General features: G+C 64.6%; 49 protein-coding genes (2 of these 49 only partly in view). 19 read left to right on the forward strand and 30 right to left on the reverse strand.

What is annotated here, in order from left to right; genetic code table 11:
• From CSC70_RS01525 to CSC70_RS01575, 11 genes are all read right to left on the reverse strand, one after another.
• Positions 1-1,625 carry the 5' portion of a type III restriction-modification system endonuclease gene (locus tag CSC70_RS01525; protein WP_246189287.1) on the reverse strand. The gene continues 1,447 nt to the left of window position 1, outside the view, so only the first 1,625 of its 3,072 coding nucleotides appear in the window; the start codon lies at positions 1,623-1,625; its stop codon lies off the left edge, out of view.
• Positions 1,626-1,787: 162 nt separating this feature from the next.
• Positions 1,788-2,849: a virulence RhuM family protein gene (locus CSC70_RS01530; protein WP_162454868.1), complete on the reverse strand. Its 1,062-nt coding sequence runs from the start codon at positions 2,847-2,849 to the stop codon at positions 1,788-1,790.
• A 45-nt stretch (positions 2,850-2,894) separates the two neighbouring features.
• On the reverse strand, positions 2,895-5,798 hold the full coding sequence (locus CSC70_RS01535) for an ATP-binding domain-containing protein (protein WP_162454869.1): 2,904 nt from the start codon (positions 5,796-5,798) through the stop codon (positions 2,895-2,897).
• Position 5,799: 1 nt separating this feature from the next.
• Positions 5,800-7,569 carry a site-specific DNA-methyltransferase gene (locus CSC70_RS14655; RefSeq protein WP_162454870.1) on the reverse strand — a complete coding sequence of 590 codons (1,770 nt, stop codon included), beginning with the start codon at positions 7,567-7,569 and terminating at the stop codon, positions 5,800-5,802.
• Between the two features lie 32 nt (positions 7,570-7,601).
• The gene (locus tag CSC70_RS01545; RefSeq protein WP_162454871.1) at positions 7,602-8,924 is read right to left on the reverse strand and encodes a DNA-processing protein DprA; all 1,323 of its coding nucleotides are present in this window, start codon (positions 8,922-8,924) and stop codon (positions 7,602-7,604) included.
• A 1-nt stretch (position 8,925) separates the two neighbouring features.
• Positions 8,926-11,049 (reverse strand): RecQ family ATP-dependent DNA helicase, encoded by a 2,124-nt coding sequence (locus tag CSC70_RS01550; RefSeq protein ID WP_162454872.1) that lies wholly within the window; start codon positions 11,047-11,049, stop codon positions 8,926-8,928.
• Entirely contained in the window at positions 11,049-11,804 is a 756-nt protein-coding gene (locus CSC70_RS01555) for a DUF4391 domain-containing protein (RefSeq protein ID WP_162454873.1), read from the reverse strand. Before CSC70_RS01555 ends, CSC70_RS01550 begins: the two co-directional genes overlap by 1 nt.
• A complete protein-coding gene (locus tag CSC70_RS01560) occupies positions 11,801-14,995 on the reverse strand; it encodes a helicase-related protein (RefSeq protein ID WP_162454874.1) in 3,195 nt (1,064 codons plus the stop codon). Before CSC70_RS01560 ends, CSC70_RS01555 begins: the two co-directional genes overlap by 4 nt.
• A complete protein-coding gene (locus CSC70_RS01565; RefSeq protein WP_162454875.1) occupies positions 14,992-15,246 on the reverse strand; it encodes a helix-turn-helix domain-containing protein in 255 nt (84 codons plus the stop codon). The genes CSC70_RS01560 and CSC70_RS01565 overlap by 4 nt, the downstream gene beginning before the upstream one ends.
• Positions 15,247-15,410: 164 nt before the next feature.
• Positions 15,411-17,540: a VIT and vWA domain-containing protein gene (locus CSC70_RS01570; protein ID WP_162454876.1), complete on the reverse strand. Its 2,130-nt coding sequence runs from the start codon at positions 17,538-17,540 to the stop codon at positions 15,411-15,413.
• On the reverse strand, positions 17,537-17,986 hold the full coding sequence (locus tag CSC70_RS01575) for a MerR family transcriptional regulator (protein WP_162454877.1): 450 nt from the start codon (positions 17,984-17,986) through the stop codon (positions 17,537-17,539). Before CSC70_RS01575 ends, CSC70_RS01570 begins: the two co-directional genes overlap by 4 nt.
• A 174-nt stretch (positions 17,987-18,160) precedes the next feature.
• On the opposite strand from CSC70_RS01575, the gene CSC70_RS01580 reads away from it, so the two are divergent.
• The 3 genes from CSC70_RS01580 to CSC70_RS01590 all read left to right on the forward strand — a co-directional run bounded on the left by CSC70_RS01580 (position 18,161) and on the right by CSC70_RS01590 (position 20,507).
• Positions 18,161-18,481 carry a hypothetical protein gene (locus tag CSC70_RS01580; protein WP_162454878.1) on the forward strand — a complete coding sequence of 107 codons (321 nt, stop codon included), beginning with the start codon at positions 18,161-18,163 and terminating at the stop codon, positions 18,479-18,481.
• A 92-nt stretch (positions 18,482-18,573) separates the two neighbouring features.
• Positions 18,574-18,873, forward strand: coding sequence for a hypothetical protein (locus CSC70_RS01585; RefSeq protein WP_211369387.1), 300 nt, complete (start codon positions 18,574-18,576; stop codon positions 18,871-18,873).
• Positions 18,874-19,616: 743 nt separating this feature from the next.
• Positions 19,617-20,507, forward strand: coding sequence for an integrase domain-containing protein (locus CSC70_RS01590; protein ID WP_162454880.1), 891 nt, complete (start codon positions 19,617-19,619; stop codon positions 20,505-20,507).
• 85 nt (positions 20,508-20,592) lie between these two features.
• On the opposite strand, the gene CSC70_RS01595 is transcribed toward CSC70_RS01590, so the two are convergent.
• From CSC70_RS01595 to CSC70_RS01615, 5 genes are all read right to left on the reverse strand, one after another.
• Positions 20,593-20,892, reverse strand: a complete 300-nt coding sequence (locus tag CSC70_RS01595) for a DUF7673 family protein (protein WP_162454881.1) — start codon at positions 20,890-20,892, stop codon at positions 20,593-20,595.
• Positions 20,893-20,907: 15 nt separating this feature from the next.
• The gene (locus CSC70_RS01600; RefSeq protein ID WP_343038769.1) at positions 20,908-21,981 is read right to left on the reverse strand and encodes an AAA family ATPase; all 1,074 of its coding nucleotides are present in this window, start codon (positions 21,979-21,981) and stop codon (positions 20,908-20,910) included.
• Positions 21,942-22,349: a hypothetical protein gene (locus CSC70_RS01605; protein WP_162454883.1), complete on the reverse strand. Its 408-nt coding sequence runs from the start codon at positions 22,347-22,349 to the stop codon at positions 21,942-21,944. The genes CSC70_RS01600 and CSC70_RS01605 overlap by 40 nt, the downstream gene beginning before the upstream one ends.
• On the reverse strand, positions 22,346-22,555 hold the full coding sequence (locus CSC70_RS14885; RefSeq protein ID WP_162454884.1) for a helix-turn-helix transcriptional regulator: 210 nt from the start codon (positions 22,553-22,555) through the stop codon (positions 22,346-22,348). The genes CSC70_RS01605 and CSC70_RS14885 overlap by 4 nt, the downstream gene beginning before the upstream one ends.
• A 119-nt stretch (positions 22,556-22,674) precedes the next feature.
• Complete coding sequence (locus tag CSC70_RS01615; protein WP_162454885.1) at positions 22,675-23,649, reverse strand: hypothetical protein; 975 nt, start codon at positions 23,647-23,649, stop codon at positions 22,675-22,677.
• Between the two features lie 193 nt (positions 23,650-23,842).
• Between CSC70_RS01615 and xth the strand changes: the two genes are divergently transcribed.
• Both xth and CSC70_RS01625 read left to right on the forward strand, forming a co-directional pair.
• The gene (gene xth / locus CSC70_RS01620) at positions 23,843-24,622 is read left to right on the forward strand and encodes an exodeoxyribonuclease III (protein ID WP_162454886.1); all 780 of its coding nucleotides are present in this window, start codon (positions 23,843-23,845) and stop codon (positions 24,620-24,622) included.
• Between the two features lie 18 nt (positions 24,623-24,640).
• The gene (locus CSC70_RS01625; protein ID WP_162454887.1) at positions 24,641-25,060 is read left to right on the forward strand and encodes a putative signal transducing protein; all 420 of its coding nucleotides are present in this window, start codon (positions 24,641-24,643) and stop codon (positions 25,058-25,060) included.
• A gap of 120 nt (positions 25,061-25,180) precedes the next feature.
• Here CSC70_RS01625 and CSC70_RS01630 read toward each other — a convergent pair whose 3' ends face one another.
• Positions 25,181-25,435 carry a GlsB/YeaQ/YmgE family stress response membrane protein gene (locus CSC70_RS01630; protein WP_162454888.1) on the reverse strand — a complete coding sequence of 85 codons (255 nt, stop codon included), beginning with the start codon at positions 25,433-25,435 and terminating at the stop codon, positions 25,181-25,183.
• A 164-nt stretch (positions 25,436-25,599) separates the two neighbouring features.
• Here CSC70_RS01630 and CSC70_RS01635 point away from each other — a divergent pair, with 164 nt between their 5' ends.
• From CSC70_RS01635 to CSC70_RS01655, 5 genes are all read left to right on the forward strand, one after another.
• The gene (locus CSC70_RS01635) at positions 25,600-26,181 is read left to right on the forward strand and encodes a 4'-phosphopantetheinyl transferase family protein (RefSeq protein WP_162454889.1); all 582 of its coding nucleotides are present in this window, start codon (positions 25,600-25,602) and stop codon (positions 26,179-26,181) included.
• The gene (gene rsmG / locus CSC70_RS01640) at positions 26,178-26,873 is read left to right on the forward strand and encodes a 16S rRNA (guanine(527)-N(7))-methyltransferase RsmG (RefSeq protein WP_162454890.1); all 696 of its coding nucleotides are present in this window, start codon (positions 26,178-26,180) and stop codon (positions 26,871-26,873) included. Before CSC70_RS01635 ends, rsmG begins: the two co-directional genes overlap by 4 nt.
• Before the next feature lie 22 nt (positions 26,874-26,895).
• A complete protein-coding gene (locus CSC70_RS01645; RefSeq protein WP_162454891.1) occupies positions 26,896-27,696 on the forward strand; it encodes a ParA family protein in 801 nt (266 codons plus the stop codon).
• Positions 27,697-28,611 carry a ParB/RepB/Spo0J family partition protein gene (locus CSC70_RS01650; RefSeq protein ID WP_162454892.1) on the forward strand — a complete coding sequence of 305 codons (915 nt, stop codon included), beginning with the start codon at positions 27,697-27,699 and terminating at the stop codon, positions 28,609-28,611.
• Positions 28,612-28,825: 214 nt separating this feature from the next.
• Positions 28,826-29,461 carry a methyltransferase family protein gene (locus CSC70_RS01655; protein ID WP_211369388.1) on the forward strand — a complete coding sequence of 212 codons (636 nt, stop codon included), beginning with the start codon at positions 28,826-28,828 and terminating at the stop codon, positions 29,459-29,461.
• Between the two features lie 224 nt (positions 29,462-29,685).
• Here CSC70_RS01655 and CSC70_RS01660 read toward each other — a convergent pair whose 3' ends face one another.
• Positions 29,686-29,865 (reverse strand): hypothetical protein, encoded by a 180-nt coding sequence (locus CSC70_RS01660; protein ID WP_162454894.1) that lies wholly within the window; start codon positions 29,863-29,865, stop codon positions 29,686-29,688.
• Positions 29,866-30,046: 181 nt separating this feature from the next.
• Here CSC70_RS01660 and CSC70_RS01665 point away from each other — a divergent pair, with 181 nt between their 5' ends.
• From CSC70_RS01665 to rpmG, 4 genes are all read left to right on the forward strand, one after another.
• Positions 30,047-32,773, forward strand: coding sequence for a bifunctional acetate--CoA ligase family protein/GNAT family N-acetyltransferase (locus CSC70_RS01665; protein WP_162454895.1), 2,727 nt, complete (start codon positions 30,047-30,049; stop codon positions 32,771-32,773).
• 65 nt (positions 32,774-32,838) lie between these two features.
• Positions 32,839-34,620 carry a DUF885 domain-containing protein gene (locus CSC70_RS01670; protein ID WP_162455317.1) on the forward strand — a complete coding sequence of 594 codons (1,782 nt, stop codon included), beginning with the start codon at positions 32,839-32,841 and terminating at the stop codon, positions 34,618-34,620.
• A 316-nt stretch (positions 34,621-34,936) separates the two neighbouring features.
• Complete coding sequence (gene rpmB, locus CSC70_RS01675; protein WP_162454896.1) at positions 34,937-35,173, forward strand: 50S ribosomal protein L28; 237 nt, start codon at positions 34,937-34,939, stop codon at positions 35,171-35,173.
• Positions 35,174-35,186: 13 nt separating this feature from the next.
• Positions 35,187-35,351, forward strand: coding sequence for a 50S ribosomal protein L33 (gene rpmG / locus CSC70_RS01680; protein WP_162454897.1), 165 nt, complete (start codon positions 35,187-35,189; stop codon positions 35,349-35,351).
• A 132-nt stretch (positions 35,352-35,483) separates the two neighbouring features.
• Here rpmG and CSC70_RS01685 read toward each other — a convergent pair whose 3' ends face one another.
• Together CSC70_RS01685 and CSC70_RS01690 are read right to left on the reverse strand one after the other, a co-directional pair.
• Positions 35,484-36,116: a 3'-5' exonuclease gene (locus CSC70_RS01685; protein ID WP_162454898.1), complete on the reverse strand. Its 633-nt coding sequence runs from the start codon at positions 36,114-36,116 to the stop codon at positions 35,484-35,486.
• A gap of 3 nt (positions 36,117-36,119) precedes the next feature.
• A complete protein-coding gene (locus tag CSC70_RS01690) occupies positions 36,120-38,027 on the reverse strand; it encodes a DUF294 nucleotidyltransferase-like domain-containing protein (protein WP_162454899.1) in 1,908 nt (635 codons plus the stop codon).
• Positions 38,028-38,072: 45 nt separating this feature from the next.
• On the opposite strand from CSC70_RS01690, the gene cls reads away from it, so the two are divergent.
• From cls to CSC70_RS01705, 3 genes are all read left to right on the forward strand, one after another.
• Positions 38,073-39,479, forward strand: a complete 1,407-nt coding sequence (gene cls, locus CSC70_RS01695; protein WP_162454900.1) for a cardiolipin synthase — start codon at positions 38,073-38,075, stop codon at positions 39,477-39,479.
• 82 nt (positions 39,480-39,561) lie between these two features.
• Complete coding sequence (locus tag CSC70_RS01700; RefSeq protein WP_162454901.1) at positions 39,562-40,968, forward strand: FAD/NAD(P)-binding protein; 1,407 nt, start codon at positions 39,562-39,564, stop codon at positions 40,966-40,968.
• Between the two features lie 17 nt (positions 40,969-40,985).
• Positions 40,986-44,435, forward strand: a complete 3,450-nt coding sequence (locus tag CSC70_RS01705) for a hybrid sensor histidine kinase/response regulator (RefSeq protein WP_162454902.1) — start codon at positions 40,986-40,988, stop codon at positions 44,433-44,435.
• A gap of 9 nt (positions 44,436-44,444) precedes the next feature.
• Here CSC70_RS01705 and CSC70_RS01710 read toward each other — a convergent pair whose 3' ends face one another.
• From CSC70_RS01710 to CSC70_RS01730, 5 genes are read right to left on the reverse strand one after another with little or no spacing between them, the layout of a single operon-like run.
• Positions 44,445-44,867, reverse strand: a complete 423-nt coding sequence (locus tag CSC70_RS01710; RefSeq protein WP_162454903.1) for a hotdog fold thioesterase — start codon at positions 44,865-44,867, stop codon at positions 44,445-44,447.
• Positions 44,868-44,902: 35 nt separating this feature from the next.
• Positions 44,903-46,807 (reverse strand): phospholipase D family protein, encoded by a 1,905-nt coding sequence (locus CSC70_RS01715; protein WP_162454904.1) that lies wholly within the window; start codon positions 46,805-46,807, stop codon positions 44,903-44,905.
• The gene (locus CSC70_RS01720) at positions 46,804-47,376 is read right to left on the reverse strand and encodes a YceI family protein (protein ID WP_246189289.1); all 573 of its coding nucleotides are present in this window, start codon (positions 47,374-47,376) and stop codon (positions 46,804-46,806) included. The genes CSC70_RS01715 and CSC70_RS01720 overlap by 4 nt, the downstream gene beginning before the upstream one ends.
• A 4-nt stretch (positions 47,377-47,380) precedes the next feature.
• On the reverse strand, positions 47,381-47,857 hold the full coding sequence (locus tag CSC70_RS01725; RefSeq protein WP_162454905.1) for a SixA phosphatase family protein: 477 nt from the start codon (positions 47,855-47,857) through the stop codon (positions 47,381-47,383).
• 22 nt (positions 47,858-47,879) lie between these two features.
• Positions 47,880-48,512 carry a ParA family protein gene (locus CSC70_RS01730; protein WP_162454906.1) on the reverse strand — a complete coding sequence of 211 codons (633 nt, stop codon included), beginning with the start codon at positions 48,510-48,512 and terminating at the stop codon, positions 47,880-47,882.
• A 124-nt stretch (positions 48,513-48,636) separates the two neighbouring features.
• Here CSC70_RS01730 and CSC70_RS01735 point away from each other — a divergent pair, with 124 nt between their 5' ends.
• Positions 48,637-50,124: an AAA family ATPase gene (locus CSC70_RS01735; RefSeq protein ID WP_162454907.1), complete on the forward strand. Its 1,488-nt coding sequence runs from the start codon at positions 48,637-48,639 to the stop codon at positions 50,122-50,124.
• A 1-nt stretch (position 50,125) separates the two neighbouring features.
• Here CSC70_RS01735 and CSC70_RS01740 read toward each other — a convergent pair whose 3' ends face one another.
• From CSC70_RS01740 to CSC70_RS01760, 5 genes are all read right to left on the reverse strand, one after another.
• Complete coding sequence (locus CSC70_RS01740; protein ID WP_162454908.1) at positions 50,126-51,106, reverse strand: hypothetical protein; 981 nt, start codon at positions 51,104-51,106, stop codon at positions 50,126-50,128.
• Between the two features lie 68 nt (positions 51,107-51,174).
• Positions 51,175-52,089, reverse strand: a complete 915-nt coding sequence (locus CSC70_RS01745; RefSeq protein ID WP_162454909.1) for an AEC family transporter — start codon at positions 52,087-52,089, stop codon at positions 51,175-51,177.
• A gap of 89 nt (positions 52,090-52,178) precedes the next feature.
• Complete coding sequence (ggt, locus tag CSC70_RS01750; RefSeq protein WP_162454910.1) at positions 52,179-53,897, reverse strand: gamma-glutamyltransferase; 1,719 nt, start codon at positions 53,895-53,897, stop codon at positions 52,179-52,181.
• An 85-nt stretch (positions 53,898-53,982) separates the two neighbouring features.
• Positions 53,983-54,687 (reverse strand): 2OG-Fe(II) oxygenase, encoded by a 705-nt coding sequence (locus CSC70_RS01755; protein WP_162454911.1) that lies wholly within the window; start codon positions 54,685-54,687, stop codon positions 53,983-53,985.
• A gap of 64 nt (positions 54,688-54,751) precedes the next feature.
• Positions 54,752-55,318, reverse strand: coding sequence for a tetratricopeptide repeat protein (locus CSC70_RS01760; protein WP_246189290.1), 567 nt, complete (start codon positions 55,316-55,318; stop codon positions 54,752-54,754).
• Between the two features lie 222 nt (positions 55,319-55,540).
• On the opposite strand from CSC70_RS01760, the gene CSC70_RS01765 reads away from it, so the two are divergent.
• Positions 55,541-57,671: the 5' portion of an indolepyruvate ferredoxin oxidoreductase family protein gene (locus CSC70_RS01765; RefSeq protein ID WP_162454912.1), read on the forward strand. 1,589 nt of this gene lie beyond the right edge of the window; only the first 2,131 of its 3,720 coding nucleotides appear in the window; the start codon lies at positions 55,541-55,543; the stop codon falls past the right edge of the window.

Genomic DNA, 57,671 nt, shown 5'->3' on the forward strand with positions numbered 1-57,671 from the left:
TTGAGCGGCGTGGTTAGGTCGAGCAGCCGCTCCTTGTCGCGCATGATCAAATTGTAGGTGTCGTCGTCGGCCTTGGTGGTGCCGCTGGTGTCCTTCAGCATCTCGACGCTCTTGCCGCCGATCTTTTTCATGTCCACCGAGAAATAGCCGTTGTGCACATCCTCGGCGGCGTGCTCCATGTCCAGCTCCTTGAACAGGCTCTGGTAGTCCGGGTGGCGCGCCCAATAGCGGTACTCCTCCTCGAACATCTGTGCGTAGACGCCTTTCTGCGGATTTCCCTCCGCGTCGTACTCGCGGTACTTGGCCACCTCGTCGATGAAAAGCAAAGACAACACCTTGATGCCCTTGGGCCGCAGGCGCTTTTCTTTGTCCAAGTGTTCCTTGATGGTGCGCTTGATCATTTGGCGCTGGATCGCCAGCGGATCCACATCGCCCCAGGCCTCACTCGGGTTCAGGTAAACCTCGCCGCCCGGCACTCGGAGCTCCAGCGTCTGTTGGCCACGACCCGCACGGATCTCACCAACGCGACAGTCGTGGTACATCGCTCGCCCGGTTTCCTGCTCCAGGTCGAAGCCGTCCATGACGGTCACTTCCTTGCGGCGGACGCTGCCACCTACATCGACATCGAGCTCGACCTTGGCGGTTACCGTGCCGCGCGCACTCTTTGCCGACAGGAAGCGCACGAACGGCTTGTTGTTCGCCCCCTCCACGGTTCCCGATGCCACCTCGATCTGCTTCACCAGCCGCTGCTCGTAGGCGTCAATGGCATCCAGGCGATACACCATGTGGTGCTTGTCCACATGGGTGGCCGAGTAGCGCAACGTGCACATCGGGTGCATGCGCTCAAGCGCCTTGCGACCACGACCTTCCAGGCCACCGTCCACGCTCTGGGGCTCGTCCACGATCAGAATCGGGCGGGTCGCGCGGATCAGGTCGATGGGCTTCTCGCCACCGGTCTTCTCGCTGGCGCGGTACATAACGTTCTTGGATTTCTCGCGTCGCTTGGCCTCATCGGACTCTTCCTGCGCCGCCTCGTCTTCGTCACCGAACTTGTTGATGGCGCCAACGGTCACTACCATCACTTGGATGTTCGGGCTTGTGGCGAAGTTGCGCACCTGGCCCAGCTTGGTCGAGTCATAGACGAAGTAGTCGAACGGTGTATTAGCATACAGCCCGCGGAAGTGGTCGGCGGTGATCTGCAGCGACTTGTACACGCCCTCCTTGATCGCCACCGACGGAACGACGATCACGAACTTGGTGAAACCGTAGCGTTTGTGCAGCTCGAAGACGGTGCGCAGGTAGACGTAAGTCTTACCGGTGCCCGTCTCCATCTCCACGGTGAAGTTGCCGTTCGCCAGCGACTCGGAAGGTGCCAGACCGTTGCGCAGCTGGATGGCGGTCAGGTTGGCGCGCAGTTCGTCGTCCAGCAGGGTCAGGCGATTGCCGATGCCCAGGGCGGACTCCTCCATGCCCTGTTCCAGCGCCAACCCCATCTGCGGCGAGGCCGCCCGTTGGGTGACGGTGAACTCGGTCCGGCAGACCTCCTGGCCATGGAACAAGTCACAGACCGCCTCAATAGCGGCGAGTTGGTGGGGGAGATTGTCTTCGAAGTGGAGCTTCATCATTGGATCTCGGGTCGTGCCGCTTCAGCGCTTTGCTAGCTGCGGCCAAATTGCGGGTCTAGCAAACATGGAAATCAATGGCTTGCATCGCTGTTTTGAATAACTGCTCGCTAGCAGCTGCACTCGTAGATAAAGACGTCACAAGCCGACGCTGCCTGCCCCAAATCATTTCGAACCCTTTTTCGGCACGGCTTTTGGTAGGCGCTTGGCGACGCCTTCCAGCGCCTTGATGTTCTCGCGCTCGCCTTCACTTTCGAGGAATGCCCGACGCTCCGCTGCGTACTGCTCGTACTCATCGTGCGCCTTGGCGTCGGCATCGACCTTGCTGACATTGCCCGGGCTGCCCAACACGCGGCGGTCATTGAAGGCCAGGAAGTCGTTGAGCTTGGTCTCCCAGTCCTTCAGGAACACATCCTTGCGTCGCTTGGACTGATCTTCCGCAAAGTCCAACCACATCACCACGATGCGGTTGAGCTCGGAGATTTCGTCTTCGTGCAGATAATTCTTCGCGACGGTCACGTCCGCCTTGCGCACGGATGCACCCCTGCTGCTGGTCAGCCCCATGTTGGGCTGGGTGTGATCGGCGCGCTGCAGGATCAACTGGGGCGCGGTCAATCCAGTGACGGCGAAGTGCAGCTTGTTCTGGATGGTCTGGAAGAACAGCGTGGTTTCCTTCGCGCTGGGGCGATAGTCCGCGGCCATGGCGAAGATCTCGCGCACCCGCAGGTACATGCGCCGTTCGCTGGCGCGGATGTCGCGGATGCGTTCAAGCAGTTCATCGAAGTGGTCCGGAACGCCGGAACCCTCGACTGGCGGGTTCTTCAGCCGCTCGTCGTCCATGGTGAATCCCTTCACCAGGTACTCGCCCAAACGCTCCGTGGCCCATTGGCGGAACTGGGTGCCACGAGTCGACCGCACCCGGTAGCCCACGGCCAGGATGGCTTCCAGGCTGTAGTGGTCCAGCGTCCTGCGGACCTGGCGATCCCCCTCAGGTTGAACTATCCGGAATTTCCGGATAGTTCGTTCAGGTTCGCACTCCTCCTCGTCATAGACGTTGGTGAGGTGCTCGCTGATGGTCTTGCCACTGACCTGATAGAGCTCGGCCATCTGTGCCTGGGTCAGCCACAGCGTGTCGTCACGGAACAGGCAGCGCACACGGGTGCGTCCGTCATCCGTGGTGTGAATCAGGAACTGGCCACCACCAGCCACCATGTTCTTTGTGTTCATGACTGATGAAGAACCTTATCTTCGAAGTGAAGGTTCATACGCAAGCTAGCTCTTGGCAGCCGGTGCGCCCAACAGCGTCCGATAGTTGGAAACGACCTTGTCGAGAACGGGATCAAGCTCCTTCTGGCGGGAAAGCAGAACCAATCGCTGCTTCGCTCGGCTGATGCCCACGTAGAGACGATTCCGATCAAGATCGGTCGACAAATCGTAGTCGTCCAACATCGGCAGGAGGACGACATCGAACTCCAAGCCTTTCGTGTTCTCGATGGTCGCAAAGTTCCGGACGAATCGCTTCGACAGGTCCACATGACTGGAGATGTCTGCATTGATCATCTTCTCGGTCAGTCCGGCCTGCAGGCGATTGAACGCTTCTTCAGCCTTTCCGCGTGTGGGGAACACCACTACAGCAGTCTGATTGGCGCCCAGCTTGACCAACTCGTCCAAGATTCGTCGATCGAGGTCAGCGTCGCTCGGGCAAATTCCCTGGACCGGACGAACAATGACCGGCCCTGCGTCCACGGCCGCATCAACGACGCGCGGATCAATCTCACCGTCTTCATGCGCCGCCGCACGGAAGCACGCGCTGAACAGCGCAAGCCCGGGCGCATCCGCCTGTCGCAGGTTCTGGCTAAGTTTGACGTACTCCAGCTTGCCGCGTGGGAAGCACGCCTTCACATCAATGCGGGTTCCGTTGTGCAGCTTCTGCGCCAGGTCTCCGACTACAGTGACCGCGCGATAATCCGGTCGGGCCTGCTCCGCCATGAGGAAGACCTGCTGCTCGGTGAAATCCTGCACTTCGTCGATGAACACCGACTGGAAGAACGGTGGCTCCGACAGCTGCGCAGGCTTTGCCTTGTACGACCGCCCCGCAATCTGGAACAGGCACAGCAACAGGTCGATGTCCGATTCCGTCAGCTTGCGGACCCGGAGGCCCTCCTTGATCTCTCCAACCAAGTCCATATCCGGGAAGGATGTCGCATGGTTGAGCAGACCTGCCTCGTACAGCCCACCCATGTCGCGCAACGGCGCGAGCATGCGGCGGCGCAGTAGCGGGCGTAGCCGTGAGTCGATGCTACGCTTCTTGACCACCCGCGGTGCAGCCACCATTTCTGCGCCAGCTTCGCCTTCGTCCAGATCCGGGGCCTCCTCCACTTCTTCCTTCTTGAGCGGAATCCTGGACCGACCAAGGCCTTGCTCCACTTTCAACGAGACAAGCGTTCCCTCCTTGTTGCGATAAGCCTTTTCACTGGTGGTCGGCAGAAGACGCAGGTACAGATCATCCAGGCTCGTCACCATGCCCTTGACGATCCGGCCCTCGGCGTCGCGCACGAAGGCTCCGCCATCCGTCAGCTGCCGGGCGACCCCCTCGCTCCACTCCAGGGCATTGCCATTCGCATCGACGAAGGCGATCCGAGGGTCGACCGGACCGTTCCCGTCGACCCAGACCAAGCGTGCGCCGTGCCGATCGTAAAGTTCGGCGTGCTCGCCCATCAGTTGCTCGGCAAGATCGGTTTCCCGGGTGCCGGTATAGGTCTTTTCGTTGATGAACAGCCAGAGCACGTCCTTGCCAAGAACTTCCTTGCGGAACTTGGCAAGGCGCTCATGCATGCGGACTACGATCCGATCCAATCGGAAGGCTGCGCCCTCGCTGTGCTCCAGCTCATGGGCAAGTTCGTCCAAAGCCTTCGCGTAGTCGTACAGCGCCTTGTCCACAATACGGGCGGCAACGGGTAGGTACTTGTCCTCGAAACCTGCAATCACTTCATCACGCTGTGGCAACATTGCCGGCAGGCGTACCGCCAACTCCTTGCCCATTGCAGCGTCCGCCGCACGCAGCCAGATCATGGTCGTATCGATCGTTGAGGTGCGTTCGTTAACCGTTCCTGCCCAGGACCTGCCCGTGCCACCGGCTACCAGTCCGCGATGATCGCGCAATCGGGTTTGCAACTCCTTGTATTCAAGTACGGGTAGGTTCGGCAGGTCGATGCGCCGGCAGGTTTCCTTCAGGTACTGGATCAGTTCACCCGTGCGGACAAAGCCAACGCTGCTTTCCTGCGAGAACTGGCCGGCAAACTTGCCATCCCAATAGGCCGCATCCTCCCCTAGAACTTCGCGAAACTCGGCTTCCGAAGCGACATTGCTGGCATCGAAGTCACAGAGCATCTTGGTGCGACCAAGTGCAGCCGATGTCTTTCCCGAGCCAGCCACGCCCTCGACGAACATCGCGCCGACAGGCGAACGGGCGATGATTTCGTCCTGCGCCCTGGTCCGGTTGACGTAGAAGGTTTCATTCAGGCCGAAGTAGCCGGCAGGGGCCGCGGTCTGGAGTTCCGGCTCGTCTTCGGTTTCGTCAATCTCGCCAAGATCGATCGTCTCTTCGTCTTCCTCATCGGCAAGGACGAAGGTGGCGGTTTCGACATGGGCAGGCAGCTGCTCGGCTTCGTCCTCTTCCGGTGACGCTGGAAATGCTCTGGTGGGCTGACGGAGGTATGCCGCCAGATCGGTCACGGATTCTTTCACCGCATCGCCGAAGACCCGCATCGTGAGGAAGTTGCGAACATTCTCCTCGAAGTGCACGCCATCGAACCGGTCGAAGAGGCGGATCTCTGAGACTTCCCATTCGCCCCACAACGCACTTTCGCCGCTGTCTCCGGGGCGGACATAACCGCACAGACGGCCGACCGGTGAGTGCGGCGTGGCGTAACCGCAATTGTTGGGTATGATGACGGCCGGCGTCTGGCTGAGCCGGAAGATTTGACGGCCTCTCTTTTCAGTCTCGACAACCACGGTCTTGCCGTAGGCGCTCCGACGTAGCGAGGCATACGGATGGTGCTGGCCGTCGCGATAGATCATCTTCTCGGCGTAGTCGATGACGCCGCCCAGCGAGTCCAGCTCCTCACGCGAGTAGTCGCGCAGAGCTTGATCGCCCTTCTTCACGCCGTCATCCATGTCACAGGCTCCGCACGTGGTGGACGCCGTGTTGCTCCAGGATCGCGGCGAGGTTGGTCTTGGCCTCGTCGTTCTCGAAGGCGCTGTCGCGGAACACGCAGGTGGTATCGCCGGCGGGAGCGAGCGACGCGTGCCATTCGGCGATGCCGAGGGCCAGCGGCTCGGCGTCCGCTTTGCCGATGCGGAGAGCCAGGCAGGCCATTAGCACGCCACCGCCGATGGCGTGCACGGTCTTGCCGGCGATCTGGCGCTGTTCGATGGGCACGCACAAGTCCAGACCCAGCTTGAGCAACAGCTCGGTCAGCACATCTTGTTCGCTGCGGCCAGGGGCGATGTGTTCGACCGCGTCAACAAGGTCGCGCTCCAGATTGCCACTGGGTTGCCAAGCGCGGATGTTGGACTGGTCGAGTTTGTAGACGCGGAAGCCCGTATCTAGCGTAGACAACCCTGCCTCGGCCTTGAGTTTTGCGCCGACTCTCCGAAGCCTTTCCTTACCAATATCAGAGATAGTTTTATAGCCGGCCTTGAAAGCTTCGGATTCTTCGGACATAGCCTCAGGAAGCTGCACTATGATAAAGCGACGCGCGTTCTTGTCGCTGGCATTAAGTTGCATGGTCGCGTGCGCAGTCGAGCCGGTTCCGCCGAAAAAATCCATTACTAAGTCATCGTCTTTAGCGATCGACTCAATAATTCGCATTAGCATCTTTACAGATTTCTGCCCTTTGAACTCTTCATCAATTCCGAGCACCTTCGAAATCTTTTCGCCTGAAAATGAAACAATCGCGATGCTATTTAGATCGTCATACTCGTTACTGTTCCAAGTGTCTTCTATCGGATAGCGATCAGGCCTGTTTTCGTGATTAACGAAGCGCAACAGCTCACTCTGTTGTTCATTACTGAGCCCAAGCTCGTCAAGCTTTTCGGTGAGCTTTTTATCTTTCTTTATCAGCGGCTTGAAATTCTCATTCTCGATATATCGCTTGATGAAATCGAGCTGGTCTGTGTTTCTTGAGTAAAACAAGATCGAGTCATGATTTCGGATGAAGTTGTTAGCCATCGTCTTGTAGCCGGAAAGCCAGCCGATTCGCCAAACAACTGCGCGCTGAAAATTCTCCTCTCCGAAGATCTCGTCCAAGACCTTCTTAAGGTTCTCGGCTTCGTTGAAATCGATATTGACAAAGACAGCTCCGTCTTCACGCAAAAGGTTTCTGGCGAGCTTCAACCTGGGATACATCATATTCAGCCAATCAGTATGAAAGCGTCCCGACGCTTCTGTATTCGAGCTGATTTTTCGCCCATCTTCGACTTGCCCCGTGACTTCAAGATAGTTCTTGATGCTGTCTTGGAAGCTGTCCGGGTATATGAAGTCGTTGCCCGTGTTGTATGGCGGATCGATATAGATCAGCTTGACTTTCCCGGCGTAGCTCTTCTGCAGCAGCTTCAGCACTTCCAGATTGTCGCCTTCAATTATCAAGTTCTGGGTGGTATCCCAGTCCACACTGTCTTCCGGGCAAGGCCGCAGGGTGCCGGTGCTGGGCGTCAACGCCAGTTGCCGGGCGCGGCGCTTGCCATGCCAGTTCAGCCCGTACTTTTCCTCGGCATCGCTGACGGTGGCATCGCCTACCAGCTGCTTGAGCACATCGACATTGATCGCAGCGCCCTCCGCGCCTTCGGTGATTAGTTCCGGGAACAGCGCCTTGAGCTGTGCGATGTTGCCGGCCACCAGGTCGGCGGATTGGGCTTCGGGGTCGGTGGCGGTGATCTTGTGCATGGCGGATTCTTGTAAGCGAATGGTGTGTGGGATCAGAGCAGGGCTTGCTGTTGCGACTTAGCCAGCTGGTAGCGCACGGGCTTGTTGAGCTTTTCTACGCGGCCTTCATTAATGGCGCGCTTCAGCCAATCCGCCAGTTGCGATTTGTGGAGCTCCAGCTTTTCCTGCAACGCCTCGGCGGTAACCGGGCCGCGGGTGGCTTCCTCGGCGAGCTTGGCCAGAAAGTGCTCGTAGAGACTCGCTGCAGCTACAGTAGGCGTGTCTTCTTCGATGGTCGGGGCCACGGCTGCCGGCGTCGTCGCTTCCACTTCGGTCGGCCAGGACTCCACTGGTTCGGCGATGCGTTGGGGCACTTGCGCGACCGATTGCACGTCTGGCTCTTCCGCGCGGCCCTCTACGGACGGCGTATCGGACAGCACCTGCACCGTTTCCTCACCGGTCACCAGCGACGTCATGGCTGCGCCGTCCTCCAGCCAGCGGGCGCCCATCCCGACCAGCACCGCATTGCCTGATCGCGCATCCCGATGCGGCTTGACCCACAGCGGCACCCAGGCGTGCTTCAGCGCTTCCACCGCACCGCTCCAGGTGCCGCCCTTGCCTTCGGTGGCGCTGACGATGACGGCGGCATCGGACAGGGCGTAGATGTACTTGTTGCGGGCCATGGCATTGCCCACATCGAACCCCGCCTCGGGATTGAAGGGCGACACCAGGACGAGATTCCTGTCCATCAGGGCGCGGCGGTACTTGACCGAGTTGCTGGTGCGCAACAGGCTGTCGGCCAGCACGCCGATCACGGTGCCGTCGCGTTCCAGTGCACCGAGCATGGACGCTTCATCGACGCCCCGTGCGCCGCCGGTGACCACCGAGCGGCCCTGCAGAGCGATCATGCCGCCCAGGCCGATGGTGAACGCCAGATCGTCCTCGCTGGCATCGCGCGAGCCCACGACGGCAATCCCGCCCTGGTTGAGCAACTGGCGATTGCCGGAGCCGAACAGGACCGGCGGTGCATCCGTCTTCAGCCGACGCTTGAGCCTGCCGGGATAGTCGGGGTCGGAGCGGGTCATCACCCAAAGCCCGGCCCGCTGCCACTTCTCCAGCGCGATGCCCAGGGCACCCGCACGCTCCAGAAGAGCGCGAATCCGCGACACGTCCACGGTCTTGTCAGACCAGCCGAACAAGGTCGCGTCCAGGTCGTTGCTGCGCAGCAAGGCTTCCGGCGCCATGCTCCGGTCCTTCAGCCACAGCGCAAACCGCCCCCACTCCTTGGGGGTCAAAGGCTTGGGTTCCCCCTTGCCCGGTTTGGAGAACCATGCGGTCAACAGCAGGACCGCCTGGCTTTGTTCACTGATGCTCATCTCAATCTCCGGCACTGGTCGCCGCCAGGGCAACCGGCCAAACAGCGGCGCACCCCGCCTGCCGGAGCAAGGCTGAGGCGACAGTCAAGGTCCAGCCGGAATCGACGATGTCGTCGATCAGCAGGACGGGGCCTGCTGGGATAGGGTCGACTACGGCAAAAACGCCATCTAGGTTCCGGCACTGGTGGAAGCGATTTTGTTGCAGCTTCTGGGCTTGATTGTCGCGCACTTTGACCACCGCCGCATGGAACGGGATGCCAAGCCTCCGGGCCAGCCGCGCACTGAAGTCGGGCACCAGTTCCGGGTGGTTGCGTGATGGGATGCAGGTCACCCACGTTGGCGCAGGCTGTGGCTGCCAACGCTCGCGAATCATCTCGGCCATCGCCATGACCAGGTCATCGCCGAAGCGGCCTGCGTGCTTCTGATCCGCGACCATGCGGCCCCAACCAGCATCGCCCCAGCGCGACAGGACACGACCGGTTTCGGCACGCAGGCTGGCCGGCAGGTTTCCGCGGAAGCCGTACTGCTGGAACGCACCTTGCGCGACCTGCCTGTTGTTCTCCAGCGGGAACTCGGAATGCCGCAGGAAGCGGGCTGCGGCCACCGCGTGGGCATGGCTGAAGCCTTCCGGCACGACAGGACGCCCCAGGCACGAGGTGCAACGTCCGCAGGCACGCGGCTCGGGGTCATCCAGCGTGCAGGCGAGGAACAGCATCTTGCAGTCCGGTGTGTCTATGTAGTCCTGCACCTCCTGCCATTCCTGTTCGCGCTGGCTGGTCAAGTGTTCGATCCGCTCGTGGTCCATCCGGTACGGCACCGGCGTGCGCATCCACGCGCCCCCTTCCTTGACCACGGGGGCAGGGTTGTCCACCGACAGAAATTTTAAGACCTTCTCGATCTGCCCCATTCTCAGGTTGACGGTGTTTTCAATGGCACGGGAGGTTAGGCCATCGCTATCAGCCAATGCATCGAGAATCGAAAACACGTGTGCTTCATCCGGAAATGCGGAGCTGCGGAAGAACTCGTGGATGTCATCGTCCTCGCGCCCGGAGAGCAGGACGCCGATCGCGTTGTCGATGCCGCGGCCAGCACGGCCAACCTGCTGGTAGTAGCCGACGATGGATCCAGGTGCCTGGTAGTGAATGACGAAACCAAGGTCAGGCTTGTCGTATCCCATCCCGAGGGCGGTCGTGGCCACCAGGACCTTGATCCGGTTGCCGCAGAGCAGATTTTCCAGTTGTTCGCGATACGCGTTGGGGTCTTCCTCTTCCGGCGCGGTCACTCCGCTGTAGTACGGACGGGCGTCGATTCCATTTTGCTGAAGCCACTGTGACACCTGCTCGGCATCACGTTTGGTCAGGACGTAGATGATCCCGGTACCAGGCAAGTTGGGCACATGCTCGGCCAGCCATGCTAGCCGCGCTGACTGATCCGGCAGCCGTGTCGCTTGCAGCGAGAGCGTGTCGCGCATCAATGGGCCGCGCTGCACCACGACATCACCCAGTTGCGATACGACGTCCTCAACCACCCGATCGTTGGCTGTCGCAGTTGTGCCGAGTACGGGCATATTGGGTGGCATGCGCTGGAGGATATTGATCAGCCGGCGGTAGTCCGGACGGAAGTCATGCCCCCAGTCCGAGATGCAATGTGCTTCATCCACCACCATTAAACCGATCCGGTTTGCCACCGGTAGGAGGACATCCCGAACGAAGTTGTCGTTGGCCAAGCGCTCGGGAGAGATGAGCACGGCGTCCGCTCGCCCATCCAGGATGGAACGTGTGAGTGCAGGCCAATCCTCGGTATTGGTGGAGTTAACGGTTACCGCCTGAATGCCAAGTCGCTGTGCTGCCTCGATCTGGTTGCGCATCAGTGCGAGCAGGGGCGAGACGATCAGGGTCGGACCATGGCCCTGGTCACGCAGGATTCGGGTGGCAATGAAATAAACGGAGCTTTTGCCCCAGCCTGTGCGTTGCACGACCAGCAGCTTTCGCTTCTCGTTTACCAGTGCATTGATCGCCTCCCACTGGCCGTCTCGGAAATCGGCGCCGCTCTCGCCATTTCCCCCGCCTCCATCTCCCCCGCCTAGTGCGCGTCGGAGCAATTCCCGTGCTTGTTCACGGTTCATCAGAGTTTCCCCATTGCGTGCTTCAGCTCGCTTTCCAGCTTCCGAATCTGGAGATTGAGCTCCACCTGTCGCGCCATTTGCGACGCCTTGGCGGCTGTGCTGCGCAGGCTGCTGATCTGCCCTTGCAGGGCGATGCTGGCATGCAGGGCTTCTCGGCGCCGCTGCGCACGTTCGGCGGAATCAAGCAGGGTGAAAGCGCCCGTCAACAAGGCAACCTGCAGCGCCAGCGCAGTGTCCTGCCAGCTCTGGTATAGCGCGTACAGCGAGGAACGCGGCTGGCGGGCCAGATCCATCGCTTGCAGGAATGCCGCGTGGATATTGCTACCGGCGGCATGCAGGGTCACCGTCACCGGATCGCCATCCAATACCACCTTGTCGGTCTCCTTGAGCGCCTGCCGCTTGTGGGCCAGAGACACGGATACCGAATGTCCGCGTTCGACCAGCAGCATTGCCGGGTAGGGCACGGCGCGATGCAGTAGCTCGATCAGTCGTGTTTCCTTCGCCTGCTCACGCAGAATTACGTGCAGAACCGCGATCTCCAGATACTCTCGCGCAGCGTCCCGAAATTCCGGCACACCGCAGGTCGTCGGCTTGAGCACGGCCAGCCAATGGATCGCTTCGATGCCTTCATTGATCAAGCGTTTGTCGGCGGCAGTGGGCGCACCGTTCTCCAACAGCAACTTCTTCGGCACACGCTGATCCACGCGGGCAGCCACAGGCAGGTTCAGCGCTGTGATAACCGCAGCTGCCGTCATGCATCGGCCTCCGACAGAACCGCCAGCCACGCGACGACTTCAAAATCACCGCTACCGGCGAACTCGCCACGCAGCGCATGGGTACCGCCGGGGGTGAACAGGCTGGCGACGGCACGCTCCTCGCTCTTGCCGACGATGGACGTGATGGCCGCTGCCAACAACTGCTGGGCAGCCTGCATGTCTTCGCCGTTTCTGGTTTGTTGGTCGAAGCGGGCACACGCGGCGGCATCAGGAAGATCGCGGCCGTGCGCGAGACGCTTGAGCCGATCGAGGATGCGCTTGGCCTGGGTGTGCGGCAGTAGCGTGGCGCCGTCCTCACCCACATGCACCAGATAGTTCGGCGCCAGCGGATAGCCGGGGTCGATGGCCTTGGCCGCATTCGTACCCTCGGCACGCAGGCAGAAAACAATGCCAGGCGGAATGTCGGCATCGACACTGGTGGTGACTGCCATCGCGCCTAGCGGCTGGCTTTCGAGCTTGCCGGGATGCGCCTTCAGGTATTCGGCCAGATCGATGCGGAAATCGGTCAGGGTCAGGTCCGTGATGGACACGCCACTGGACAGGTCTTCCATGTCGATCACCGCGTCCTGCAGCTTGAGCAGCTGCTTGCGGCGGTACTCCAGGTCGTTCATGGGATCGCCCGAGTCCGTCTGGATCAGGTTTTCCTCACCGGTGGCTGAGATGTCGAGCAGCACCATCTTGCCGCTGACGCGCTGTTCGAGGTTGATGTACTCGTCCAGCTCCATGTTGGGCCAGAAATTGACCAGCTGGATCTGTTCGTTGGGCGACCCGATGCGGTCGATGCGGCCAAAGCGCTGGATGATCCGCACCGGGTTCCAGTGGATGTCATAGTTGACCAGCCAGTCACAGTCCTGGAGGTTCTGGCCCTCCGAGATGCAGTCGGTGGCGATCAGCAGGTCCAACTCACCCTCGTTCGCAAGTTCTTCCTGGCGCTCCTTTGAGCGCGGAGAGAACGCAGTAAGGATGCTGCCCAGATCCTTGCCCAGACGTGGCAGGGTGCTCTGGTTGCGACCGGAACCGGTGACCAGCGCGGTATCGAGCCCCAGGGTTTCCTTGGCCCACAGCGCCAAATTTTCGTACAGGTAGTGGGCGGTATCGGCGAACGCAGTGAAGACGATGACCTTGCGATTGCCTGCATTGGTCGGATGCTGACACTTGTGCGTGATCGTCTCGCGCAGGGCGTTGAGCTTGGCATCCCGGCTGGCATCCACCTGCCGCGCCGCCGACAGCAAGGTGGCCAGGCGGTTGCGGTCCTCGATCAGATCCTGACGCCAGCGGATCAGGTCTACGTCGCCCAGCAGCACCTTGATGCGTTTTCCGACCAGCAAGCTCTCGAAGGCCGGATCGTCAATATCCACATCAGCGATGTCGATTTCTTCGATGTCACCCGCCTTCGCCTCGATGCGGGCGAGCGTCGCTTCCACGTCCTTGAACTGGCGCTCGACGGTCAGGCTGAACGACGACACCGCGCTTTCCATGCGCTTGAGCACATTCACCCGCAATAGGTGGATCAGGCTTTCTTCGCGGTCGGCCTGCCGGAAGAAGCCTTCGCCGCCACGCACCTCGGTGCTGTATTTCTCGTCGTAGGCGGCCTGCTTGTGCGGCAGGACATAGCGCAAGGGTGCATAGGCCGCCAGGTTCAGGCGCCGGATCTCGTCGTTGATCTCTCGGATGGAGCGGAACTCGCCGGCGCGGTCGACATCCGGCTTGATATTGATTGGCTTGAGACGTGTCGGGAACCTTCCCGTCTCCGCGGTACCGTAGTACTTCTCGATGTGCTTACGCGACCGGGCAATGGTCAGGTGGTCGAGCAGGGTGAAGTAGTCGAAGCCCAGCATCTCGATGAGCCGCGAGGGCGTGCGATCGCCATCGGCCAGGTCGAGCCAGCGATTGAACTGCCTCTGTGCCAACCGCGTGGTGGCCTCGATGCTGGCGATACCGTGGTCGGCCAGCGCCAGATCATCGCCTTCAGTGGCAAAAGCGATCTGGTTGCGCAAGTCCGCCAGGCGGTTGTTGACCGGCGTGGCCGAGAGCATCAGCACCCGCGTTTTTACGCCCTCGCGGATGATCCGGCGCATCAGCCGGTGGTAACGGGATTCGCGATCCTTGTGGGTGCTCTTGTTGCGAAAGTTGTGTGACTCGTCGATGACGACCAGGTCGTAATTACCCCAGTTCACGTGGGACAGATTGATATCGCCGGATAGTCCGCCGTCACGGGACAGGTCGGTGTGGTTCAGGACGTCGTAGTTGAAGCGGTCGGCGGCCAGGACATTACGACGATCATTGCTGCGGTACAGCGTCCAGTTGTCGCGCAGCCGCTTGGGGCACAGCACGAGCACCCGATCATTGCGCAGCTCGTGATACTTGATGACCGCCAGCGCCTCGAATGTCTTACCCAAACCCACGCTGTCGGCAATGATGCAGCCGCCAAAGCGATCGAGCTTGTCGATGGCGCCAACCACGCCGTCTCGCTGGAATTTGAAGAGCTTCTTCCAGATGACCGTGTTGCGGATGCCCGTCGCGGACTTGACGATGCGGTCCTCGTCCATCTGTTCGCCTTGGTCGGCGAAGAGCTGGTGGAGCATGAGCGCGTAGACCGAAGCAGGATCCCGATGAGCCGCAAGGGACTCAAAATGATCCACAAGGCACTGCTTGGCCTCCGGCTGTGCCTGGAGCGCAGCCCACTGCACATCGAACCACTGGCTGAGGAGCTGACTTTCCTCGAGTGTTTCCGATGCCTGGATCAGGCTAAGCGGGTTGCCCGGCGCCGTGCCCAGGCCCTCGGTGCTGAAAGCGAAAGAGCCCAGGACGACTTGTTGGGGCTGATCCTGTGCATCACGCAACACCATGGCCGACTGCGGGACGCTGCCAACTGCACGCCGCACTTCGGCCTTGGACGCCAGCCACTCGGCAAAACGCTTTGCCAGCCATCGAGTCCGTAGCTGATTCCTGGAGGCGCGATCCAACTCTGATCCGAGATCGGCAAGGTCCGTATCGTCCTGAGGCAGCAGCAACCTCGCGCTGTCCAGTCGAGCAGCCTCTTTCATCAACTCCGAAAAGGCGAACAGAGACAGTGCGGGCGTGACTGCATCCAGACGGCATCCGGCTTGCATCTGGGGGCGAACCAGATCGATGACGCGTTCTGCCCCCGAGTTCCTGATGATCCTCATGCGTTGGCCCGCTCGCGTCGCAAATCATCGAGAGAACCCGAAACCACGGTTTCGATGAAATCGACCTCCATGCCGAGGACAGCTGCGATCGCCAACAACTTGCGTGCTCCAAACTCCGCGCACCTCCCGCGCTCCAACCGTGAAAGCATCTCCTGAGCGACACCGGCCTGCCGGGCGACGTCACCTTGTTTCAAACCAAGCGAGCGTCGTCGGTCTGCAATGGCGTGCCCCAGTTCATGGATGGTCTGCATTTGACTTATCCGGCAAAACTCGATGTGAATAGGTCATATTTTGACTAATATGTCAAACCATATGACCAAGTGACTCTGTCTCTTCATGCCTACCAACCAACGCGTAGAAGTTCAGACCGCCTGCAACACTGGTTCGTTATCGTCACAGAACCAGCATCAGGAGTTCAAACAGCCTCATGTCGCCACACTGCCAGACAAGCTTCTTGGGCGTCTGTCAGCTCAGCGCCAACGCCCCCCTCGGCAAGCTCCTCCAACAGGCGGCATGCGTCTTCGGCAGTCCACAGCTCGATGGACGATTCCTTTAGGTACTGGTGGACGTCGTCATGAAGCTGGGGGTCAATCAGGTCCATCACGGCCGAAGCGCTGAATCGCATCGAACCTTCCGAGAACAGGATTTCGTCCAAGGCCACCCGCAGCGCCTGGCGGATCCTGGTCACGCGCTCCGGCGAGAGCGGTTCCTTCGCAGGCTTGGCCTCAACCTCAGGCTCCTCAGCCTGTCGACGCAAGAAGGCCGGGATACTGAAGTCATCGTATTCACAAGCGTCAAGATCCGAAAGCGGCATGCTGCAGGCGACAGCAATCCCGTTTGCCCGCGGCCTCAAGGTGCGCGAGGCCACCATACCTTCCGGAACCATGTGCGTGATGGGGACCACCCTTGGGAGTCCCTCAGCCTTGTCTTCCTCCGCCCGCACCTTGACCAGCACTGCCGAAGTTTCATCAGTGATCAAGCCATAACGCAGGGCCAGTCGTTCACGATCCTCGCTTGTCGCCTGCAGCCAAGCACGATGGCCGGCCAGCGCCCGCAGAGCTGGTGCTGCTTTCGCGGTATCCAGATCGAGTACCAGCTCTTCGATACTCGAACCCAATCGCACGCGAGCGCTGAGGGACCACCCAACCGGCAACATTGCCACGGCGGTAACGGCGTCCCCGGGATAAGTGATGTCCAGCGGCAGCGGGCTGGATTCCTGACTGCCCCAGTCAATCCTGATCGGCAATGGCCCAACCTCACGGGCCCTGCGAAATTGACGCATCACTGCCTCATCGATGGGCTCTGCCGGCACCGCTCGCTCAAGAACCGCGCGAGTACTTGCGGCCAGTGGCCGCAACACATCAACACCCGCACTGCTGCCGACGGCAACAATGAAGATTCGGATTCCGGCCTCGATGGCGCGTGCCTGTGCATTTTTGATCTCACCAGGCTGTACGGCACCATCAGTGACAAGAATTATGGCCTGCGTGCGTTCCGGATGACGACCCAGCGCGCTCAAAGCATCGATGGAACGCTCCAGTGCGTCGCCCATTTCCGTACCGCCGAGATCGGAATTAATCGTCTCCACCAAGGTAAGCATGGCGTCACGCACGCGCACGCTTGCCTTGAGCGGACGCCGGAATAGCGGAACTGACCGGCTGCCAAAACGCAGGATCTGAACCCGATCGTCATCCTGAAGAGCGCCAGCAACCGCGCGCAATGCATCTCGCGATTGTTGAATGGCATCGCCGCTCATGGAGCCAGATCCATCCAGAACGAGGCACAGGTCGCACGGCCCCTCCACGCCAATCCGTTTCGGCGTGGTGAAGGTGAGCATGCCGATGGCCGCGTCACCGTCGGCAATCAAGTGGCCCTGCGCCACACGCTCTTCCGGCAAGTCGAATACGAGCACCACGTCCCGATCAAGCATGGCCTGATTCAATTGCAGGTACTGTGCATTGCCATCAGTCGAGAAGCGGGCCCCGTGGGTAGCGCAGTTGACCGGCGAACGCGCCAGCAGGCCCTGGATCCGGATGGATGCCGCCAAGGGATGCTCGACGGTGAAGTCATGCCGGGGTTCGTCAAGCTCCTCCAGCATGCTGCGCCCATAGCGTGGGCGATGCACCAGAGGCAGGCTGAATCGCGCTGATCCGTCAGCGGTCTGTAACGCGGCAGCAAAGCGCAAGACGATCTCCCCCTCCTCCCCGGGCTTCAGGTTTCCGAGGTTGACGCACAGCATCCCCGGCTCAAGACGTTCAAGAAGCACTGCGCTGTCACCATCCGCGATAGCATCGTTGTAGTTGCGGCTGGCCTGTTGTCGGGGCAGCACCTGAGCCACCCGCTTCTCTCCCGCCAAGGTGGCCTCCATTCCCATGAATGCTGCGTCCAGCGGCACAGGGAATGAGTACACGGCCTCGATGCTTTCGGCACCGTCATTGCGGAACACGTGATGCAGCTCGTATTCGGCGATGAGGTCGGTGATGGTGACCTGAAGCTCGCTGCTCGCAAGCGGCTGGAGTGGGCGACGGCGGCTCGAACGGTTCATGCTCTGGGATCCCCTGTGTGTATTCTTGAGTCTTGGTCGTGGCTGTTCTCGGGTGTCTCCGGATCGAGCAACGCCACATAGGCCTCTTGCACCGAACGGAACAGCGAGCGCAGCTGGGCCTGGGTCAACCTGGCCCGTTCTGGCGCCACCACCAGCTCCAGCCCGTCGGCCACGATCAGGTGGGAGCGCACCTCGATCGCCCCCGGGCGAGCGGGCTCCACGGGCGGCTCACTCCTTGCCTGGAGTAGCCCCGCGATGGCGTCCAGCGACAGCCCGGTCTCCTGCCATTGCCGGATCCTGAGCAGCTCGGCGAGATGGGACTCCGTGTAGTAGGCCCCCCGCTTCTCCCCTTCCGGGCTAGGCAGCAACCCCTTCTGGATATAGAAGCGCACGGTACGACCCGGAACATCCGCACGCTCGCTCAGCTGCTGAAGATTCAGTTTCATTTGAGACACCTTGACTGTCTCAAATAGTGTCTGTTAAATACGCACAGGTGTCAACCCCCTTGTCCCAGCCTGCTTGCTTGCCGTCGCAGGCACAGAGACGGGGTCCCTAGACACTCCACAAGAAACCAGACCGTCCAGCCGAGGATCGCAACGCCAATCGAGGAGCAAAGTGTCATGCATCAAGATCACGCCAGAACCCGCGAAATCGACTGCACTTCCCTGACAACGCGACACGCACGGATCAGATGCCAGCAACGGGGCATCTCCGGGCAACTGCTTGAGCTGCTGCTTGACCATGGCAAAGAACGGCACGTGGGGCACGGCGCGACGATCATCAGCTTCCCGAAGGATGCTCGCGAGCGCCTACGCCGGTCTCTCCCACGCAAGGCATACGCTGCACTGGATTCGCGGCTGAACGTGTATGCGATCGTCGGTGCCAACGGTCAGGTGATGACGGTGGGGCACCGCTACCAGCCTCTACGGGACAAACACTGACACGTGGAGTCTCCTTGTGGCGAGATTCCACGCCAACTTTTGTCCGTTACCACTCACCTGTATAGATGGAGCCTCAACTCAAGGAAATCGCCATGGAAGCCAGACTGATCAGTCTCCCCCTCGTGCAAGTGGCCCGGCTGCTGGGCCTGGTCAGAAGCGTCGAACCAGTTGAACTGCAGGACAACAGGGAATGGGGCCTGCTGATCCGTGGCCGGGGATTCACCCGGCTGCTGGAGCAGGAGCTGCTGTACGCGCCGAACCTGATCCGGCCGGTCGGCTGGTCGACGCCGCGACCGATCACATTCCGAGGTAGGAAAGCGGCGGCGACCTATGCCCAGCACATCGGGCTTCTCCCGAGACAGAAGGCATGGTCCGTGTCGGCGAGCGAGTAGTTCGGCCAGTCGCAACGAGGAGACCTTTGCCTGTGTACTAGCGCAGTTGCTGGTCCATGTTCGTGTGGGCCATGCCCCACATGCACCCATATCGCTCCACAGGAACGAAGGTTTGCACTTTGCACAGTGACGCCGTAGCTTTCGCAGCAAGTACTGCCCGCGAACCTGGCGCATAACCCAGGCCTTCAACTTCCCGGCTTTGTGCCGGGATCATCGAACCGGACAGCAGCGCCTCGCGCCTCCTGTCCTGATCCACTGAACGGCATTGGGCACCGCTATGCCTGCCCGACTTGCCATCAAAGAATGCGCCCATGCTCCGGCCACGCCGGCTGAAAGGCGCATATCGACCGTGCAATCAGTGCCATCGCAGCACCGGTGGCTACGCCGCGCACATCACTTCGCAGTGCGAATCGCGAGAGTGACGCAGCGGCACTGCAGCCGGAAGGCCGCCAGAACAAAAGCTTCGGCGCCCAACCGTGTCAGTGACACCACGAATCGCGCCGGCTCAGCACGTCACCGTGCGACATCCATGCTCGACATCAACGATCCATGCACACCAGACCTGCCTTCCCGAGGTCGCCCTAGTAGCCGCAACTGCGGCGCCATTGCTCGAAGCAGTTCGAGCGATCCGGCAGGGCCCGTTACTCACCGGTTTCTGTAGCCGCGCTGAGGGCTGATGTGCACGCGGGAAGTATCCCGCACTCCAAAGCCGTCAGCGCGGCAACAACCCCGGAGAGCAATCCATGAGCAGAAAGACCGAGTTCCAGGCTTCGATCGTCGCCGTCATGGCGCGACTGGGCGGATCCCACCTGACCCGCGAGGCCAGGGAGCGGACCGCCGCCAAGTTTTCAACGCTGATGTTCGACGCGGGCTTCACGCATCTTGCGCATCCCACCGACATCAACGGCAAGCATTTGCGGGCCTATGTTGCGGCCCGGCAGGCCGAGTCCCCGGGCGCTCGAACCCTCCAGAACGAGCTCGCACACCTGCGCAGCGTTCTCAGGAGCGCCGGAAAGCAGGCAATGGCCAACGCTCCCGAGTTGAGCAACGAGGCACTCGGGATCAACGGCGGCTCGCGCCTTGGAACCAAGACGGCCATATCCAGTGAGGACTTTCGGACGTTCACCGAACGCGCTGAGCGCCAGAGCCGTCCCGGCATGGCCGCGCTGCTGCGCCTGGAACGGCACCTTGGCTTGCGCGGCAATGAAGCCATCCATGCAAGGGAAGACACATTGCGCCGCTGGGAGCGCGAGCTCCAGGCTGATGGCCGGATCACCGTACTTGCAGGAACTAAGGGCGGTCGCCCCAGGACCGTAGATGTGTTTGACAGGACAAATGCTTCGGCAGCGATTTCGTCGGCGCTCGCAGTGTGCACGAATCAAGGCGGATTCCTGGTGATCCGCGCCGATGGATCACCCGCAGGCGGACTAAAGCAGGCGCGTCGCATCTACCATTCCTGGGCGCACCGGAACGGCATCCAGCCTCACTCGGCGCGTTATGCGTTCGCTCGGGATCAACTGGATGGCTACCTCTCCCGGGGCTATTCGTCCCGGGAAGCGCTGATGGCCGTGAGCCACGATCTCGGCCATGGCGATGGCCGGGGCCGCTGGGTCAAGAGTGTCTACATGCGATGAGACGGACCGAAGATGCCCTACTCCTACCAAGGTGCCCCGGCAGAGCAGAGGGCATCTTCGGCAAATGGAGGGCATCTTGGCAGGATCAATCTGGTGCCAGATTCTGGATGAGATGAGGACGCCACTGCTCGACCAGCGCTTCGAATGCGTCTCGATATCCAAATTCATCCGGGTAGCAGTGAAGATCGGCGGCCATCTGGACAACCATGAGCATGTCCTCGCGAATCTCCGCATCAACGGCCCAGAAATCCGTCAGGTCGAACCCGCCACATGTCGTGGCGTTCCACCAGGCCAGAAGAAAGCTGGCTGACCTCCTGCTCTGGCCAGTATCGTTCCGGGCAACATGGATGAGGCGTTCCAGGGCAGCTTGTTGTTCGGCTCTCATGCGCTTACCTCCTCGTCAAAGTGACCAGATCCAGCCGTCGCGTACGCCCGCCTTGTCAGTGCGAACGCCCAGCTTCTCGCGTGCCCGACGGAGCGTCTTGGGCGTGAAACCGTGTTCTTCAGCTGCCCTCATGACATCACTGGCCTTGACGCCAGCACTGGACAAGACAATGCCAAGCCACTCCATGCAGTCTTCGGTGGCCGTGCGTTGCTCGTCCGAACCGGACCTCAAAATCTCGTCGGCCGTCTGCTGCACCGGATCCGACGACCATTCGACATACGGGACATTTTCTTCCGTCGTGCGCAGTGAATAGCCGATGCCGTGGGTGTCTGGTCCAAGATTGTTCTTGATCGGCAGCAGCAGACGGCGTTCGGGCGCATCGTCGGACTTGGCCAGCAGGTACACCGAGCGGGCGGCGGCCACGAATGCGAGCGATCCGGAGGAGCGATAGATCGCCGCGGTCTGCCCTTTGTTCAGGTGTGAAACCCCTATCACGGCAACGCCACGCTTGGCTGCAAGCGCGGACATCGGCGCCAACACTCCCCGAACGTCAGCATTCTTGTGCGAATCCACTCCCGCCAGATAGGCACTGATCGGATCGATCACGACCACACGCACATCCGGGTGCCGGTCGATAAAATCATCGACGGCCTCGACATCGCCGAGATTGAACGACCTCGTGCCGCCCCGCTGCACATCAGATACGGCTTCGAGAAAGTGAATCCGTTCGACGGCTGCACCAGCTGCATCCAGGCGCGGTCGTGTTGTATCGGCCGGATCATCCTCCGCGTTCACCAGCAGGACTTCACCCGCAGGACAATAGGACTGATCTGGCCAGCTACGCCCACACGAGACATGCGCTGCCATACAGGCGGTCAGCGTGCTCTTGCTGAGGCCCGGATCGCCTACGATCATGCTGAACTTTCCGAGGGCGAAGTGCGGCTCCCAAAGCCAAGCAATTGGTTTTGGCTCTACATCTGAGGCCCGCGTGGACGTAATTCTGGGGACGATGGGCGAGATTGGCGCTGGTGAGGCAACGACGATCCTGGTCATGACATCAGCACACCTGCCCGGTAAACGTTCAACCATTCGGGCTTGTGTTCTATCGCCGCGTAACGGACACCATCCCGGACGAGTGCCTGAGCAAGCAAAATCTTGTTGCGATAGTCGGAATGATTGGTCGTTGGCCAGCATACGACCAATGCTTCCACCGCAGGCCATCGCAGGTCACATGGATCAGTTTCTGCAGGCAGCACCAATGCTGACCCTGCGCCATGTACGGCACGACGATGCTTTGCCTTTTCCCAGCAATCCGTTCCTGCGTAGAGGTAGACATTCGGCTGGATTCCGGCCAACAGCAACAACTCGATCTCGCTGCAGAATGGCGCCCTATGCAACCCCTGACGAGTCACTGCATCGATCTCGATGGCAGTAGTCGTGCGATCCGATGCACTCATTCCGAAGAATTCCTATGACTCCGCATGATGCGATCCTGGATCCAAATCTCGACGTCCCGCTCGACCCATGCGGTTGCTCGTCGACTCAGCTTCACAGCACTTGGAAACGCAGAGTCGCCGATCAATCGATGAATCTGCGATTTTGAGAGTCCGGTTCGCCTACAAACCTCGCCAATCCTGAGCATCGTGGTGTATTGCTGCTGCATGGTTTATCTCCATGACCAATGTGGCCGCTTGCCACGGCCAGGGCAATTCCTGGACGCATGGGGACGTTATGAATTTTGCTACCCGCTGCCAATCGCTTAAACGGCGGGCTTGCGAACAGTTATCCGATTGCTTTTCGTGTCGCTTCGTGCTTGCCACACCTCATCCCGCTCGAAACGATCTCACACACGCGGGATGCCGTAAGGGAGCTCGACTCGCATGCAGCATCTTTCGCGTGATCTTGGATAGCCCTCACCACGATCGCTGTTTCCTCAGGCATGTTCGTACTGAAGATCCTGCAGAGGTGACCATGGACTCCACGAATTACGAAGGCCCACTGCTCATCTACATCTTCCGGCTTGTGAAACAGATGCGGCTCATCAGCCATCGCACGAACGCCATCCTGTAATGCCCAAAGTAGCGGCTCAAATCCATCCTTGATCGACCTTCTCAACCAGTTATCCGTTTCTTCTTTGTGTAGATTCATCACGGTCGCGATCGCTTGCTCACTGGTTCTGGATTCATCAGAAACCAAAGAGCGTCTGAGATTCTCCCTACTGAAGTCCCTGGCGCCGTTCGCATCAGGCACGACCAACTTGGCCCAGGTTTCCCTTGTTCCCGCCCGCCGCTCCAGCACATTCGTCATCGCGAGCACGGCATCGGTCCATACCGGCGCAAGGACATCGCTTTCCCATGATTCGAATATCGCCCCCATGGCGTCGTCGAACGCGAGATCGATGGGCTGCGGCAGCCCAAAGTCGCTGTCTCGGAGGCCCCTGACTTCTTCGGCTAGATCAGCGCACAACTGATCTATGCGTGCGATTTTTTTCCGGCGCGCCTTTCTGCTCATAAGTTCCGCTCTGTGTGGCCCACGCAGAAGCCCGCCAAGCGTGATCACCAGAGAGGCTGCCGGACCGAGGTTCGGATACTCCAGAGTCGACCCTTTCAGTAGCTGCCAGACGCGATCCATCTCAGGCGATTCGAGTAGCGCCTGATGCACGCCAGGGTCCGCGGTCGACAGGCCCGACTGAGTCAGATCGTCGATCACCCATTTGCGAAGCTCTGCTCTGTCCAACCGAGTCATCTTCCTTGCCATGCGATTACTCCTCCGGGCGTCTGCGGTGCGGCTTGGAGTACGATGGATGTGTCTGGGTCGATATGTAAGTGGACGAATTCCGCTGTCCTGTGTGGACGCGCAGCCCTACCGAGTCGATCTGGGGGTACGGGTGGGGGTATCAAAACCAGCTGCCTGACACGAAATCCAATTGAATCAACTGGATATCGAGATCATGAAAATCGCCAGCTGGAACGTCAATTCGCTGAATGTGCGCCTGCCGCACCTGGAGCAGTGGCTCAAGGAGTTCGCGCCGGACGTGGTCGGGTTGCAGGAGACCAAGCTTGAAGACCACCGCTTCCCCGATGCGGTGCTGGCCGGGCTGGGTTACCGCAGCGTGTTCGCCGGTCAGAAGACCTACAACGGGGTGGCGATCCTCGCCCGCGAGCGCGACATCGATCAGGTGCAGATCGGCATTCCCGGTTTCGAAGACGAGCAGAAGCGGGTGATCGCTGCCACCGTGGGCGATATCCGCATCGTCAACCTGTACGTGGTCAACGGCCAGGACGTGGGCACCGAGAAGTACGACTACAAGCTGCGCTGGCTGGACGCCGTGCACGGCTGGCTGTCCGAGGAACTGAAATCGCATCCGCGACTGGTGGTGCTGGGCGATTTCAACATCGCACCGGACGACCGCGACGTGCACGACCCGGCGCAATGGAATGACGAGCACATTCTGACTTCCACCGCCGAGCGCAATGCGCTCAAGCGCCTGTACGCGCTGGGGCTGCACGACGCCTTCCGCCTGCGCACCGACGAAGGCGGCATCTTCAGCTGGTGGGATTACCGCCAGGCCGGCTTTCGCCGCAACCTGGGGCTGCGCATCGACCTGAACCTGGTTTCGGACGCCTTGCGCGAACGTATCGCCGATGCCGGCATCGACCGCGAGCCGCGCACCTGGGACCGCCCCAGCGACCACGCGCCGGCATGGGTGCAACTGGCCGGCTCGGACTGATTCTGCGAAACGGCCGGCATGCCCATTGTCGTCGCGCGCTACTTCGATCCCCTGGAAGCCCGGATCGTCTGCGCTCGGTTGCAAGCCGAAGACATCCCCGCCTTTCTTGCCGGCGACCAGCACTCATTGGCCGACCGGCCGATCTCGATTGCCCTGGGCGGCTCCCGCGTACTGGTGCCGACATCATTCGCCACCCGCGCGACCGAAGTGGTTGCCGCTTACGCCGACGGTTCGCTCGCACGCGACCTGGAGCAGGTGGAACCCGAAACAGGCCCATGCTGCCCGACCTGCGATCGTCAGGGCGTGTCGTCGTCGCCGACCTTGGCATCGCGGCTGTTCGTCGTCCTGTTGTTTCTCTGGACTCTGGTTCCGGTGCCGCCGCCGGCTTCACGATTGGCCTGTCGCAATTGTGGCCGGAATGATTTGCCCATCACCTGATTGCCGCTACAGGATTGATTCGCAAACAAAAAGGGCCCGGCGAATGCCGGGCCCCGGTTTGCCACGGACCTTGGGTGCGTCTCGATCAGCGCACGCGGCCGCAGCGGAAAACCGATTCGATCACCGCGCCTTGCCGCGGGTGAACAGGTTGACGATCAGCAACAGCACCACGGCGCCGACCAGGGCGGTGACCAGATAACCGATCCATCCGCTCAGTGCGACCCCGACCATCGGCAGCAGCCAGCCGCCGAGCAGGCCGCCGATGATGCCCACGATCACGTTGAGAATGATCCCCTGTGACGCATCGCGCTTCATGATGATGCTGGCGAGCCAGCCGGCAATGCCGCCCACGATCAACTGGATGATGAAATGCATGCAGATTTTCCTTCTGTCCGGGTGGATGTACGGCGAGGCTTCCCCCGCCACTTGCATCTCCTGGTGGGGCCTTCGTCCTTCGCCGCGCAGTGATAGCGCAGGCGCGCGACGGATGCACGCGGCCCTGCAACACGCTGATCTCGGCGCTGGGCTAAAGTGATTCCATGTCTTCTGTAACCGGGCCCACAGCACCGCCGCGCACCTGGCTGCTGCCGTATCTGCGTGGCGCGACCAGCGAAACCCTGGTACGGCCACTGCTGTCCGAGGCGCTCGGGCAGCCGCTCGATGCCTTGCCGCGCGACGATCGCGGCCGGCCGCAGTTGCAGACGCTGGCCGGCGGCTACGACGCCAACTGGAGCCACAGCGGCGATGCCCTGCTGCTGGCGCTGGGCCGCGACGTGCGGGTCGGTGTGGACATCGAATTGCTGCGCCCGCGACCGCGGGCGATGGAGCTGGCGCGGCGCTTCTTCCATCGCGACGAAGCCGCCTGGCTGCAGTCGCTGGCCGATGCGGCGCGGCGCGAACGCGAATTCGTGCGCCTGTGGTGCGCCAAGGAAGCCGTGCTGAAGGCGCATGGCCACGGAGTGTCGTTCGGCCTTGATCGATTGGTGTTCGTCGATGGCGACGACGGCCTGCGACTGGTCGCCAGCGACCCGGCGCTGGGCACGCCGGAACAATGGCAGCTGCAACAGTGGCAGCCGCGCGCGGGCTATCTGGCCGCGTTGGCTTGGCGCACGCCGGCATGAATGCCGACGGCAGCGATAATGGCGCCGTGAACGAGGACACCTTCCCCCCGGAACTGCACGACGACCTGCGTCGCGGACTGACAGCGTTGGCACTGGACGCCGATGCGCTGGCGCCGCCGCTGCTGGCCTATCTGGACCTGCTGCTGCGCTGGAACCGCACCTACAACCTGACCGCGATCCGCGACCCGCGGCAGATGGTGACCCTGCACCTGCTCGATTCGCTGGCCATGCACCCGCATGTGCCGGGCGGACGACTGGCCGACCTGGGCACCGGCCCCGGCCTGCCGGGCATCCCGCTGGCGATCGCCCGGCCGGACCTGCAGGTGACCCTGGTCGAAAGCAATGGCAAGAAGGCGCGTTTCCTGCGCGAGGCCGTGCGCAGCCTGTGCCTGGACAATGCGCGAGTGGCGCAGAGCCGCGCCGAGGCGCTGGACGAAGCCGCCGCCTACGACGCCATCACCGCCCGTGCGCTCGACACCCTGCCCGGCATCCTCGCCGTCGGCAGCCATCTGCTGGCCCCGCAGGGCCGCCTGCTGGCGATGAAGGGCGCGGCGCCGGATGCCGAAATCGCCGCCCTGCCGCCGGGCTGGCACACCGAGGCCGTGCACCGGCTCGCGGTACCCGGACTGGACGCCGATCGCCACCTCGTGGTCGTCGCTCGCGACGCAATCCCGCATAATTCCCGGTCCTGATCCCTTCCCAAGGCAGCCCCGCATGGCCCGCATCATCGCCATCGCCAACCAGAAAGGCGGCGTCGGCAAGACCACCACGGCGGTCAACCTGGCCGCCGCGCTGGCCCGCGCGCCCAAGCGGGTGCTGCTGGTCGACCTGGATGCGCAGGGCAATGCCACCATGGGCAGCGGCATCGACAAGCGCGAGCTGGGCGCCTCCACCTGCGATGTGCTGCTGGGCGAAAGCGACGCCCGCGCCGCCATCGTGCGCACGCCGGAGGAATTCGACCTGCTGCCCGGCAACATCGACCTGACCGCCGCCGAAGTGCGGCTGATGGACGCCCAAGGCCGCGAATCGCGGCTGAAGCAGGCGCTGGACCCGCTGCGGCCGGACTACGACTTCATCCTCATCGACTGCCCGCCGGCACTGTCGGTGCTGACCCTGAACGCGCTGACCGCCGCCGATTCGGTACTGGTGCCGATGCAGTGCGAGTACTACGCGCTGGAAGGCCTCAGCGCCCTGCTGGAAACCATCGAGGCGCTCAGGCTGCGGCTGAACCCGGCGCTGGAGATCGAAGGCGTGCTGCGCACCATGTTCGACGTGCGCAACAACCTGGCCAACGCGGTCTCGGCCGAGCTGACGCAACATTTTGGTGACACGGTGTTCCGTACCATCGTCCCGCGCAACGTGCGCGTGGCCGAAGCCCCCAGCCACGGCCAGAGCATCGTCGGCTACGACAAGTCCTCGCGCGGCGGCGTCGCCTACCTGGGCCTGGCCGGAGAAATCCTCCGCCGGCAGCAGGAGCGGCTCCGCCCCGCCGCCAGAGCAAAGGAGTACGTGTAAATGTCCGCTGCCAAGAAGCGCGGCCTGGGCCGCGGCCTGGAAGCCCTGCTCGGCCCCAAGGCCGCCGAAACCGCGCCGCCGGAAGCGCAGCCGGGCGAAGCCCTGCGCTCGTTGCCGGTCAAGCAACTGCAGCCGGGCCGCTACCAGCCGCGGGTGCGGATGGACCCGGCCAAGCTGGACGAACTGGCCGAATCGATCAAGGCGCAGGGCGTGATCCAGCCGATCGTGGTGCGCGAACTGGAAGCGGGCCCGAATTCCAAGAGCATGTTCGAGATCGTCGCCGGCGAGCGCCGCTGGCGCGCCTCGCAACAGGCCGGTCTGGCCGAAGTGCCGGTGGTGGTGCGCAAGCTCGACGACCGCACCGTCATCGCCATGGCGCTGATCGAGAACATCCAGCGCGAAGACCTCAACCCGCTGGAAGAAGCGCAATCGCTGCAGCGGCTGATCGGCGAGTTCTCGCTGACCCACGCCGAGGCCGCCGAAGCGGTCGGACGCTCGCGCGCCGCGGTATCCAACCTGCTGCGCCTGCTCGACCTGCCGCCGGCAATCCGCGCCCTGGTCGAGGCGCGCCGGATCGAAATGGGCCACGCCCGCGCCCTGCTGACCCTGTCGCCGGAACTGGCCAGCAAACTGGCCGCCGAAGCCGCCGAACAGGGCTGGTCGGTACGCGAGGTGGAACACCGCGCCCAGCAGTTCGCCGCCGGCAAGCTGCCCGGCAGCAAGAAAGCCAAGCCCGGCAGGAAGGCCGAACCGCAGGCCGATATCACTGCGCTGGAAAACGAACTGTCCGAATCGCTCGGCACCAAGGTGGTGTTCAACCACGGCCGCAACAACAAGGGCAAGTTGGTCATCCACTACACCGACCTGGACACCCTGGACGGCGTGCTGGAGCGATTGCGCGGCAAGGCCGGCTGAGCGAGGCATGGCCGCATGCCATGAAAGCCCACCGCCCATGGCACCAGCACCACCCCTCCCCTTGTTGCTGCAAACGGTCATCGGAAAGCCGATCCCCTTCCATCAACTTCAAGTTGCGGAAAACCGGCGCGTGACCAAGGCGTCACCGATTGCTCAGCCGTGCTGTTGGCAACTGCAGTAACGACAGGAACATCCAGATATCGGCTTGAATGGAATGCGTCGAATCGCCCCGCTACTGATGCTCGCCATTCTCGTCACCTCAATTGCGGGGGTAGTCGTCGTACGCTGGCAAGAATGGGCTCCATCTTCTCTTGTAGTGCGTTCGGTCCTGATCTCGATTTATCTGGGGTGGCTTGGCTGGGAAGGCACGATCAGTCTGCGGGACGCACAGCGCCCCGCACCAGATTCCGATCGGTTCACCAACGAGGTTTATGCGCTGGCACATGGAGCAACCATCCTCGGCACCCTCTGGTTTGCAGAAGCGGAGACGTCCCGAACATTGATCTTGGTTGGAACCATGGTTTTCCTGCTTGGCATCTCGTTGCGCGTTGTCGCAATACGTACGCTTGGAGCCATGTACTCGCATCGCGCCCGACTCACGAACAAACATGAACTCGTGACCCGGGGGCCCTATCGATGGATCAGACACCCCGCCTATTCCGCGATGCTCACGATCCATCTCGGAGCAAGCCTTGCGTTCTCGAGCCCCGCCGGTGGCATCCTGACAATCAGCTTGCTGCTTCCGGCGATCATCTGGCGCATCGTGGTCGAAGAGAAGCTGCTTCGGCAGATTCGCGGATATGAGGACTACTGCCTGAGAACTGCACGACTGATCCCCCGGGTCTGGTGACGCGTCTCCCTTTCGACGACCCCAACTCCCCCATACCGATCCTCTGCAGTCTCCATAGGGCGAACCCTGGCCCGCCGCATGCCATCCCGCTTCAAACCGCAAGACGCAGCCAAAGCCCGCCCTGCGACATGACGTTGCCGGATTGCTCCTACGGGAGCCAGCGACTCTTTCATGTCGACACCGCCTCACGGCACGATATTGTTCGAGAATCAAGCAGCACAAGGTCACTGCGACCTTGCCGCCCTCCCACGCATCCATCCCGTCGCGCAGCCAATCGCGCCGACCAGGATGAGCGCCAGGGGGATGGCGCCGGGCTCGTCTTCGACGACGATCATCATCGCCAGCAGCGCCAGTCCGAGGGCGCCGATCAGCGCCGACGCGATCATCTGGATTTTCGAGTTCATGCAACCCTCCACGGGCTGTCACGGGCCTTGGCATCGCAAACCTGGCAGCTGCCGGTGAAGCGGGCATGAAGTCCCGACGCGCCAGCCAAGCGCGGTGGCACACCCCGCGCTTGCTCCGGATCAATCCCCGGTCATGTTCTTGCGCTTACCATGGCGCATCCCCACCCACGCGGACCGCCGTGTGAGCACCTATCGCCTCAGGTCGATCTTCCAACCCCGCGCCGTGGCCGTGGTCGGCGGCAGTCCGCGACCGCGCTCGGCCGGGCGCGCGGTGGCGCGCAACCTGCGCGAATCCGGCTTCACCGGCCAGCTGGGCTGGGTCTGCCCGCGCCACTCGCGGATCGACGGCATCGCCACCGTCGGGCGGCTGGGCGAACTGGGCTGGGTGCCGGACCTGATCGTGGTCACCACGCCGGCGGCGATCGTGCCGAAGGTGATCGCCGAGGCCTGCGAACTGGGCGTGGCCGCGGCGATCATCCTGACCGCCGGGCTGGGTCAGGGACCGAAATCCCTATTGGCCGCGATCGAGGCCAGCGCGCGCGAACACGGCATGCGCATCCTCGGGCCGCATTGTCTGGGGGTGATCGCCCCGCACGCCCGGCTCAACGCCAGCATCGCCGCGCATTCGCCGCAGCCGGGCGACCTAGCCCTGGTGTCCGAATCCAGCGCCATCGCCGCGGCCTTGGTCGAATGGGGGGTATCGCGCACGGTCGGCTTTTCCGCGGTGGTCGCGCTGGGCGATTCGCTGGACGTGGATTTCGCCGACCTGCTGGACTACTTCGCCACCGACCGCCATACCCGCGCGATCCTGCTGTACGTGGAAAACATCCGCGACGCGCGCAAGTTCATGTCGGCCGCGCGTGCGGCCGCGCGCGCCAAGCCGGTAGTGGTGGTCAAGTCCGGCCGCCGCGCGCCGCCGCAGAGCATCGGCGAGATCGGCATCCGTGCGCTGGCGCCTTCCGACGCGGTGTACGCCGCCGCGTTCCGCCGCGCCGGCCTGTTGCAGGTGGGCGCGCTGGACGAACTGTTCACCGCCGCCGAAACCCTGGGCCGGCTGCACACTTTTCCCGGCCGCCGGCTCGGCATCCTCGGCAACGGCGGCGGGGTGGGCCTGCTGGCGTTGGACCAGTTGGTGCAACTGGGCGGCACCCCGGCCGAGCTTTCCGCCGATACCGCCAGGCAGCTCGACCGCCTGCTGCCGGAAGGCTGGTCGCACGGCAACCCGGTCGACATCGTCGTCGATGCCGACGGCGAACGTTACGCCCACGCGGTGGAAGCCGTGCTGGCCGACCCCGGCTGCGATGCCCTGCTGGTGATCAACGTGCCAACCGCGTTCACATCTTCGGCCGAAACCGGTCAGGCGCTGACCCGCAGCCTGGGCAAATCGCCGCGCCCCGGTGGCGGCAAGCCGGTGTTCGCGGTCTGGCTGGGACAGGACGACGCCACCCAAGCCGCGTTCCGCGCCGCGCGCGTGCCCAGCTATGCCACCGAGACCGACGCCGTGCACGGTTTCATGCACCTGGTCCGCTACCGCGAGGCGCAGCAGGCGCTGATGGAAACCCCGCCCAGCCTGCCGGAAGATTTCGTCGTCGATGCCGCCGCCGCGCGCGCCATCGTCCAGCGCGCACTGGCCGCCGGCGAACGCCAGCTGGCGCCGGAGCACACCGCCGCCGTGCTAGCCGCCTACGGCATCGCGCTGGCGCCGCTGACCCCGGTGGCCGCCGCCCATGACGACGATGCCACCGCCCTGAGCGCCGCGGTGGCCGCCGCACCGATGCTGGCCGCCGGACACACGATGGCGGTGAAGATCGATTCGCCCGACATTGCGTACAAATCGGCGGTCAACGGCGTGCGCCTGAACCTGGCCAGCGCACAGGCCGTGCACGACGCCGCCCGCGACGTGCTGCAGCAGGTGCGCGAACGGCGTCCCGACGCGCGCATCCGCGGCCTGGTGGTGCAGCCGATGCTGCTGCGGCCGGAAAGCCGTGAACTGATCGCCGGGATCGCCGACGATCCGGTATTCGGCCCGGCCATCGTGTTCGGCCGCGGCGGCACCGCGGTGCGGGTGATCGAGGACGTGGCGCTGACACTGCCGCCGCTGGACCTGCGCCTGGCTCGCGAACTGATCGAGCGTACCCGCATCTCGCGCCGCTTGAAGGCCTATCGCGGGGTCGAGGCCGCCGACGAGGGCGAGATCGCCCTGATCCTGGTCAAGCTGGCGCAGCTGGCCGCCGATATCCCGGAGATCCAGCAGCTGAGTCTGAACCCGCTGCTGGCTGACCGCCATGGCGCGACCGCGGTCGATGCACGCATCGTCGTCGGCCCGCTGACGACCCTGCACAAGGGGCGCGGCCATCCGCGCATGGCGATCTTCCCGTATCCGAAGGAATGGGAGCGCGAGGTGGAACTGATGGACGGCTCGATCGCCTTCGTGCGTCCGGTGCGGCCCGAGGACGATGCGCTGTTCCGCGAATTCTTCACCCACGTCAGCGACGACGACCTGCGGCTGCGTTTCTTCCAGTCGGTCAAGCACTTCAGCCACGAATTCATCGCCCGCCTGACCCAGCTCGACTACGCCCGCTCGATCGCGCTGGTGGCACTGGACCAGCATGGCCGGATGCTGGGTGCGGTGCGCCTTCACGCCGACGCCGACTACGCTGCTGGCGAGTACGGCATCCTGGTGCGCTCGGACCTGAAGGGTCATGGCGTCGGCTGGAAGCTGATGAAGATCATGATCGAATACGCCGCCTGGCTGGGTCTGCGCGAAGTCGACGGCCAGGTCCTGCGCGAGAATCGCAACATGCTGGCGATGTGCGAACAGCTCGGCTTCCGCATCAGCGCCGACCCGGACGAACCGACGCTGATGAACGTGCGGCTGCCGGTGGCGCCGCTGGATCCGGCCACCTGAACCCACGGCTGCATGCGGGCCGCGGCGATGCGATGATGTCCGCTTCCACCTTCGCGGATGCGCCGATGAAATTGCCGTTGCCTGCCCTGCTGCTGGCCGCCCTGCTGCCGCTGACTCCCGCCCGTGCCGCCGACAGCGCCACCGACAAGGCGTTCAAGGCCATCTACACCAAGGAATGGCAATGGCGGCAGGCGCAAACCGGCCAGGCCGACGAGGACAGCGACAGCAGCGGCGACAACCGCCACTTGCCCGACGTGGGGCCGCAGGCGCAACAGGCACGGTTGCAGAAATGGAAAGACGTGCTGAAGCAGCTGGACCGTATCGATGCCGGCAAGCTGTCGGCGGACAACAGGGTCAACCTGGCCATCTACCGGCCGCAGATCGAGAACCTGGCCGCCGAAGTGCAGTACGGCGCCTACCAGATGCCATTCAACTCCGACAGTTCGTTCTGGTCCAACCTGGGCTTCATGGCGCGACGGCAGATGGACGATGGCGACGCTTTCGAGGCCTACATCGCCCGCCTCGACGACGTGCCGCGCTACTTCGACCAGCAGATCGACAACATGCGCGCCGGCCTGAAGCGCGGCTTCAGCGTGCCGCACGAAGTGCTGGACGGGCGCGATGCCTCGATCGCCGCCGTGGCCGAATTGCAGGACCCGGAACAGTCGCCGCTGTACGCGCCGTTCAAGCGCATGCCGGCGACGATCCCGGCCGGCGAGCAGCAACGCCTGCGCGCCGCCGGCAGGCAGGCGATCGCCGGTTCGGTGATCCCGGCCTACGCCAGGCTGCTGACCTTCTTCCGCGAGGAATACGTGCCGCAGGCGCGGACCACGCTGGCGGCCGAGGCGATGCCCGACGGCCAGGCCTGGTACCGGCAGCAGATCCGCGAATACACCACGCTCGACCTGTCGCCCGAGGACATCCACGCTGCCGGTGTGGCCGAGGTCGCGCGCATCCAGGCCGAGATGGACACCATCATCGAACAGCTCGGTTTCGAGGGCCGTTCGCCGGACACCCGTTTCGCCGATTTCCTGCAGTTCCTGCGCACCGACCCGCAGTTCTACGCCAAGACCCCGCAGGAACTTCTGAACCGCGCCGCGTGGATCTCCAAGCGGGTGGACGGCGAGGTCGGCAAGTTCATCGGCACCCTGCCGCGCGGCCGCTTCACCATCGTCGAGGTGCCGCCGGACATCGCCCCGTTCTGGACCGCCGGCCGCGGCGGCCTGGGCACCTACTGGCTGAACACCTACAACCTGCCTTCGCGTCCGCTGTACAACCTGCCGGCGCTGACCCTGCACGAATCCTCGCCCGGCCATTCGCTGCAACAGGCGCTGGCGCTGGAGCAGGGCGAGCAGCCGGACTTCCGCCGGCAGAACTACATCTCCGCCTACGGCGAGGGCTGGGCGCTGTACACCGAGAAGCTGGGCAAGGAGATGGGCATCTACGAAACCCCGTACGAGGATTTCGGCCGCCTGACCTACGAGATGTGGCGCGCCTGCCGGCTGGTCATCGACACCGGCGTGCACCACTTCGGCTGGAGCCGCGAGCAGGCGCTGGCCTACCTGCGCGACCGCACCGCGCTGAGCGAGCACGAGATCACCACCGAGGTCGACCGCTACATCTCCTGGCCGGCACAGGCGCTGAGCTACAAGCTGGGCGAGATGGCCATCGTGCGCCTGCGCACCGAGGCGGAGACGGCGCTGGGCGCCGACTTCGACATCAAGGCCTTCCACGACGCCGTGCTCAGCCAGGGCTCGGTGCCGCTGCCGGTGCTGGAGCAGCAGATCCGCGCCTTCATTGCCGACAGCCAGCGCGCCGTGGCGGAAAAGGCCAAGCCCGCACACTGAGCGGGCTCCGAGACAGGGCAACCAGTCTCAGCTGTCGGAGAGATTTACTCCCTCCCCCCGCACACGGGGGAAGGTGCCGACGGCGGATGGAGAGCACCCGCCTTCCACGCCAAGTGCTTGCAGGCAAAGGGGTTCCCTTGCATAATGCGCGGCTCGCTGCGTCCGCCCGGTGCGGATTGGCGGCCGGAAATGCGAGTTCCGGCTTGGGTTTGCAGCGTTTTTGACCACCCGTATCGCATGGCGCAGGCGAAAGCCGGCGTCGGGGCCGCCGTCTCCCGGGCCACGGGCGACAACCGTTACTGATCGAGGTGCACAGATGTCCCGCGTATGCCAAGTTTCCGGCAAGCGTGTGCAGACGGGCAACAACGTCTCCCACGCCAACAACCACACCCGCCGCCGCTTCCTGCCCAACCTGCACGAGCGCCGCTTCTGGGTCGCCAGCGAGAACCGCTGGGTCAAGCTGAAGGTTTCCGCGCACGCTCTGCGCACCATCGACAAGAACGGCATCGACTCCGTCCTGGCCGAGCTGCGCGCGCGCGGCGAGAAGATCTGAGGAGAGACAAGACATGGCAGGCAAGCGCGACAAGATCCGTCTGATTTCCTCGGCCGACACCGGCCACTTCTACACGACGGACAAGAACAAGAAGAACACCCCCGGGAAGATGGAAATGAAGAAGTACGACCCGGTCGTGCGCAAGCACGTGATCTACAAGGAAGGCAAGATCAAGTGAGCCCCGCGTCCGCCCGGCGGACGCCACGACCACTGCTTCGCCGCCGCAAGGCGACCGCTTGATCAAGCACAGGAAACCCGCCGCAAGGCGGGTTTCTTTTTTGTCGCGCCCGCCACAAGGCGGGGTTTCTGTTTACGCGCCCACCCCCGCACCGCGCCCGCGGGCGCGCGCCTGCAGGGCCAGCCAGCACAGCGCGGTGGTGGTGGCGTCGCCGAGCGCGCTGTGGCGGCCCATCACCGGCACTCCGAGCTGTTCGGCGATGTGGGCAAAATCCAGATTGGGGATCGCATCGGGGCGGGCGCGGCGTTCATGTTCGGCGACCGCGTCGGCCAGGTCGATGCGCGCATTGGGCAGGGCGAAGCCGGCGATAGCCTGCACGTGCGGGGCCAGCATCGACAGGTCGAATTGCAGGTAATAGCCGAGCAGAGTGCGGCTGCCCAGCCAGCCCAGGAATTCGCGCACCGCCTGCCGCACCGGCACACCGGCGGCGGCCTCGTCCGGGGTGATGCGGTGGTGACGCGCCGATTCGATGTCGAACTCGCGCTCGGGCCGGACCCGCCGTTCGAAGCGTTCGGACAGGCGCACCTGGCCGTCGCGGATCGGTACTGCGGCCAGGCTGAGGATGTGGTCGCGGGCCGGGTCGAGGCCAGTGGTTTCCAGGTCCAGGCTGACCCATTCGTCCGCCGGTGGCGCGTGCAGCAGCGCCGCCCATTCGCCGTGGCCGTGACGGCGACGCAACCACCAGCGCTGCAGGCGGCGGCCCATCGCTCAGTCGGCCAGCCGGAACACGCGGCCGACATGGCGGCGGAAGTCCTTGACCACCCGCAGCGCATCGCGCAGCAGTTCGTGGTCGAGCCGGCGCAGCTGTTCGACCACGACGAAATTGTCCGGCGTGCGGCCCGCGTCCAGCGCCGCCAGCTGCGCGTCCAGCCGCAGCCGCTGCAGCGCCGACAAGGCCTGCGGCAGATCGCGGTCCAGACCATCGGGCAGCAGCCCACGTTCGGCCAGCACGGCGCAACGCTCGAAGCTGTTGCGGGCGGCGATGCCCTGCTGCAAGGCCAGGCAACGCAATCCGTGCACCACCGGGAAGATGCCGCCCTTCTTCAGGTCGGTGCCGCGCGCCTCGCCACGGACCTGACCGAGCAGGTTCAGCGGGGTGTCGAAGTTCAGGGTGGCTGCGGCGAGGTGATGCAGCAGCATTTCCTCTTCGCCCAGCGCCAGCAACGCGGCGTCCACCGGTTCGAACAGCGCCGGATTGCCGGCCACCGGCCGCGCGTCCAGCGCGATGGCCAAGTCCAGCGAGGCCTGCCCGGCGTATTCGTGCCGCCACTGCAGCGTGCGCTGCCGCCACTGGCTGGCGCTCATCCGCCAGTGCGGATTGCTGACCATGACCTTGCCCGGGCACGGCGGATAGCCGACCTGCTGCAGCGCGTCGCTGAAGGCCTGCATGGCCGCGCCCAGCCCCGGCCAGTCGAGGTCGTCGGCCATCACCAGCGCATTGTCCTGATCGGTTTTCAGCAGCTGCTCGCGCCGTCCCTCGCTGCCCAGCACCAGCAGGCACAGCTTCGGGCGCAGCTCGGCCGGCACCAGCAACTCGAAGATCCGGCCCATGATCCGGCTGTTCAACGCGCTGACCAGCTCCATCAGGTAGGGAATACGCGCACCCTGCGCGTGCAGCGTGCGTACCAGCCGCGGCATCCCGCGGGCAGCGTCGGCGATGTCCTCCAGGCTCTGCGCCCGCGCCAGGCGCAGGCTGATCAAGTGCGAATGGCTGGCGTAGTGGGCCAGCACCTCGGCCATGCCCAGGGTACCGACGATATCGTCGCCATCGGCCACCGCCACCCGTTCGATATGGCGCTCGGTCATGCTGACCAGGGCCTGGAACAGCACGTCGCCGGTACGCACCTGCACCAGCGGCCGGTTGGCCAGCGGACCGACCGGCGATTGCGGCAGGCTGTCGCGCAGGGTCAGCGCTTCGAGCAGGTCGGTGCGGGTAACGATGCCCGGCTGCGGCTGCGCCGGATCGGCGACCAGCAAACAATCCACGCGCTTCTCACGCAGGCGCGCGCTGGCCTCGGCGATGGTGGTGGCGGCCGACACCGTTTCCACCGGCGCCAGCTGCGCATCGCCGACCCGGGTGGCCATCAGTTCGGCCAGTTCGGAACCGCCGCCGGAGGCCATCCGCCCCTTCACCGCCAGGCCTTCGTTGAAATAGGCGGCAAAGGCCGGCGAATCGGCCAGCAGGCGGCGGAACACCTCGGCCGGGATCAGGAAGCACAGGCAGTCGGTTTCGGCGCGGTAGCCGTGGCGGGCGCGACCGGCCATCACCGCCCAGGCGCCGAACACGTCGCCCGGCCCGTAGTCGGAGAAGGCCTGTTCGGCGCCGTCTTCGTCGTCGTAGGCGCGGATGCGGCCCTTGAGAATCACGAAGGCGTGCGGCGAGGGCTGGCCGGCATCGATCACCCGTTCGCCGCTGCGATACAGCGCCAGGTCCACACTGGCGGCCAGCCGCGCGCGACCGGCATCGTCGAGCAGGTCGAACGGCGGCTGGGTCAGGTCGAGGCCGGGCACCGGATCCATGCGCACAGTGTCGCAGCTTGCCGGCACCGATGCGCCGCGACTTTCGCCGCAGGCGCGGCTTGGCGGCACCGGCCGCGGCCGGCAGAATCGGGGCATGCCGCATTCCGAACGCCTCCGCCCACGCCTTTACGGACCCCGCGCATGAGCCTGGGCAGCTGGCTGCTGGCGCTGGACTGGGGCATCCGCCTGGCCGCGCTGTGGTGGATTCCCAGCCGCACCTCGCCGGCCGCCGCGCGCAGCTGGCTGCTGCTGGTCGGTTTCGTGCCGCTGCTGGGCCTGCCGCTGTACCTGCTGTTCGGCCATCCCTGGCTATCGCGCGAACGCGTGCGCCGGCAGCGACTGGCTTCGCAGGTCATCCGCGAGGAACAGGCGCCGCTGCAGGCGCTGCGCTGGACGCCACAGGGGCAGGACGCCGACACCGAGATGGTGCCGCTGCTGGAAACCCTGGGCGACTTCATGGCCACCCACGGCAATGCGGTCGAATTGCTGGACGACTACGCCGGTTCGCTACGGCGGCTGCTGGACGACATCGACGGCGCCCGCGAACGCGTGCACCTGCTGTACTACCTGATGTTCGACGACACCGTCGGCGAGGCGGTAACCGACGCGCTGTGCCGCGCCGCCGCGCGCGGGGTGACCTGCCGGCTGCTGCTGGACGCGGTCGGCGCCAAGCGCGGCCTGCGCCGCTACCGCAAGCGCCTGCGTGCGGCTGGCGTGGAGGTGCACGACATGCTGCCCGGCGGCCTGCGCTGGCGCCGCAGCGGGCGCATGGACCTGCGCAACCACCGCAAGATCGCGGTGATCGACAACTCGGCCGCCTATGTCGGTTCGCAGAACCTGGCCGATCCGGAATTCGTGCCCGGCCATCCCAACCGCGAACTGGTCGCACGCGTGCAGGGGCCGGTGGTCGCGCATCTGGAAGCGGTGTTCGCCAGCGACTGGTACATCGAGACCGGTGATCGCCTGGACGTGTTCCCGACCTCGCCGCTGCAGCACGCCGACAGTGCCGTGCAGCTGCTGCCCAGCGGCCCGGCCTATCCGTTCGCCAATGCCCGCGACACCGTCTGCGCGCTGGCGCACCTGGCCCGGCGCAAGCTGGTGCTGGTCACTCCGTACTTCGTCCCCGACGACGCCACCCTCAGCGCGTTGCGGATCGCCGCGCTGTCCGGGGTGGACGTGCAACTGATCCTGTCGGCCAGCAACAACCAGCGCTGGACCGCCTGGGCGCAGGAATCCTACTACCGCGAGCTGCTGGATGCGGGGGTGAAGATCGCGCTGTACCGTCCGCACTTCCTGCACGCCAAGCACCTGAGCGTGGACGACGAAATGGCGCTGATCGGTTCGATCAACCTAGACATCCGCTCGTTCGCGCTGAACGCCGAAATCGGCCTGCTGTGCTACGACCGCGAGGTGGTGGCGCGCATGCGCGAGATCGAGGCCGACTACCTGGCCGATGCCGAGCAGGTGACGACGGAACGCTGGGAAACGCGCCCGGCCTGGCGCCGCAGCCGCGAAGGCCTGGCGCGGCTGGCCGATTCCTTCATGTAACCGACTTCCGGCGTCGCATCCCGGCGTTGCGTCGATCTACCGATGCATCGGCGCATGCGATCGCGTCTTCTACAATGCGGCAATGCCGGAATCCGCCGACGACTCCATTCAACATGATCTCGCCATCGCCGGTGGCGGCGCCGGCGGCACGTTGCTGGCGATCCAGCTGTTGCGGCAAGCAGTTTCGCCGCTGCGGATCGCGCTGATCGAGCCGGCCGCACAGGTCGGCGACGGCGTCGCCTACGCTACCCGCCATCCCGGGCATGTGCTCAACGTGCCGGCACGCGGGATGAGCGCGTTCGCTTCGCAGCCCGACGACTTCGTCGATTTCCTCGCCGGACCCGGCGGCGACCGCGATGCGCTGGCCGCCACCTATGTCGAACGCCGGCGCTATGGTGAATATCTGCGCATGCGCCTGCAACAGGCACGGCAATCCTCGCCGGCTCGATTGCAGGTAGTGCAAGCTCGGGCCGTATCCATCGCCGCCACGCCGGCAGGCTGGCGGATGACGCTGGCCGACGGCACGACGGTGCAGGCCCGCGCCGTCGCCCTGGCGGTGGGCAATGCGCCGCGGCCGTTCCCGGCTTCGGGCGCGAGCAGCCTGCCCGCCGGTCGCTGCATCGCGGCCTGGGACACTCCGTCCCTGGCGAAGATCGATCCGGACGCCGACGTCTGCATCGCCGGCGCCGGCCTGAGCATGGTCGATGCGGTCCTTGCGCTGGTCGCCAATAGCCACCGTGGCCGCATCCGGGTGCTGTCGCGGCATGCGCTGGCTCCGCTGCCGCATGCCGCGTGCGCACCGGCCACTTTCGACCCGTCTGCGCTGCTGGCGATGACGCTGCAACAGCGGTGGCGCGCGCTGCGCGGGCACGTCCGCGATGCCGCGCAACGCGGGGAACCGTGGCAATCGGTGTTCGAGCGCCTGCGTCCGCACGGGCAAGCGCTGTGGCGATCACTGTCGGCAACCGACCAGCGCCGCTTCCTCCGGCACGCCGTCCGCTACTGGGACGTGCCCCGCCATCGCATCGCCCCGCAGGTGCATGCGCAGCTGTCGCAGCTGCGCGAACGCGGACAACTGCAATTGCAACGCGGACGCATCAATGCGGTCGCCATGGCCGGTAATCGCGTGCGCGTTTCCACCCGCAGCGCCGGCCGGATCGTGGAATTCGACGCCGACGTACTGCTGAATGCCACCGGCGTCGAAATGCAGGTCGCGGCTATGGGCAATCCTTTGCTGGACGATCTGCTCGGCCACGACCATGCCGTCGCCGGCCCCCACGGAATCGGCATCGCCACCGACGACACCGGCCGCGTGCTGGCGGCTGGCGGACGCGCATACGACGACCTGTTCGCCCTCGGCAGCCTGCGCATCGGCACGCTGTGGGAAAGCCTGGCGATCCCGGAACTGCGCGGCCAGGCCGGGGACGTGGCCGCATCGATGCTGCAGGCGCTGACGCTGCGCCAAGCCGGTACACTCCCCGCCACCTGAAGTCGCGGAGGGCGGCGTTGGTTTCCAGCTGGGTGCTGCTGTTGGTGTCGGTCGGCTATGCGGCGCTGCTGTTCGCGGTGGCGTGGTGGGGCGATCGCCATCCGCTGTATCCCGAGCGGCCGTGGCTGCGGCCGGTGGTCTACAGCCTGGCGCTGGCGGTGTACTGCTCGTCGTGGACGTTCTACGGTGCGGTCGGCACCGCCGCCCGTAACGGCATCGGTTATCTGCCGATCTATCTCGGCCCGGCGCTGATGATGCTGTTCGGCTGGCGCATCATCGAGCGGCTGGCGCTGATCGCGTACCACCAGAACACCGTCTCGATCGCCGACTTCATTTCCTCGCGCTACGGCCGCTCGCGGCGGCTGGCGGCGCTGGTCACCGTGATCGCCCTGGTCGGCATCGTTCCCTACCTGGCCCTGCAGTACAAGGCGGTGGCTATGAGTCTGGGCGTGCTGACCGGGCTGGATTCGGGCGAAGCCGGCTTCTTCGCCGACCCGGCGCTGTACGTGGCCCTGCTGATGGCGCTGTTCGCCACCCTTTTCGGCACCCGCCAGGTCGACGCCACCGAACACCACCACGGCATGATGCTGGCGATCGCGCTGGAGTCGGTGGTCAAGCTGGTGGCGATGGTGGCGGTGGGCGTGTTCGCCTGGGCCTGGCTGGGCGGCAGCGGGCACGTCGCCGACGCCGCGCGCACCCTGTATCTCAACACGCCACCGATGGGCTTCTTCACCCAGGTCGTGCTGAGCTTCCTGGCGATCCTGTGCCTGCCGCGGCAGTTCCACGTGGCGGTGGTCGAATGCGGCAACCCTGCCGACATCCGCCGTGCGCGCTGGTTGTTCGTCGCCTACCTGCTGGTGATCTCGCTGATGGTGGTGCCGATCGTCGGCGCCGGGGTGTCGGCGTTCGGCCATGCCGGCGGCGCCACCAACGACACCCTGGTACTGGCGCTGCCATTGAGCATGGGCCAGGACACACTGGCGCTGGTGGCCTACATCGGCGGTTTTTCCGCCGCCACCGGCATGGCCATCGTGGCCAGCATCGCCCTGGCCACGATGGTCAGCAACGATCTGGTGATGCCGGTGCTGCTGCGCCGCGGCTGGGCCACCCGCCATGCCGGCGCCGACGTGGCCTCGCTGGTGCTGTGGATCCGCCGCGCCACCATCGCCGGGCTGGCGCTGTGCGCCTACGCCTACTACCGCGGCAGCAACGGCAACGACAGTTCGCTGGCCACCTTCGGCCTGATCGCCTTCGCTGCGGTGGCGCAGTTCGCACCGGGCCTGATCGGCGGCCTGTATTGGCGCGGGGCCAGCCGCCGCGGAGTCGAGCTGGGCATGCTGATCGGCTTCCTGGTCTGGGCCTACACCCTGCTGCTGCCGACGCTGTCGGCTTCGGGCTGGCTGGGTCCGGAATGGCTTAGCACCGGCCCGTTCGGCATCGCCTGGCTGCGCCCGCAGCAGCTGTTCAACCAGGCCGGCTGGGACCCGCTGACCCACGGCACGTTCTGGTCGCTGCTGCTGAACACCGCGACGATGATGCTGGTCTCGACCCGCTGGAGGCCGAGCGTGGACGAACGGCTGAGCATCGCCCCGTTCCTGGACCCCTACGCGCAGCGGCAGACCCTGGTCAGCGGCGGCTGGCCCGGCAACGTGCGCGTGGCCGACCTGCTGGCGCTGGCCGAACGCGTGGTCGGCGAACGCCATGCGCGGCGTTCGTTCCAGGAACAGGCGCAGGCACTGAACCGCGAACTGCGCCCCGATGCGCTGGCCGACCGCGCCTGGGTGCAGTTCACCGAACGCCTGCTGGCCGCGGCGATCGGTGCCGCCTCGGCGCGACTGGTGCTGACCAGCGTGCTGCACGGCTCGGGCATGGAGCTGGCCGAAGTGGTCGCGGTGCTGGACGAAGCCGGGCAGGAGTTGCGCTTCAACCGCGAAATCCTCTCGGCCACGCTGGAAAACATCAGCGCCGGGGTCAGCGTGGTCGATCCGGAGATGCGCCTGGTGGCGTGGAATCGCCGCTACCAGCAGATGTTCGACTATCCCGAAGGCATGCTCTACGTCGGCCGCCCGGCCGCGGACCTGATCCGCTACAACGCCGAACGCGGCGAGCTGGGACTGGGCGACATCGAGGAGCAGGTGGCCAAGCGCGTCGACTACATGCGCGCCGGGTCGCCACACATCTTCGAGCGCGTACGCAGCGACGGCACCGTGTTCGAAATGCGCGGCCAACCGCTGCCCGGCGGCGGCTATGTCACCAGCTACAACGACGTCACCGATTTCAAGCGCGTCGAACAGGCGCTGCGCGAAGCCAACGAGACACTGGAACAGCGGGTGACCGAACGCAGCCGCGAAGCCGAGGCCGCGCAGCAGTCCAAGACCCGCTTCCTGGCCGCGATCGGCCACGACGTGCTGCAGCCGCTGAACGCGGCGCGGCTGTTCACCTCGGCCCTGCGCGAAACCGACGACCCGGCCGAGCAGACCCGGCTGGCCGAGCGCGTGGACACCTCGCTGCGCGCGGCCGAGGACCTGATCGACGGCCTGCTCGACGTGTCGCGGCTGGAAGCCGGCAACCTGCAGCCGCAGCTGGCCGACTTCGACGCCACCGCCATGCTGCGCGAACTGGCCGCGCAGTACGCGCCGACCGCCGCCGCGCGCAACCTGCGGCTGCGGGTGCACGGACCCCCGCTGCCGGTGCGCAGCGATCCGCTGATGCTGCGGCGAGTATTGCAGAACTTCATGGCCAACGCGCTGCGCTATACCCGTCACGGCCGTGTGCTGCTGGCCGCGCGCGGCCGCGGCGAGCGGGTCGAACTGCAGGTCTGGGACACCGGCCCCGGCATTCCGGACAACCACCTGCAGCAGATCTACAACGAATTCCACCGCTATCAGCAACCGTTCGACTGGGGCGAGCAGGGCCTGGGCCTGGGCTTGTCGATCTGCCAGCGCATCTCGCGCCTGCTCGGCCACGAACTCGGCGCGCGCAGCCGGATCGGCCACGGCAGCATGTTCTCGGTCTCGGTGCAGCGCGCCGCCGCCCTGCCGGCGCCGCAGGCACAGCCGGCGCGTCCAGGCGGCGACGGCAATGCGCTGGCCGGCCTGCGCGTGCTGTGCGTGGACAACGACCAGCAGATCCTGGAGGGCATGCGCGCCCTGCTGGGCCGCTGGCAGGTCGAGGTCGTCACCGCGACCACGGTGGACGAGGCGCTGGAGAAGATGACGCTGGCGCCGCAGGTGCTGCTGGTCGACTTCCACCTGCACGACCGCCTGAACGGGCTCGATGCGCTGGACGCGCTGCGCGCGGCGTCCACGCAGGGCACGGTGGCCGGCGCCCTGCTGACCGCCGATGGCCGCGACGAACTGAAGCAAGAGGCGCGCCGGCGCGGCTACCTGCTGCTGACCAAACCGTTGAAGCCGGCTTCGCTGCGCGCCTTCCTGGCGGCGCAGTTGGCGCCGCGCAAGGACGCCTGAAGCAGCGGCTCAGGCGCGCGCCACCACCGCCAGGGTCAGGCGCGAGATGCACACCGTCTTGCCGTCCTCGTTTTCGATCCGGATGTCCCAGAGCTGGGTACTGCGACCGATGTGCAGCGCGCGCGAGGTGCCGGTCACGGTGCCGCTGCGCACCGAACGCACGTGGTTGGCATTGATCTCCAGCCCCACCACCATTTCCTTGCGCGTATCCACGCACAGATTGCCGGCCATGCTGCCCAGGGTCTCGGCCAGCACCACCGAAGCGCCGCCATGCAGGATGCCGTAGGGCTGCACGGTGCGCGCATCCACCGGCATGGTGCCGCGCAGCCAGTCCTCGCCGGCCTCGGTGATGACAATGCCCAGATGCCGGACCAGGCTGTGCTCGGCACGTGCATTGATCGCGTCCAGGTCGACGGGGGAAAGAAACGCCATCTCGGTCTCCCGGCAGCCGCGGCCACCGTTGCAGGTCAGAGGAAAGGAGCCAGGCCGACGCCGAACCCCATCAGCATGCGCACGTAGATGGTGCGCATGCCCATATCGACTTCCGGGAAGTCGCCGACCGCACGATAGCACTTGCGGAAATCCGGATCATTGACCGGCAGCGGTTGCGGACATTCCGGGCCGGGCACGAATTCGTAGCTGGTGGCGTAGCGCCACGGCCAGACATCGAACACCGGCAGCGACGACGAAATCTTCTCCAGACTGTAGTTGAGCCCGGAGAACACCGGCGGCTTTTCGCGCGGCGCGATTACCCATGAGTTCTGCGGCGACATGTCGCGCCGGATGCTCTGCGCCAGTTTTTCGGCGAAGGCCGGGTCGTCGACGATCACCACGCCCTCGGTGTTCCACGAGTCCGAGCGCGGGTCGAAGTTGTGGGTGCCGACCATACCGATGCGCCCGTCCACCACCAGCGACTTGGCATGCAGGCCCGCACGCGCGCCGGTACGCTGCAACGGCACCGGCCGGGTGCCGGAGCCGGTGCTGAACGGCATCGGTGTGGCCTCGGTCCGCTGCATCCGCACGACCTCGTCGTCGCTTCCGTGTTCGCTGCCGCCGTCCACGACCTCGCCACGGTCCTGCAACCGTTGCGCGGCTTCGGCGATCGCGGCGTAGTCCAGCGGCGCGTCTTCCGGGAACGGCTTGTACTCGAACATCCGCATGCCCAGTTCGCGCAGGTAGTAGCGCTTGTACTTGTTGGCCACGCCGTAGACGATCAGGTGATCGGACGCGGCCAGACTGTTGGTCGAAGCGGTCACCTGCGGCGGCCGTTCGCGCTGGCGCAGGCTTTCGAACAGTTCGCGCGCCGGCTTGGACAACACCAGATAGGGCGTCTGCAGCAGGATGTCGTGCTGCGCATTCTCGACCAGCGACCACAGCTCGGTGGTGGCGGGGGTCGGGTTGCGTTCGGCGTCGCGGTGCGGCTTCGGCGGGTCGGCGATGTATTCGACCGGACCCAGCGCCATCGCCTGCGGCAGCAGTCGCGCATCGACCCGCGCGCCATCGCCGGCCAGTGCCGACATCGCCTCGACCCGCTGCGGGATCGCCGGTCGCGCCGGCGGCAGCGGCGGCACGCCCTCGCGCAGCAGCTGCCGGCCGACATCGTCCAGCCGCGCCACCGGCACGCTGCGGCGGTCGCCCCAGAACAGCTCGAAACTGGCCTCCATCTCCGCCACCGCAGGGCCCGCGACCAGCAGGTCGCGATCGCGGAAGTTGTACTGGCCGTCCCAGTCGAAATAGTCGTCCTGATAGTTGCGCCCGCCGGTGATTCCGACCTCGCCGTCGATCAGCAGCAGCTTGTTGTGCATGCGCTGGTTGAAGCGGCGGAAGCAGCACAGCGCGCTGCGCAGGTAGTCGAAGCGATCCAGCAGCGCCTTGTTCAGGACCGGGTTGTAGACCCGCAGGGACAGGTTGCGGTGGTAGCCCGACAGCGAGGCCAGCAGCTCCAGGTTGCCGATCGCCGACAGCTGGTCTACCAGGATGCGCACGCGCACACCGCGCCGGGCCGCGGCCATCAGTTCGTCCAGCACCAGCCGCGCGCTGTCGTCGTGGTCGAAGATGTAGGTCTGCAGGTCGATGCTGGCCCGCGCGCTGCGGATCAGGTTCACCCGCGCCAGCAGCGAGTCCTGGCCGTAGTCGAGGATCATCGCGTAATGCCGCGGTTGCTCCGGCGCGGATTCGGCCAGCGCCCGCTCGCCCAGTTCGCGCAGCGACGACGCCTGCGCGCAGGCGTCGGCCACCCGGCAATCGACCACCTGCGAGCGCGCCTGCTCGGCGATCGCCTGCGCCTGCGCGCGCTGCGCCTCGGACAGCGACGCGCAACCGCCGCCGGCCAGCAGTGCAATCAGCAGCAGAAATCGGATCGTCCGGCTCATTGGCCGGTATTTTCGCGCAACCTCGCGTTGAGGACGAACACCACCGGGTCGCCGACCGCCAGCTTCCAGTCATCCATGCCGTAATCGCTGCGGCTCACGGTGCCGGTGGCCACCGCCTCGCAATCGAAGCCCGGACGCGCGCAGGCCGGTGGCTGCATCGTCAGGGTCCGGGTATGCGCCACCCCGCGGATGCTCAGTTCGCCGGCCAGTTCGCCGCCATCGGTCAATAGCGCCGGATCGTAGGGCTGCGAACGGAAGGTCACCGCCGGATGGCGATCGGCGTCGAAGAACCGCTCGCTGCGGGCAATCTTCGTGTAACGGGGATGACCGATGATTTCGATACTGCCGGTCTCCATCCGCAGCAGCACCTGATGGCGGCCGTCGGCCAGCCGCAGCACGCGGCCTTCGAACCGGTGGAAGCGGCCTTCCAGGGTCTGCCCCCAGCGCGTGCTCAACTCGAAACCGAGCCGGGTGTGTTCGGCATCGAGGGTGGCGAATGTGACTTCTCCGGCATTCAGACCGGCGGCGGCGAACAGCAACGACAGCGCCGCCCAGGCCCGCGCACGCACGGGGTTATGGCCACCAGAAGGCGGCGAGCTTGGCGATGCCCGGCTCGATGACGGCGTCGGCCGGCAGGCTCAGCACGGCCACAGCGGCCGGCGGCATGCCGCGGTAATCGCCGGACTGGCCACTGTACAGCAGCGCCGCCAGCTGTTCGAAGCCGGGATTGTGGCCGACCATCAACAGGCGTTCGACCTCGCGATGGCGGTCGGCCAGCGTCGCCAGATCGCCCGGCGAGGCTTCGTAGATCGACTCTTCCAGCTGGCAATCCAGTCCCGGAATCGCCTCCTGCAACGCCGACAGCGTCTCCCGCGTGCGCCGCGCCGGCGAGCACAGCACCCGGTCCGGGTGCCAGCGATGCTCGGCCAGCCAGGCCGCCGCCGCCCGCGCCTCGCCCAGTCCGTGCGCCGACAGCGGGCGGTCGATGTCCGCCTGCCCCGGCGCCGACGGCTCGGCATGGGCGTGGCGCAGCAGGATCAGTTCGCGCATTGCGTGCAGGCCTCCCGGCGGCTCAGGCTTTCTTGATCCACTTCAGCAGCGGCTCCCAGTCGCCCTGATGGTCACGCACCTGGGCCGAGTGGTAGTCGAACAGGCTGCGCCCGAGTCCGGCCAGCACCACGTAGGCCTGGGTGTCGCGCAGCTGCGCCACCACCGGGTAGGGCCAGGTCTTCAGCATCTCCACCGCCTGCTGGGTGGCATTGGTCCAGGGCTTGCTGCGGTTGACCACCAGGCCCACCGGCAGCTTGCGCTTGTGCACCCGCGGCACCTTGGCCAGCGTGTTCAGGAAGCCCACGGTGGCCTCCATGTCCAGCCCCGAGGGCATCACCGGCACCACCACCGCATCGGCGTGGTCGAGGAAGGTGGACAGGTCGTCGGCCATCGCCCCGGCCGGGGCGTCGATGATCACCCGCTGCGCGTCCTCCGGCAGCCAGGCCCGCCAGGCGCGCTTGCCGCTGCCGTCGATCGGCAGCACCGCGCTTTCCAGCTCCGCCCGCCGCTGCGCCCAGCGGGTCGAGGAACCCTGCGGGTCGGCATCCACCAGTACCGTGCGCTTGCCTTCCAGCGCCGAATGCGCGGCCAGGTTGGTCGCGACGGTCGTCTTGCCCGCGCCGCCCTTGGAGCTGGCGACCAGAATCGTCTTCATGCGCTCACCTCTGTACGGGGAAGCCGCAGGGTACACCGGCCCGCGCGTCCGGGGAAACCTCGGTCCGGGGCCGTGTTCGGCCATCGCTCTGCTATCGTTCGGCTCCCTGGACGACGGATCCTCCATGAGCGAGCTGCAAGACCTGACCGCGCTGATCCGCGCCAATACCCCGTTGATCGTCATCGAGACCCGCGACGAGGGCCGCGTGGTCGAACTGTTCCGGCAGAGTCTGGCCCAGACCTGGCGCGCGCTGTACCGCTGGTCGATCACCGAGGGCATGCGCCGGATCGACCTGGACCGCGAGGATCCGCCGCAGGGGCCGCCGGATTCGAGCGCGGCCCTGCACGCCATCAAGCAGGCCGACCAGCGCGGGATCTACCTGCTGCTGGATTTCCACCCCTACCTCGGCTACGCCGGCAGCCAGCGCCACCTGCGCGACATCGTGCAGCGCCGGCATTGCCTGCCGCACGTGCTGGTGCTGGTCGGCGCCAAGGTCGAACTGCCGCCGGAACTGGAACAGGTCGCGGTCCGCTTCAACCCGCGCCTGCCCGATGCCAACGCACTGCTGAAGATGGTCCGCGAAGAGGCGGTCGAATACGCCCGCGAACACGGTGGGCGCCGGGTCGAAGTCGACGACCTTGCGGTGCGGCAGATCGTTCGCAACCTGGGCGGACTCAATCTGGTCGATGCGCGCCGCATCGCCCGCCAGCTGATCTACGCCGACGGCGCGCTCGGCCCGGGCGACCTGCCGCAACTGGCACGGCTGAAATTCGAATTGCTCAACCGCAGCGGCCATCTGCATTACGAATACGACACCGCCGCCTTCGCCGAGGTGGCCGGCGCGCGGCGGATGAAGCGCTGGATCGAGCAGCGACGCGCGGTGTTCATCGGCGGCGACGCGCCGCCCGGCCTGGACCCGCCCAAGGGCGTGCTGCTGCTGGGCGTGCAGGGCTGCGGCAAGTCGATGCTGGCCAAGGCCACCGCCGCCGGCTTCGGCGTGCCGCTGCTGCGGCTGGATTTCGGCACCCTGTACGACAAGTACCACGGCGAAACCGAGAAGAACCTGCGCGCCGCGCTGGCTTCGGCCGAGCAACTGGCCCCGTGCGTGCTGTGGATCGACGAGATCGAGAAAGGCCTGGCCGCCGGCAGCGGCGACGGCGACGGCGGCGTGTCGCGCCGTGTGCTGGGCTACCTGCTGACCTGGATGGCCGAACGCAAGAGCCAGGTGTTCCTGATCGCCACCGCCAACCAGGTGCACGAACTGCCAGCCGAACTGCTGCGCAAGGGCCGCTTCGACGAGATCTTCTTCGTCGACCTGCCCGACGCCGCCACCCGGGTCGAGTTGCTGCGCCTGCACCTGGGCAAACGGCAACTTGCGGCGGATGCCTTCAATCTGTCCGCGCTGGCCGCCGCCAGCGACGGCTTTTCCGGCGCCGAAATCGAGCAGGCCATCGTCTCGGGCCTGTACGCGGCCCATGCCGAAAGCCGACCGCTGGACACCGAGTTGCTGATGCAGGAAATCCACGGCACCCGACCGCTGTCGGTGCTGATGGCCGAACAGGTGCAGTCACTGCGCGACTGGGCGCGCGAGCGGACCGTACCGGCGGACTAAATCAGTTCGGCGGCGTCTCCGGTTGCCAGTCCTCCGGCGGCGTGGGCGAAACTCCACGCAGGCGCAGGCGCTCTGCGATCAGCGCCATCTCGGAATCGATTCCCGGCTTATCGATCAGCTGCACGACTTCGGCAATATCCTGAGCATCAGTCAGATCCGTTGCCCGGCCATACAGGTTTTCTATCTCCCAGGCATATTGCCGGCGCAAACGTTTAGCTTGCCTCGCCAGCTCGGGTGCATCACCCGCTTGCTCCAGCATAGAGATGCCGATGGATCGACCAATCAACGTGTCAGAGTGATCGACCAGGGTTTGCGCGGCGTCCAGACAATGCTGCCGTCTATCGTCCACTTGCAACGCTTCATCCCGGCAAGATCGTGTCAACGGGGTAAGGCTGGGCAATGCATATGCCGCCGACACGGCAAACGCCATGATCGACGCCATGCTTTCTGCTGAATAGCCTTGCTCCCGACCTGCCTGCATTTCCCTTTCGCTCTGCGGATGGGCACGAAAGACTCCAGTCAGGTACCGAATCAAGTCGTAGTAGTGCATCTCGAAGCGTCTGGCTTCCTCTGCCCGGGACAACATCATTTCTCCGGCTTCATCCACGAAAGCCAACGGCGCCAGGTTGTCCGGCTCCAGCGCCTGCCATCGCGACGCGGCCACATCCCGCAACTCGATGTCCTTCGACCTGATTCCCACCTGGACCGCCAGCACCAGCGCGATCGGGTCGTCACTGGCATCGACTCTGGCAAGCAGCCCGTCATCGGCAACCACACTGGCGTCCGATCCAGATTGAAGCAGCCGCGCCAGCAGTTGTTCGCGAAGTCCGTCCTCGTGACGCAATGCTTCGGCGACGCGATGCGGGTAATCGAAAGCTTCCGTAGCGGCAGAAGCTTCTTCCGCCATGGCCGGGAAAATCGCGCCAGTGGCCAGCGCCAACGCAAAAACAGCATTGGCTTTCCATTTACCCGAACCCTGCATGCCGGACTCCTTCCGAACGAGTGTCTTGCCCACTATACCTGCAGCCGGATTCCTGGAAGGTCCTTCGCTCAGGCGAAGTGCCGCAGCACCCACATCCACGCCGGCAGGGTGACCAGCGACAGCACGATGCCGTAGCCAACCAGCGCTGCGGACAGACGCGGGGCCAGATTGTGCGAGATCGCCAGCGCGGCGGCGGTAATCATGGTCGGCATGGCCGATTCCAGCACGTTGGCCTGCAGCATCTCGCCGCGCATGCCGAACGCCAGCGACAGCGGCAACGCAATCGCCGGCATCACCACCAACCGCAACAGCAGGCCCACCAGCAGCGGCTTGACCTCGGTCCGCGGCAGCCGCAACTGGATCGAAAGCCCCACTGCCAGCATCACCAGCGGCAGCAAGGCATCGGCCAGCTTCTGCAGCGCCGCGGCGATCCACGGCGGCGGCTGTTCCGGCATCACCGTCAGGCCGGCAACCAGCGCCCACATCGGCGGAAACGTCGCGATCCGGCGGACGATCTGCCCTGCCGTCGGCCGCGCATCGCCGCTGTAGCGTGCCAGCACGTACAGGCCGAAGGTCGACAGCAGCACGAAGGATCCGAACTGATCGTACACCACCGCATACGGCAGGGCCTGCTCGCCAAGCAGGGCACGCACCATCGGATAACCGATGAAGCTGCTGTTGCACAGCGCCACGCAGACCAGCAGCACCGCATGCTCGTCGCGGCGGAACTTCAGCCAGCGCGTGGCCAGCGATACCAGCAGCACCGTCGCCAGCGCCAGCAGCCACGGGGTCGCGGCCACGCCCAGCAGCGCCGCCTGCATGTGCAGCCGCGGCAGGTAGATCAGCACCGCCGCCGGCAGGCACAGGTACAGCACCACGCGGTTCAGCGTTTCGGCGGCGTTGTCGGGAAACGTGCGCAGGCGCGCGAACAGCATGCCCAGTCCCAGCATGGCCAGGATCAGGGCGAAGGCATCAAAGGCCATCGGCGGACGTGGGGAAAGGGGTGGGGAGCGTCATTATCCGCCTTTTGCCGAACCGCCCCGTCCCGGCGGCCAGCGCAGGCGTCGGGGAATCAGTAGCCGGCGGCCTGGCCGTCCTTGCGGCTTTCGCTGGCACCGTAATACACGCCGGTATCCGCATCGCGGCGGATCGCCTGATAGCCGCCATACGGCCCCAGCGCCCATTCGACGTGGTGGCCCATAGCCATCAGGGCGCGCACCGTTTCGTAGGCAAACCCCGACTCCAGTTGCACCACGCCGCCATCGGACATGGCGGTGTTCTGCCCGGTCGGCTCGGTGGAACCGTCGTGCTGGATACGCGGCGCGTCGCCGGCTTCCTGCAGATTCATGCCGAAATCGACCAGGTTCATCACGATCTGCACGTGGCCCTGGGGCTGCATCGCCCCGCCCATCACGCCGAAACTGGCCCAGGGCTTGCCGTCCTTGGTGATGAAGGCCGGGATGATGGTCTGGAACGGCCGCTTGCCCGGCGCATAGCAGTTGGGATGCGGCGCCTCGCCCTCACAGCCTTTCAGCACAAACATCTCGCCGCGATCCTGCAGGATGAAGCCCAGCCCGGTCGGCGCCATCCCGCTACCCATGCCGCGATAGTTGGACTGGATCAGCGAAACCATCATCCCATCGGCGTCAGCGACGGTCATGTAGATGGTGTCGCCCTCGTCCAGTTCGGCCGGGGTCGCCGGCTGCGCTTCGCGCAATGGCCGGTCGGCGGAAATCAGTCGTGCCCGCTGTCGCGCATACGGCTTGGACACCAGCTTGGCGACCGGAAGCCGGCCGAATGCCGGATCGGCATACCAGTGCGCGCGATCGGCAAAGGCAAGCTTCTTGGCCTCGACGAACAGATGCACGTGCTCGGCGCTGGCATACGCGATCCTGGAGAAGTCATAGGTCTCCAGGATGTTCAGCATCTGCAGCGCGGCGATGCCCTGGCTGTTGGGCGGCAGCTCCCAGACGTCGTAGCCGCGATAATTGGTGCCGACCGGCTCGACCCATTCGCCGTGATGCGCCGCCAGATCCTCGTAGGACAGGAAACCGCCGTTGGCCTTGAAGTAGGCGTCGATGCGATGCGCAATCTCGCCCTTGTAGAAGGCATCGCGACCACCGTCGGCGATCTGCTGCAGGGTTGCGGCCAGGTTGGGGTTCTTCCACAACTCGCCCTTGCGCGGCGCACGGCCATCGATGGTGAACTGCTCGGCGAAACCCGGGAACTTCGACAACCGTGGCACCGAGCGACCCCAGTAGTAGGCGATGGTCTCGGCTACCGGATGGCCCTCGCGCGCATAGCGGATCGCCGGCGCCAGGTTGTCGCGCATCGACAGGCGGCCGAACCGTTCGTGCAGGGCGAACCAGCCGTCGACCGCCCCCGGCACGCTGACCGGCAGCGGCCCCAGCGCGGGAATATCGTCCAACCCGCGATCTCGGAACTCCTGCAGTGTGAGCGAACGCGGCGAACGGCCGGAACCGTTGTAGCCGTACAGCTTGCCGGTCTTCGGGTCCCAGACGATGGCGAACAGATCGCCGCCAATGCCGTTACTGGTCGGCTCCATCAGCCCCAGCGCCGCATTCGCCGCGATCGCCGCATCGACCGCGCTGCCGCCCTGCTTCATCACGTCCAGCGCGATCTGGGTCGCCAGTGGATGCGACGTGGCCGCCATCGCGTGCGGCGCGATCACTTCCGAGCGGGTGGCGAAATCCCGGCCGGTAATGCGGTCGGCGGCGGCCAGCGAAAAAGCCAGCAGGAAAGCGGGTATCAGCAACAACGAACGATGCATGCGCGACTCCCGGAATCCCTAATAGCTTGCCCAGCTCAAATGGCCCAATCGCATTTCCTACACGGACCTTTGTTGCGCAAATCCCTCAATCACGACGGAACCAGCCGGTAATGCTGTAACGGGCGTCCAACGCCCATGGAGTCACCTGGCTGACGATGTGTGGTTGAGGCACTTTGAACAAACTGAGCGAATTCCACCGCGGCACGAAGGTTTCTTCCACGGCGCCATCTTTTCCTTGGAACATCAGCAACCCGCCCCAGTCGGCCTGCCAGTTCCGGCTCAGGTTGATCACGTAAGCATATGCGCGGTCTTCATCATGCGCCTTGTCATCGTGAAGTCGGAGAAAGTGTCCGGACCGGTAGCGAGCCGCAATCGCACTGACCATGCGAATTTTGGTATCGCCGGTCAATTCTTTCGCGAATTCGATGAATTCCGGGCTATTGAGAAAATCCACCACGACATGCAACACGAGCCCCGGATCCTTGCCATCCCGACGAGCCTCGATCATGCGATAGCGATCGAAAAGGAATTCGAAACCGTTCCTGGCGCGACGCCAAGATTCACGCATGCGTTCAGCATCTAGACGCATCGGGTCTAGTCCACTCCCGCGCTCCAAGGAAATCAATGGCGACGTATCCGCGCGCTGGCCTACGCCCCAAGGCACTTCGGATTGCAGGCAGTGACGCAATCGTTGCGCCGAAGCCTCCTGTAAAAAACCAGGTATTTGCACCCGCCGCGCTTCCTGCAACCTTCTTGCGTACGGACCAATGTCCAGTTCATTGCTGATCATGCGATGTCGTGCCGCTTCCTTGTTGCCTCAACCTCAAGACCTTGCCATCACGGCACGCTCTGCGTCATGGCCAAGCTGGGGGATTCTGCAGCCAAGCCGCCTGCACTTCGCCCAGCGTTGCACGTTCCTGTTCGCTCCAATCTGGCAGCAGCGCTGAGAAGTTTGCCGTACTGCTCCATTGCGATGGCTCGGTCCGCACCGCCGCGGCATACCATTGCACGGCCTCGTCCTTGCGGTCCGTGGTCCACAGGGCCAAAGCCAGCGTTGGCGGCATCCAGGACGGCCCACCGATCGCATCGGTCGCCAGCTGCGCCCATGCGTCCAGCGCCGCCTGCGTCTCACCGTGGCGGAACATATCCCAACCGTAGTTCCAGCGGATCGTCCGACCTTGGATACTCTTGGCTTGACTGGCATCTAGGGCAGCCTGGTACAACGATGTCGCAAGATCCGTCCTACCTTCGCCGAACGCATAATGCGCCAGCTGCGCCGTCGCCTCCACTCGCCTGCGTCCACGTTCACGCTCCTTCTGTAGCTTCTCAACCAGAGCATCACCCTCGGCCTCGACGACCCGGATGGGTTCGGCCGTCCGATCCTCGTCGAAATAGAATTCCTTGGGCTTGGGCACGTTCACCTGTGCCTGGGCCGCGAATACGAGCAGCAGTAGCCCCGTGAAAAGGGCCGCCCTATGGCAGTGCCTCACTGAATAATCCCCATGATTCCAAGCCTCCCCACCGCATCCTAACCGCTGCGGCGCACAAATTGGGAGTGATGCGGTTCACGTTTCCGCCACTGCTACAATCGCGCCCTCTCCACCCGCCGGGTTTGTATCGCCGGAAGTCACGCCAGCCGACCCATGACCAGCACCGCCGAACTTACCTCGCCCGCCTCCGCGGATTCCCCGCTGCTCGACACGCTGGATACCGACTACACGCTCGACCACAAGTACACCCGCACCGACGGCCGCATCTACCTGAGCGGTGTGCAGGCGCTGGTGCGGTTGCCGCTGATGCAGCAGCTGCGCGATACCGCGGCCGGGCTGAACACCGCCGGCTTCATCAGCGGCTACCGCGGCAGCCCGCTGGGCGGTTTCGACCTGGAACTGTGGCGCGCGCGCAAGCACCTGGAACAGGCCGCGGTGAAGTTCCAGCCGGGACTGAACGAGGACCTGGGCGCAACCATGGTCTGGGGCACCCAGCAGACCAACCTGTTCCCCGGCGCCAAGGTCGATGGCGTGTTTGGCATGTGGTACGGCAAGGGTCCCGGCGTGGACCGCTGCGGCGACGTGTTCAAGCACGCCAATGCCGCCGGCACTTCCAAACACGGCGGTGTGCTGGTGCTGGCTGCCGACGACCACGCCTGCCGCAGCTCGACCCTGCCGCACGGCAGCGAGGACGAGTTCGTCAGCGCGATGATGCCGGTGCTCAACCCGGCCGGCGTGCAGGACATCCTCGACCTGGGCGTGGTCGGCTGGGCGATGAGCCGCTATACCGGCCGCTGGATCGGCTTCAAGACCATCGCCGAGACAGTGGAATCCTCGGCCTCGGTGGATGTGAATCCGTTCGCGCGGACGATCCTGCTGCCGGAAGATTTCGAACTCCCGCCCGGTGGCTTGAACATCCGCTGGCCCGATCCGCCGCTGGACCAGGAGATGCGCCTGCACCGTTATGCGGTGAGGGCGACGCAGGCCTTCGCCCGCGCCAATGGCGTCGACCGCATCGTGCTGGATTCGCCGCGCGCGCGGTTGGGCATCGTCACCACCGGCAAGAGCTATCTGGACGTGTTGCAGGCGCTGGAATACCTGGGCCTGGACGCGCAGGCCTGCGCCGAGATCGGCATCCGCGTGTACAAGGTCGGCATGACCTGGCCGCTGGAGCCGCAGGGCATCGCCGATTTCGCCCGCGGCCTGGAAGACATCGTGGTGGTCGAGGAGAAACGCGCCTTCATCGAGCGGCAGATGAAGGAGTACTTCTACAACTGGCCGGCCGGCGCCGGACCGCGGCCGTCGATCGTCGGCAAGTACGACGAACACGGCGAATGGATCCTGCCCAGCACCGGCGAACTGACCCCGCCGACCATCGCCGGGGTGATCGGCAAGCGCATCCAGCGCTTTTTCACCACCGAGTCCATCGAGCAGCGGCTGCGCTGGATGGAGGAGAAGGAAGCCGAGATGGCCCTGCCGCGGGCCAATTTTCCGCGCGTGCCGCACTACTGCAGCGGCTGTCCGCACAACACCTCCACCGTGGTGCCGGAAGGCTCGCGCGCGCTGGGCGGCATCGGTTGCCACTACATGGTGACCTGGATGGACCGCAGCACCGACACCTTCACCCACATGGGTGGCGAAGGCGTCACCTGGTCCGGGCAGACGCCGTTCACCGATACCGCGCACGTGTTCCAGAACCTCGGCGACGGCACCTTCTTCCATTCCGGGTCGCTGGCAGTGCGGCAGTCGATCGCCACCGGCGTCAACATTACCTACAAGATTCTCTACAACGATGCGGTGGCGATGACCGGCGGGCAGCCGGTCGACGGTGTGCTGTCGGTGCCGCAGATCGCGCACATGATGCGCGCCGAGGGCGTGCAGACCATCGTGGTGGTGTCCGACGAGCCGGGCAAATGGAGCCGGCCGGAGATCTTCCCGTCCGCGGTGGAGTTCTTCGACCGCCGCCAACTGGACGATGTGCAGAAGCGGCTGCGCGAGGTCAAGGGCGTCTCCATCCTGATCTACGACCAGGTCTGCGCCACCGAAAAGCGTCGCCGGCGCAAGCGCGGCAAGCTGGCCGACCCGGCCAAGCGCACTCTGATCAACACCCTGGTCTGCGAAGGCTGTGGCGACTGCGGGGTAAAGAGCTTCTGCGTCTCGGTGCTGCCGAAGGAAACCGAATTCGGCCGCAAGCGCGAGATCGACCAGTCCAACTGCAACAAGGACTTTTCCTGCGTCGAAGGCTTCTGCCCCAGCTTCGTCACCGTGCACGGCGGTCAGTTGC

The sequence above is a fragment of the Pseudoxanthomonas kalamensis DSM 18571 genome (assembly GCF_010211745.1).
Lineage (GTDB): Bacteria > Pseudomonadota > Gammaproteobacteria > Xanthomonadales > Xanthomonadaceae > Pseudoxanthomonas_A > Pseudoxanthomonas_A kalamensis.

Bases quoted from the DNA above. Each gene is read 5' to 3' on its own strand.
- ggt (WP_162454910.1), bottom strand. From the start codon at position 53,897: ATGCATCGTTCGTTGTTGCTGATACCCGCTTTCCTGCTGGCTTTTTCG.
- rpmB (WP_162454896.1), top strand. From the start codon at position 34,937: ATGTCCCGCGTATGCCAAGTTTCCGGCAAGCGTGTGCAGACGGGCAAC.
- CSC70_RS14655 (WP_162454870.1), bottom strand. From the start codon at position 7,569: ATGCACAAGATCACCGCCACCGACCCCGAAGCCCAATCCGCCGACCTG.
- CSC70_RS01650 (WP_162454892.1), top strand. From the start codon at position 27,697: ATGTCCGCTGCCAAGAAGCGCGGCCTGGGCCGCGGCCTGGAAGCCCTG.
- CSC70_RS01690 (WP_162454899.1), bottom strand. From the start codon at position 38,027: ATGCCCCGATTCTGCCGGCCGCGGCCGGTGCCGCCAAGCCGCGCCTGC.
- CSC70_RS01565 (WP_162454875.1), bottom strand. From the start codon at position 15,246: ATGCAGACCATCCATGAACTGGGGCACGCCATTGCAGACCGACGACGC.
- CSC70_RS01615 (WP_162454885.1), bottom strand. From the start codon at position 23,649: ATGGCAAGGAAGATGACTCGGTTGGACAGAGCAGAGCTTCGCAAATGG.
- xth (WP_162454886.1), top strand. From the start codon at position 23,843: ATGAAAATCGCCAGCTGGAACGTCAATTCGCTGAATGTGCGCCTGCCG.
- CSC70_RS01570 (WP_162454876.1), bottom strand. From the start codon at position 17,540: ATGAACCGTTCGAGCCGCCGTCGCCCACTCCAGCCGCTTGCGAGCAGC.
- CSC70_RS01660 (WP_162454894.1), bottom strand. From the start codon at position 29,865: ATGAACTCGAAAATCCAGATGATCGCGTCGGCGCTGATCGGCGCCCTC.
- CSC70_RS01735 (WP_162454907.1), top strand. From the start codon at position 48,637: ATGAGCGAGCTGCAAGACCTGACCGCGCTGATCCGCGCCAATACCCCG.
- CSC70_RS01715 (WP_162454904.1), bottom strand. From the start codon at position 46,807: ATGAGCCGGACGATCCGATTTCTGCTGCTGATTGCACTGCTGGCCGGC.
- rsmG (WP_162454890.1), top strand. From the start codon at position 26,178: ATGAATGCCGACGGCAGCGATAATGGCGCCGTGAACGAGGACACCTTC.
- CSC70_RS01685 (WP_162454898.1), bottom strand. From the start codon at position 36,116: ATGGGCCGCCGCCTGCAGCGCTGGTGGTTGCGTCGCCGTCACGGCCAC.
- CSC70_RS01635 (WP_162454889.1), top strand. From the start codon at position 25,600: ATGTCTTCTGTAACCGGGCCCACAGCACCGCCGCGCACCTGGCTGCTG.
- CSC70_RS01630 (WP_162454888.1), bottom strand. From the start codon at position 25,435: ATGCATTTCATCATCCAGTTGATCGTGGGCGGCATTGCCGGCTGGCTC.
- CSC70_RS01545 (WP_162454871.1), bottom strand. From the start codon at position 8,924: ATGAGCATCAGTGAACAAAGCCAGGCGGTCCTGCTGTTGACCGCATGG.
- CSC70_RS01655 (WP_211369388.1), top strand. From the start codon at position 28,826: ATGCGTCGAATCGCCCCGCTACTGATGCTCGCCATTCTCGTCACCTCA.
- CSC70_RS01535 (WP_162454869.1), bottom strand. From the start codon at position 5,798: ATGGATGACGGCGTGAAGAAGGGCGATCAAGCTCTGCGCGACTACTCG.
- CSC70_RS01745 (WP_162454909.1), bottom strand. From the start codon at position 52,089: ATGGCCTTTGATGCCTTCGCCCTGATCCTGGCCATGCTGGGACTGGGC.
- CSC70_RS01560 (WP_162454874.1), bottom strand. From the start codon at position 14,995: ATGAGGATCATCAGGAACTCGGGGGCAGAACGCGTCATCGATCTGGTT.
- CSC70_RS01575 (WP_162454877.1), bottom strand. From the start codon at position 17,986: ATGAAACTGAATCTTCAGCAGCTGAGCGAGCGTGCGGATGTTCCGGGT.
- CSC70_RS01580 (WP_162454878.1), top strand. From the start codon at position 18,161: ATGCATCAAGATCACGCCAGAACCCGCGAAATCGACTGCACTTCCCTG.
- CSC70_RS01600 (WP_343038769.1), bottom strand. From the start codon at position 21,981: ATGGTTGAACGTTTACCGGGCAGGTGTGCTGATGTCATGACCAGGATC.
- CSC70_RS01590 (WP_162454880.1), top strand. From the start codon at position 19,617: ATGAGCAGAAAGACCGAGTTCCAGGCTTCGATCGTCGCCGTCATGGCG.
- CSC70_RS01710 (WP_162454903.1), bottom strand. From the start codon at position 44,867: ATGGCGTTTCTTTCCCCCGTCGACCTGGACGCGATCAATGCACGTGCC.
- CSC70_RS14885 (WP_162454884.1), bottom strand. From the start codon at position 22,555: ATGCAGCAGCAATACACCACGATGCTCAGGATTGGCGAGGTTTGTAGG.
- CSC70_RS01625 (WP_162454887.1), top strand. From the start codon at position 24,641: ATGCCCATTGTCGTCGCGCGCTACTTCGATCCCCTGGAAGCCCGGATC.
- rpmG (WP_162454897.1), top strand. From the start codon at position 35,187: ATGGCAGGCAAGCGCGACAAGATCCGTCTGATTTCCTCGGCCGACACC.
- CSC70_RS01585 (WP_211369387.1), top strand. From the start codon at position 18,574: ATGGAAGCCAGACTGATCAGTCTCCCCCTCGTGCAAGTGGCCCGGCTG.
- CSC70_RS01550 (WP_162454872.1), bottom strand. From the start codon at position 11,049: ATGAACCGTGAACAAGCACGGGAATTGCTCCGACGCGCACTAGGCGGG.
- CSC70_RS01755 (WP_162454911.1), bottom strand. From the start codon at position 54,687: ATGATCAGCAATGAACTGGACATTGGTCCGTACGCAAGAAGGTTGCAG.
- CSC70_RS01740 (WP_162454908.1), bottom strand. From the start codon at position 51,106: ATGCAGGGTTCGGGTAAATGGAAAGCCAATGCTGTTTTTGCGTTGGCG.
- cls (WP_162454900.1), top strand. From the start codon at position 38,073: ATGAGCCTGGGCAGCTGGCTGCTGGCGCTGGACTGGGGCATCCGCCTG.
- CSC70_RS01725 (WP_162454905.1), bottom strand. From the start codon at position 47,857: ATGCGCGAACTGATCCTGCTGCGCCACGCCCATGCCGAGCCGTCGGCG.
- CSC70_RS01595 (WP_162454881.1), bottom strand. From the start codon at position 20,892: ATGAGAGCCGAACAACAAGCTGCCCTGGAACGCCTCATCCATGTTGCC.
- CSC70_RS01530 (WP_162454868.1), bottom strand. From the start codon at position 2,849: ATGAACACAAAGAACATGGTGGCTGGTGGTGGCCAGTTCCTGATTCAC.
- CSC70_RS01670 (WP_162455317.1), top strand. From the start codon at position 32,839: ATGAAATTGCCGTTGCCTGCCCTGCTGCTGGCCGCCCTGCTGCCGCTG.
- CSC70_RS01605 (WP_162454883.1), bottom strand. From the start codon at position 22,349: ATGAGTGCATCGGATCGCACGACTACTGCCATCGAGATCGATGCAGTG.
- CSC70_RS01700 (WP_162454901.1), top strand. From the start codon at position 39,562: ATGCCGGAATCCGCCGACGACTCCATTCAACATGATCTCGCCATCGCC.
- CSC70_RS01555 (WP_162454873.1), bottom strand. From the start codon at position 11,804: ATGACGGCAGCTGCGGTTATCACAGCGCTGAACCTGCCTGTGGCTGCC.
- CSC70_RS01730 (WP_162454906.1), bottom strand. From the start codon at position 48,512: ATGAAGACGATTCTGGTCGCCAGCTCCAAGGGCGGCGCGGGCAAGACG.
- CSC70_RS01645 (WP_162454891.1), top strand. From the start codon at position 26,896: ATGGCCCGCATCATCGCCATCGCCAACCAGAAAGGCGGCGTCGGCAAG.